This window comes from Bacillus cereus group sp. MYBK222-1 (assembly GCF_051916425.1).
Classification (GTDB): domain Bacteria; phylum Bacillota; class Bacilli; order Bacillales; family Bacillaceae_G; genus Bacillus_A; species Bacillus_A paranthracis.
Genome location: NZ_JBQAGP010000005.1, coordinates 1 through 57,671 on the forward strand (window position 1 = coordinate 1; position 57,671 = coordinate 57,671).

Here is a 57,671-nt window from a genome sequence, read left to right on the forward strand (position 1 = left end):
ATGATGGCAGAGAGGTCACACCCGTTCCCATACCGAACACGGAAGTTAAGCTCTCTAGCGCCGATGGTAGTTGGGACCTTGTCCCTGTGAGAGTAGGACGTCGCCAAGCAAAAACCTAAGTCGTTTCGACTTAGGTTTTTTTGTGTTTATTTATATATATCAAATGACATAATCCGTAAATTTAGTAATCTTAATGAGAGAAAAGAATGAAAATGAGGCTATTGAGGGTAACTATTATTTCTTACTACAAGTATATATTTTACATAATGAGAGTAAGAAAAGCGGGATGATATAAGAATGAAAATAAGTATTCAATCATTACAGTAATGAATGCGATACAAAGGAATAGAAACGATATGCTTTATTCCGCATTAACGGGCAGTAAGACCCCCACCTCAAATTTCAGCGGAAGCAAAGAAGCTAGGTGGGGGTCTTACTGCCCGTAAAAGCCCGATTGGTGAGGGTTGATTAAAGTTTCACTTTATATAAAAGCATACAGAATTAATATACAAACCGTTTTGTGTATGGTAGATCTCTAGAAATATATATTCTAATTGCTTATCCTTCTTGTATATAGTTACAATTATTCTTTTGAATATAACTAAAACACGAACGTTATTGGTTAGTAATAAAAAAACATTCGATTATTTGTTGACATTGTTTATAAAATATTGTTAATATAGCCATAGAAAGAATAATATATAAGACCTCATATAATCGCGGGGATATGGCCTGCAAGTCTCTACCTAACGACCGTTATTCGTTAGACTATGAGGGAAAGTCACTCGGTATTTTTCTATTCACAAGGGATACGTATGCCTGAGTAGAGCGCTTTCTCTCATAGTAAAAGAGAAAATGTTCTATTTCAGGCTTTTTTTATTTGAATCGGGGGGATTCTAATATGAAATCACTAGTTGGAGTCATAATGGGAAGCACGTCAGACTGGGAAACAATGAAATATGCTTGTGACATTTTAGATGAATTAAATATACCGTATGAGAAAAAAGTTGTATCCGCTCATCGGACTCCGGATTATATGTTTGAATATGCAGAGATGGCTCGTGAACGTGGATTGAAAGTTATTATTGCTGGAGCTGGTGGAGCAGCGCATTTACCAGGAATGGTTGCAGCGAAGACGAATCTTCCTGTCATCGGAGTGCCAGTTCAATCAAAAGCGTTAAACGGCTTAGATTCATTATTATCCATCGTCCAAATGCCAGGAGGGGTTCCAGTTGCAACTGTTGCAATTGGTAAGGCTGGTTCAACAAATGCTGGTTTACTTGCTGCACAAATACTTGGATCATTCCATGATGACATATATGATGCATTAGAATTGAGAAGAGAAGCAATTGAAAAAGATGTGCGCGAAGGTAGTGAGCTAGTATGACGAGAATCATTTTACCTGGAAAAACAATCGGTATTATTGGAGGCGGCCAGCTAGGAAGAATGATGGCATTGGCAGCTAAGGAGATGGGATATAAAATTGCTGTTTTAGATCCTACAAAAAACTCACCATGTGCACAAGTTGCTGATATTGAAATTGTTGCATCATATGACGATTTAAAAGCAATTCAGCATTTAGCGGAGATCAGTGATGTTGTCACATATGAATTTGAGAATATTGATTATAGATGTTTACAATGGCTTGAAAAACATGCTTACTTACCGCAAGGCAGTCAGTTGTTAAGTAAAACACAAAATCGTTTTACAGAAAAGAATGCGATTGAGAAAGCAGGATTACCAGTAGCAACGTATAGATTAGTTCAAAATCAAGATCAGCTTACTGAAGCAATCGCTGAATTATCATATCCTTCCGTCTTAAAAACGACGACAGGCGGATATGATGGGAAAGGGCAAGTTGTTTTAAGAAGTGAGGATGACGTTGATACAGCGCGAGAGCTTGCGAATGCAGCAGAGTGTATTTTAGAGAAATGGGTGCCTTTTGAAAAAGAAGTATCAGTTATTGTCATTCGTAGTGTAAGTGGTGAAACGAAAGTATTTCCGGTAGCGGAAAATATTCATGTAAATAACATTTTGCATGAATCCATCGTTCCGGCTCGCATTACAGAAGAACTTTCTCAAAAAGCTATTGCTTATGCAAAAGTGCTTGCGGATGAACTAGAACTTGTGGGAACACTAGCGGTAGAGATGTTTGTTACAGCTGATGGTAAGATTTACATTAATGAATTAGCACCAAGACCTCACAATTCAGGACACTATACACAGGATGCATGTGAAACGAGTCAATTCGGTCAACATATTCGAGCAATCTGTAATTTACCTCTTGGAGAAACAAATTTGTTAAAACCAGTTGTCATGGTAAACATTTTAGGCGAACATATAGAAGGGGTCCTAAGACAAGTGAATAGATTAACCGGGTGCTATTTACACTTGTATGGAAAAGAAGAAGCAAAAGCGCAGCGAAAAATGGGGCATGTTAATATTTTAAATGATAATATTGAAGTCGCTCTAGAAAAAGCGAAGAGTTTGCATATTTGGGACCATCAAGAACAACTGTTGGAGGGAAAAAGATGATTAGTCGTTATACACGCCCAGAAATGGGTGCAATTTGGACGGAAGAGAACAAATTTAAAGCGTGGTTAGAAGTTGAGATTTTAGCTTGTGAAGCATGGGCTGAGCTTGGCGATATTCCGAAAGAAGATGTTAAGAAAATTCGTGAGCATGCATCATTTGATATTGATCGTATTTATGAAATTGAAAAAGAGACACGTCATGACGTAGTTGCATTCACTCGTGCTGTATCAGAAACACCAGCATTAGGCGAGGAACGTAAATGGATTCATTACGGTTTAACATCTACAGACGTAGTAGATACAGCGTTATCTTACATCTTAAAACAAGCGAATGAAATCATATTAAAAGACTTAGAAAACTTCGTAAGTATTTTAGCTAATAAAGCAAAAGAGCATAAATACACGATCATGATGGGAAGAACACACGGTGTTCATGCAGAACCAACAACATTCGGTTTAAAACTTGGTCTTTGGTATGAAGAAATGAAACGTAACGTAGAGCGTTTCAAACAAGCTGCTAATACAGTTCGTGTTGGTAAATTATCTGGTGCGGTTGGTACATATGCAAATATCGATCCATTCGTAGAAAAGTATGTTTGTGAAAACTTAGGATTAGAAGCAGCACCAATTTCAACACAAACATTGCAACGTGATCGCCATGCTCATTACATGTCAACACTTGCATTAATCGCAACATCTATTGAAAAGATGGCAGTTGAGATTCGTGGTTTACAAAAGAGTGAAACACGTGAAGTTGAAGAAGCTTTCGCAAAAGGTCAAAAAGGTTCTTCTGCAATGCCGCATAAGCGTAATCCAATTGGATCTGAAAATATGACTGGTTTAGCTCGTGTTATCCGCGGTTATATGATGACAGCTTATGAGAATGTTCCATTATGGCATGAGCGTGATATTTCTCATTCTTCAGCAGAACGCGTAATTTTACCAGATGCTACAATCGCGTTAAATTACATGCTAAATCGCTTTGGTAATATCGTTAAAAACTTAACTGTATACCCAGAGAATATGAAACGCAATATGACAAGAACATACGGCTTAATTTATTCTCAGCGCGTAATGCTTACATTAATCGATAAAGGTATGGTGCGTGAAGAAGCTTACGATATCGTACAACCTAAAGCGATGGAAGCTTGGGAAACACAAGTACAATTTAAAGAGCTTGTAGAAGCTGATGAGCGTATTACGAGCAAGTTAACACAAGAAGAAATTAATGAATGTTTCAACTATGAGCATCATATGCAACACGTTGATACAATCTTTGAACGTCTAGGATTAAACGAAGCGTAAAATTTCATATGGCACAGAATAGAGTCATTCTGTGCCATTCTTTATAAAAACATTATTCACATTTTTCAAACTACAGGGGGCTTGCGAAATGCAAAAGCTAGAATTGCTGTATGAAGGTAAGGCAAAAAGAATTTATCGTACAGAATCAGCAGATATGGTTTGGGTAGAGTACAAAGATAGTGCGACTGCTTTCAATGGGGAGAAAAAAGAGACGATTACAGGAAAAGGTCGTTTGAACAATGAGATTACAACTTTATTGTTCAGAAAGTTACAAGAAGTAGGAATTAAAACACACTTTGTTGAGAAGCTATCTGAAACAGAACAACTTGTTAAAAAAGTGAGTATTATTCCTTTAGAAGTTGTCACAAGAAATGTAATTGCAGGAAGTCTTTCAAAACGATTAGGAATGGAAGAGGGAACTGTACTTGCAGAACCAATCGTAGAATTTTACTTCAAAGATGATGATTTAGGAGATCCGCTTGTAACGGAAGATCATATTCGTGTATTAAACGTTGCATCGCCAGAGCAAGTAAGCGTATTACGAGATATGGCTCTACAAATCAATCAAGTGTTGATTGATCATTTCGCAAGCTGTCGTGTAAGATTAGTAGATTTCAAATTAGAGTTTGGTGTAACGGATGAAGGAGAAATCATTTTAGCAGATGAAATTTCACCAGATACTTGCCGTTTATGGGATGAAACGAGCAATGAGAAGTTTGATAAAGACGTATTCCGTCGTGATCTTGGAAATTTAACAGATGCTTATGAAGAGATTTTAAAACGTTTAGGGGGAATTTCACATGTATAAAGTTAAGGTATATGTAACATTAAGAGAAAGCGTATTAGATCCACAAGGAACAGCAGTAAAAGGAGCACTTCATAGCCTTTCATTCACAGAAGTACAAGATGTTCGAATTGGAAAGTACATGGAACTAACAATTGATAAATCGGTAACTGACTTAGATAGTAAGGTAAAGGAAATGTGTGAAAAACTATTAGCAAACGTTGTAATGGAAGACTTCCGTTATGAAGTTGAGGAGGTTGTCGCACAGTGAAATTTGCCGTAATAGTATTTCCAGGTTCGAACTGTGATGTCGATATGTTCCATGCAATTAAAGATGAGCTTGGCGAAGAAGTAGATTACGTTTGGCACGATACAGAGAATTTAGATGAATATGATGCAATTCTACTACCAGGTGGTTTCTCTTACGGTGACTACTTACGCTGCGGTGCTATTTCTCGCTTTGCAAATGCAATGAAAGCAGTACAAAAAGCTGCTGAGCAAGGAAAGCCAATTTTAGGTGTATGTAATGGATTCCAGATTCTTGTTGAATCAGGATTATTACCAGGAGCATTAATGAGAAATGAAAACTTAAAATTTATGTGTCGAACAGTTCAGTTACGTGTTGAAAATAATGAAACGATGTTTACATCACAATATGAAAAAGATGAAGTAATCAATATTCCAATTGCACATGGTGAGGGGAATTACTATTGTGATGAAGAGACTCTTAAACAATTAGAAGAGAATAATCAAATCGCATTCCGTTACGTAGAAAACCCGAACGGAAGCGTTTCAGATATTGCTGGTATTGTAAACGAAAAAGGAAATGTACTTGGTATGATGCCACACCCAGAGCGTGCTGTAGATGAATTACTTGGCGGTGCTGAAGGGTTAAAAGTCTTTCAATCTATCTTAAAACAGTGGAGGGAAACATATGTCGTTAATGCTTGAACCAAATCCAACACAAATTAAAGAAGAGCGCATATATGCGGAAATGGGGCTAACAGACGAAGAGTTTGCCATGGTTGAAAAGATTTTAGGCCGTCTGCCAAATTATACAGAAACAGGATTATTCTCTGTTATGTGGTCTGAACATTGTAGTTATAAAAATTCAAAACCAGTACTTCGAAAATTCCCAACAACAGGTGAGCGCGTCTTGCAAGGGCCTGGGGAAGGTGCTGGCATTGTAGACATCGGTGATAATCAAGCGGTTGTATTTAAAATGGAAAGTCATAACCACCCTTCTGCTATTGAGCCATATCAAGGAGCAGCAACAGGTGTTGGCGGTATTATTCGTGACGTATTCTCTATGGGAGCACGTCCAGTAGCTCTATTAAACTCACTTCGATTTGGAGAATTACAATCACCACGTGTGAAATACTTATTCGAAGAAGTAGTAGCAGGAATTGCAGGATACGGTAACTGTATCGGTATTCCAACGGTTGGCGGCGAAGTACAGTTTGATCCATGTTATGAAGGAAATCCACTTGTAAATGCAATGTGCGTAGGCTTAATTAACCACGAGGACATTAAAAAAGGGCAAGCGCACGGTGCTGGAAATACAGTAATGTACGTAGGAGCATCAACTGGTCGTGATGGTATCCACGGTGCAACATTCGCATCTGAAGAGTTATCTGAAAGCTCAGAAGCGAAGCGTCCAGCAGTTCAAGTAGGAGATCCATTTATGGAGAAACTTCTTATCGAAGCTTGCTTAGAACTTATTCAATCGGATGCACTTGTTGGAATTCAAGATATGGGTGCAGCTGGTTTAACATCATCTTCTGCAGAAATGGCAAGTAAAGCAGGCATGGGTATTGAAATGTACTTAGATGATGTACCACAGCGTGAAACAGGAATGACACCATATGAAATGATGCTATCTGAATCACAAGAGCGTATGTTAATTGTTGTGAAAAAAGGTAGAGAACAAGAGATAGTAGATTTATTTGAGAAGTATGGTCTTGCAGCCGTTACGATGGGGAAAGTAACGGAAGACAAAATGCTTCGTTTATTCCATAAAGGTGAAATGGTAGCTGAAGTACCAGCAGATGCTCTTGCAGAAGAAGCACCAATTTACCATAAACCATCACAAGAAGCAGCATATTTTGCTGAGTTCCAAGAAATGAAAATGGAAACGCCGAAAGTAGAAAACTATAAAGAAACGTTATTCGCTCTATTACAACAACCGACGATTGCAAGTAAAGAGTGGGTTTATGATCAATATGATTATCAAGTTCGCACAAGCACAGTTGTTACACCAGGTTCAGATGCAGCAGTTGTACGTGTACGCGGTACAGAAAAAGGATTAGCAATGACGACAGATTGTAACTCTCGCTACATTTATTTAGATCCAGAAGTGGGCGGTAAAATTGCAGTAGCAGAGGCAGCACGTAATATCGTATGTTCTGGCGGGGAGCCACTTGCAATTACAGATTGCTTAAACTTCGGTAACCCAGAAAAACCAGAAATCTTCTGGCAAATTGAGAAATCAGTAGATGGTATGAGTGAAGCTTGTCGCACATTACAAACACCAGTTATTGGCGGAAATGTATCAATGTATAACGAACGTAGTGGTGAAGCGGTATATCCAACACCGACAGTTGGGATGGTCGGACTAGTACATGACTTAAAACATGTAACAACACAAGAGTTTAAGCAAGCTGGCGATTTAGTTTATGTTATCGGAGAGACGAAAGCTGAGTTTGGTGGAAGTGAATTACAGAAAATGCTTCACGGCAAAATTTTCGGTCAATCACCAAGTATCGATCTAGACGTAGAATTAAAACGTCAAAAACAAATATTAGCAGCCATTCAAGCTGGCCTTGTTCAATCTGCACATGACGTTGCTGAAGGTGGTTTAGCAGTTGCAATTTCAGAAAGTGCAATTGGTGCTAACGGCTTAGGTGCTACTGTGAAATTAGACGGGGAAGCAACAGCGGCATTATTTGCGGAATCACAATCCCGCTTCGTAATAACTGTAAAACGTGAAAATAAAGAAGCGTTCGAAAAAGCGGTAGAAGCAATTCAAGTTGGAGAAGTAACAAATACAAATGAAGTAACAATTCATAATGAAGAAAATGAAGTATTACTTACAGCAAATGTAGATGAAATGAGAAAGGCTTGGAAAGGGGCAATCCCATGCTTGCTGAAATAAAGGGGTTAAACGAAGAATGTGGCGTTTTCGGAATTTGGGGGCATGAAAATGCGGCACAAGTTTCATACTACGGATTGCACAGTTTACAGCACCGTGGACAAGAAGGCGCAGGCATTGTCGTAAATAATGGAGAAAAAATCGTCGGTCACAAGGGGTTAGGCTTAATATCAGAAGTGTTTTCAAGAGGAGAGCTAGAAGGATTGAACGGAAAATCAGCAATCGGACACGTACGATACGCGACGGCTGGTGGAAGTGAAGTGGCTAACGTTCAACCATTACTATTCCGTTTTTCTGATCATAGTATGGCATTAGCTCATAACGGGAATTTAATTAATGCCAAAATGCTTCGTCGTGAATTAGAGGCAGAGGGAAGTATTTTTCAAACAAGTTCAGATACAGAAGTACTTTTACATCTTATTAAACGTAGTACGAAAGATTCGTTAATTGAAAGTGTAAAAGAAGCTTTAAATAAAGTGAAAGGTGCGTTTGCATATCTTTTACTAACTGGAAATGAAATGATTGTTGCGCTAGATCCAAATGGATTCCGTCCCCTTTCAATTGGAAAGATGGGAGATGCTTACGTTGTAGCATCAGAAACATGTGCTTTTGATGTAGTAGGTGCAACATACATTCGTGATGTAGAACCGGGTGAATTACTTATCATTAATGATGATGGAATTCACGTAGATCGTTTTACAAATGATGTAGAACATGCAATTTGCAGTATGGAATACATTTACTTCGCACGCCCAGATTCAAATATCGCTGGTGTTAATGTCCATGCAGCACGTAAAAACATGGGGAAACGTCTGGCGGCAGAAGCTCCTATTGAAGCTGATGTTGTTACTGGTGTACCAGACTCTAGCATTTCAGCAGCAATTGGTTATGCGGAGGCGACAGGCATTCCATATGAGTTAGGATTAATTAAAAATCGTTACGTTGGACGTACGTTTATTCAACCTTCTCAGGAACTGCGAGAGCAAGGGGTTAAGATGAAGCTTTCAGCAGTAAGAGGTGTGGTTGAGGGGAAACGAGTTGTTATGATTGATGATTCTATCGTACGAGGAACAACGAGTAAACGAATTGTTCGTATGCTTCGCGAGGCTGGAGCGACAGAAGTTCACGTAAGAATAGCTTCACCACCTTTGAAATATCCATGTTTCTATGGCATTGATATTCAAACGAGAAAAGAATTAATTGCAGCAAATCATACGGTAGAAGAAATTCGTGAAATGATCGGTGCAGACTCATTAACATTTTTAAGTGAAGATGGATTAGTAGATGCAATTGGACGTCCATATGAAGGGAAATACGGTGGCCTTTGTATGGCGTACTTCAATGGAGATTATCCAACAGCTCTTTATGATTATGAGCAAGAGCTTTTAGAAAGTATGAAATAAGAAGAAAAAAGCTTCTACTTCTTTTGATGTAGAAGCTAGCTTCTTTCTTAAAACGGCCCGCACAGGATAGGGAGAAATTAAAAGACGAGGTGTAAATAACGATGGCGAATGCATATAAGCAAGCAGGAGTAGATATTGAAGCTGGATATGAAGCGGTATCTCGCATGAAAAAACACGTACAAACAACAATGAGAAAAGAAGTACTAGGCGGTTTAGGCGGTTTTGGAGGTATGTTTGATCTATCAAAATTTGCATTAGAAGAACCTGTATTAGTATCTGGAACAGATGGCGTGGGAACGAAATTGATGCTCGCTTTTATGGCAGATAAACATGACACAATTGGTATTGATGCAGTAGCAATGTGTGTAAATGATATTGTTGTCCAAGGAGCAGAGCCGCTTTTCTTCCTTGATTATATTGCTTGTGGTAAAGCTGAACCTAGTAAAATTGAAAACATCGTCAAAGGTATATCAGAGGGCTGTCGCCAAGCAGGTTGTGCTTTAATTGGTGGAGAAACAGCTGAAATGCCAGGAATGTATTCTACAGAAGAATACGATTTAGCTGGTTTTACAGTTGGGATCGTTGATAAAAAGAAAATTGTAACAGGTGAAAAAATTGAAGCTGGTCACGTATTAATTGGCTTGGCATCTAGCGGTATTCATAGTAACGGTTATTCTTTAGTACGAAAAGTATTACTAGAAGATGGAGAGCTATCTTTAGATCGCATTTACGGACGCTTAGAGCTACCTCTTGGTGAAGAATTATTAAAACCAACGAAAATTTATGTCAAACCTATTTTAGAACTATTGAAGAAATATGAAGTATACGGTATGGCACATATTACAGGTGGCGGATTCATTGAAAATATTCCACGTATGTTACCAGAAGAAATCGGTGCAGAAATTGAATTAGGATCTTGGGAAATTCAGCCGATCTTTAGTTTACTTCAAGAAGTTGGCAAGCTGGAAGAGAAAGAAATGTTCAATATTTTTAACATGGGTATTGGTATGGTAGTAGCGGTGAAGGGAGAAGATGCAAAAGATGTTGTTCGTCTTCTTGAAGAGCAAGGAGAAACTGCTCGTATTATTGGACGCACTGTACAAGGAGCTGGCGTTACTTTTAATGGAGGCACAGCGCTATGAGTAGATTAGCAGTTTTTGCTTCTGGAAGCGGATCTAACTTTCAATCTCTCGTTAATGCAGTAGAAGAAAAAAGATTGGATGCAGAAATTAGTTTATTAGTATGTGATAAACCAGAAGCACGCGCTGTTGGGCGAGCACATTATCATCATATCCCGTGTTTCGCTTTTTCAGCGAAAGCATATGAGTCAAAAGAAGCGTTTGAAAAAGAGATATTAAAGAAGCTAGAAGAGTATGAAATTGATTATGTTATTTTAGCTGGATATATGCGTTTAATTGGACCAACTTTACTAGAAGCTTACGGCGGAAGGATTATTAATATTCATCCATCACTATTACCGAGTTTTCCAGGGAAAGATGCTGTTGGTCAAGCGTTAGAAGCAGGTGTGAAAGTAACTGGAGTAACGATTCATTATGTAGACGCAGGTATGGATACAGGGCCAATTATTGCACAAGAAGCAGTAGTTGTTTCTGAAGGGGATACGAGAGAAAGCTTACAAAAGAAAATTCAACAAGTTGAACATAAATTATACGTAAATACAGTGAATCAAATTGTTCAATCTACGAAAGAACCAACTGTTAACTAACATACAACCAGGGGTGAAGGGTAAATGAAAAAGCGTGCATTAGTAAGTGTTTCAGATAAAACAGGAGTAGTAGAATTTGTTAAAGGTTTACTAGAACAAGGGATCGAAGTTATATCAACAGGTGGTACGAAAAAATTACTAGAAGAAAACGGCTTACAAGTAATCGGTATTTCTGAAGTAACTGGTTTCCCAGAAATTATGGATGGTCGTGTGAAAACATTACATCCAAATATTCATGGTGGTCTATTAGCAGTTCGTGATAATGAAACGCATGTAGCACAAATGAATGAGTTAGGTATAGAGCCAATTGATTTTGTTGTCGTTAACTTATACCCATTCAAAGAAACAATCGCTAAGCCTGATGTAACATTTGCTGATGCAATTGAAAATATTGATATCGGTGGCCCGACAATGATTCGCTCTGCTGCGAAAAATCATAAATTCGTATCTGTAATTGTAGATCCAGTAGATTATGATGTTGTATTAGCTGAATTAAAAGAGAACGGTGAAGTAGCAGAGGAAACAAAACGTAAACTAGCAGCAAAAGTATTCCGTCATACAGCAGCATATGATGCACTAATTTCTAATTACTTAACAGAGCAAATGGGTGAAGAAAGTCCTGAAACATTAACTGTGACATTTGAGAAAAAGCAAGACTTACGTTATGGCGAGAACCCACATCAAAAAGCAACTTTCTATAAAGCGCCATTCGCAGCAACTTCTTCTGTTGCATACGCAGAACAATTACACGGTAAGGAATTATCGTATAACAATATTAATGATGCAGACGCAGCGCTTAGCATCGTGAAAGAATTTACAGAACCAGCAGTAGTAGCGGTAAAACATATGAATCCATGTGGTGTTGGAGTAGGTACGGATATTCATGAAGCATACACACGTGCTTATGAAGCGGATCCAGTATCCATTTTTGGAGGCATTATTGCAGCGAATCGTGAAATTGATAAAGCTACAGCTGAAAAGTTACATGAAATTTTCTTAGAAATTATTATTGCACCTTCTTTCTCAAAAGAAGCTTTGGAAGTATTGCAAAGTAAGAAAAACTTACGTTTACTAACTGTAAATATTGAAAAATCGACAAGCGCGAGCAAAAAACTAACTTCTGTACAAGGTGGCCTTCTCGTTCAAGAGGAAGATACGTTATCATTAGATGAAAGTACAATTTCAATTCCAACAAAACGTGAACCTTCAGAGCAAGAATGGAAAGATTTAAAATTAGCTTGGAAAGTTGTAAAACATGTGAAGTCAAATGCAATTGTTTTAGCGAAAGATGATATGACAATTGGTGTCGGTGCGGGACAGATGAACCGTGTAGGTTCTGCAAAAATCGCAATTACACAAGCTGGTGAAAAAGCACAAGGTAGCGCGCTTGCATCTGATGCTTTCTTCCCAATGCCAGATACATTAGAAGAAGCAGCAAAAGCAGGAATTACAGCAATCATTCAACCAGGCGGATCAATCCGTGATGAAGATTCTATTAAAGTGGCGGATACATATGGGATTGCTATGGTGTTCACTGGCGTACGTCATTTCAAACACTAATAGAGGATATTTAAAAAGTCCGGTTAAGATCACCTTCGCATGTCGTCGTTGCAATGCCAGTGCGGTACTCATGTAGGAAAACTACACTCCGTGTCCTCCTGGCAAATGCGCCTCGACCTGCTCGGTTCTCTTAATCCTCCTTTTTAAACTTTGATTGATATGGAAGTTTAAAAAGTCCGGTTAAGATAACCTTTCTTTTTAAACTTTGATTGATATGAAAAAACAAACTAGGAGCATAGCTTCTAGTTTGTACTTATTTAAATATTGGGGGATGAAATATGAATGTTTTAGTAATTGGCCGCGGTGGGCGTGAGCATGCTTTAGCTTGGAAGTTTGCACAATCTGAAAAAGTAGAAAAGGTATATGTAGCACCAGGTAATGAAGGTATGCGTGATGTTGCAACACCAATTGATATTGATGAAAATGATTTTGATGCATTAGTTTTATTTGCGAAAGAGAATCATGTTGAGTTAACTTTCGTTGGACCAGAAATTCCACTTATGAATGGAATTGTTGATCGTTTTAAAGAAGAGGGACTTCGCGTATTTGGTCCGAATCAAGCGGCTGCTGTTATTGAAGGTAGTAAAGCTTTTACAAAAGAGCTTATGAAAAAATATAATATTCCAACTGCAGCGTACGAAACTTTTACAGACTATGAAGAAGCAGTAAAGTACATTGAAAAGGTTGGTGCACCAATTGTTATTAAGGCAGACGGTTTAGCGGCTGGTAAAGGTGTAACGGTAGCAATGACACTTGAAGAGGCATTACAAGCTGTGAAAGAAATGCTGCAAGATGTAAAGTTCGGGGAAGCGAGTAAGAAAGTTGTTATTGAAGAGTTTTTAGATGGACAAGAATTTTCATTAATGGCATTTGTGAATGGAACAACTGTACATCCGATGGTAATTGCACAAGATCATAAACGAGCTTTTGATGGTGATAAAGGTCCAAATACTGGCGGAATGGGTGCATATTCTCCAGTACCACAAATTTCGGAGTCAGCAGTTCAAGAGGCGATTGAAACGGTGTTACATCCAACTGCTAAAGCGATGATCCAAGAAAATCGATCGTTTACAGGAATTTTATATGCGGGACTTATTTTAACAAATGATGGTCCAAAGGTAATTGAATTTAATGCACGTTTTGGCGATCCTGAAACTGAAGTTGTATTACCCCGTTTAGAAAATGATTTAGTGGATGTATGTAACGCTGTATTAGATGAAAGTGAGTTAACGTTACAATGGTCAGAGGAATCGGTAATTGGTGTTGTGCTTGCTTCGAAAGGATACCCGGAAGCATATAAAAAAGGTGAAATTATTAAAGGGCTAGATGCATTGCAAGATGTAATTGTTTTCCATGCGGGTACAGCAATGAAACATGGTGACTTTGTGACAAACGGTGGCCGTGTACTATTTGTTGCTTGTAAGGCGAATAGTTTACAAGAAGCAAAAGATAAAGTATATAAAGAAATCGGTAAAATTGAGAGTGATGGTCTATTTTACCGAAGTGATATAGGATATCGTGCAATTGGGCATGAGATGACGAGAAATTAATATGTGAAAAATCCCGCTGATTCCTCAGCGGGATTTTTTATGCATCTTTATCCTTTTTTAATTTCCCTTTTTGCTTTGCCATTTCTCGAAGTAAATATTCGATGTGTGCATTGACGCTACGAAACTCATCATTCGCCCATTTTTCGATGACTGCGTGTAATTCAGGATCAATACGTAATGGAAAGCTTTTCTTTTTAGCCATAAGGATTTACAACCTTTTAGTATAGGCTTCCTGTATTAATAACTGGTTGCGCACCTTTGTCTGAAACGATGGCAACTAATAAGTTGTTCACCATATTTGCTTTACGCTCGTCATCGAGTTCTAGTACGCCTTCTTCATCTAACATATGGATTGAATCTTTTGCCATCTTCACAGCACCTTCAACAATCTCTTTTCTAGCAGCTAATACTGCTTTTGCTTGTTGACGTTGTAGCATTGCATGGGCAATTTCTGTTGCGTAAGCTAAATGTGTTAAACGAGTTTCTAATACTTCTACGCCAGCAATTTCAAGGCGTGCTTCTAACTCGCGTTTTAATTCTTCAGAGATTTCTTCAGTGTTTCCACGTAACGTAATGCAAGTTTCATCTTGAAAATTGTCATAAGGATATTTCGTTGCAACGTGGCGGATTGCCGTTTCGCTTTGAATTTCTACAAATCGATCATAATGTTCAACGCCGAACATTGCTTTTGCAGAATCAACAACCTTATATACGATAACAGCTGCAATTTCAATTGGGTTGCCGTCGACATCATTTACTTTTAATTTTTTACTATTAAAGTTTTCAACACGTAACGATACAGTTTGACGGAACGCGAACGGAATCGTTAAAAATAAACCGTTTTGACGAATTGTTCCTAAATAATTACCGAAAAACGTAATGACTTTTGCTTGATTTGGCTGAACAATCCCGATACCTGTAGCAAGAACTGCAGCTAAAATAATAGTTAATGCTGCTCCTATGAAAATTTCTTGTACAAGGAAAAATACACCGATAGCGGCTAAAATTAAAATTCCAATAATCCCAAGAAAACCATTAACGTAAAATACTTGTTTTTCTTTCATATGATCGCCTCCTGATATAAAAATGATATCACTTTTATATCATTTTAAGCAAGGGGTTTACACCTAATTTTCTGAATTTTATTGATTATTTATATTTAAATACTTAAAATGGGAATGTATGTTCTGTTTCGTGGTAAAATAAAGAAGACTTAACCGCCCACTGCAGCAGCTAAGTCCCTTTGAGAGCATCTTGCATCGTGACAAATGATTCAAAGCGGTTTTGCCAGGATTATATCTTCAATCGCTGACTCAATCTCTTTGTCAGAAGCGTCATAACTTCCATTTGACTGTGGTTTGTCGTGATTGGAGGTTTGATTCGCTTCTTCTTTAGTATGTCCCTTTTTAGCAAAATCCATGCTAGGCATTTTAAATGCCCCCATGTTCATGTATTTTCCGAATTTCCACATTTCAACAATAGGGCAGAAACGAACAATTCCCTCTGCAACTTTCATTGCACCAATCCATAGCAAAATGTTAGACCAAGTGCACCAAGGTTTGCGCACGAGTTTCGTTGCACTACAACCGAAGAGGACAAGTCCGAGTGTAATTCGAATTAGGGCATTTATTGTACCGATATTTTGCTTCATTAGAAAAACACTCCTTTTATGAAAGTTGAAATAGATAATACTATTTCTTTTATTAGTATCCCTTTTGATTTTTCGGATATGTAATCCAACATTTGACGTGGAAAAAGATGTTGGATTGTGCGTGTGTGTAAGTCGCTTTTTTTGTTATAATGAAAGAATGCATAAAAGGAACTTCAAAATTAAATCCTCTAGTTTAAAAAATATGGAAGAGGTAATTCCAAACTTAATTCTCCGTTTTAAACAAATATTTAAGATGAAGTTAAAACAATAATGATGAAAATAAACTGTTATTTTAAACAGAAATATATACAACTTGAGAAAAGAAAGGGTGTTTTCATGTACGATATTTCCGGATGGAAACATGTATTTAAGCTTGATCCGAATAAGGAATTAAGTGACGAACATTTAGAAATGATTTGTGAGTCTGGAACAGATGCTGTTATTGTAGGCGGAAGTGATGGGGTGACAATTGATAATGTACTACACATGCTAGTTAGCATTCGTAGATATGCAGTTCCTTGTGTGTTAGAGGTTTCTGATGTGGAAGCAATTACACCAGGATTCGATTTTTATTATATCCCAAGCGTTTTAAATAGCCGAAAGGTGGAATGGGTAACAGGCGTTCATCATGAGGCTTTGAAAGAATTTGGGGATATTATGGATTGGGACGAAATTTTTATGGAAGGATATTGTGTTTTAAATCCTGAAGCGAAAGTAGCCCAGCTTACAGATGCAAAGTGTGATGTAACAGAAGATGATGTGATTGCATACGCGCGTTTAGCAGACAAGCTATTACGTTTACCGATATTTTATTTAGAATATAGCGGTACGTATGGAGATGTTGAACTTGTTAAAAATGTGAAAGCAGAATTGAAACAAGCTAAGTTATATTATGGCGGCGGTATTTCTAATGCTGAACAGGCGAAGGAAATGGCGCAGCATGCTGATACAGTAGTTGTCGGAAATATTATTTATGATGATATAAAAGCAGCGTTAAAAACGGTTAAAGCAGTAAAAGGAGAGTAGGTGCAGGCGTATATGAGTATGACAGATAGATTATTAAATGGTTTAAATCCGCAGCAACAAAAAGCAGTACAAACAACGAACGGACCACTTCTATTAATGGCAGGCGCAGGCAGTGGTAAAACACGTGTGTTAACACATCGTATTGCGTATTTACTTGGTGAAAAAGGAGTAGCACCATGGAATGTACTAGCTATTACCTTTACAAATAAAGCCGCTCGTGAAATGCGCGAGCGTATTGATACACTTGTCGGACCAGAAGCTGAAGATATTTGGATTTCTACGTTCCACTCTATGTGTGTACGTATTTTACGACGTGATATCGATCGCATTGGTATTAATCGTAATTTTACAATTTTAGATTCAGGTGATCAGTTAACTGTAGTCAAAAAAATTATGAAAGAGCGCAATATTGATCCGAAGAAATTTGAACCGCGCTCTATTTTAGCTGGTATTAGTAATGCGAAAAATGAATTGTTATCTGCGGATAAATATGCAAAGAAAATTACAATTGCTGATCCATATGAAAAATTAACGAGCGATGTATATACAGAATATCAAAAACGTCTTTTGAAAAATAACTCACTAGACTTTGATGATTTAATTATGACGACGATTCAACTATTTGAACGTGTTCCAGAAGTGCTAGAGTTTTATCAGCGTAAATTCCAGTATATTCACGTGGATGAGTATCAAGATACGAACAAAGCGCAGTACCTTCTTGTTAAACATTTGGCAGCACGTTTTAAAAATTTATGTGTTGTAGGTGACTCAGATCAGTCAATTTATCGCTGGCGTGGTGCGGACATTTCTAACATTTTGTCATTTGAAAAAGATTATGAGAATGCGCAAGTTATTCTGTTAGAACAAAATTATCGTTCGTCACAAAATATTTTAAATGCAGCGAATGCTGTCATTGAAAGAAATACGAATCGTAAACCGAAGAAATTATGGACAGATAATGAAGTTGGAAGCAAAATCTCTTACTATCGTGCTGCAACGGAAAAGGACGAAGCATACTTTGTGGCGAAAAAAATTCGCGACGATATTCAAATGGGAAAACGAAAATATACTGATTTTGCAGTGTTATATCGTACAAATGCGCAGTCTCGTATGGTCGAGGAGATTTTCCTGAAATCTAATATTCCTTACAAAATTGTCGGCGGTACGAAGTTCTACGACCGTAAAGAGATTAAAGACATTTTGGCGTATTTACGCTTAATTGGTAATCCAGATGATGAGATTAGTTTCGCACGTATTATTAACGTGCCAAAGCGTGGAATTGGTGCGACTTCTATCGACAAAATTATTAATTACGGTGTACAAAATGGAATTTCATTAACAGCTGTATTCGATGAGATTGAGCATGTTGGAGTAAGTGCAAAGGTTACAAAGGCAGTAAAGGAATTCGCAGGTTTATTACACAACTGGGTAAATATGCAAGAGTATTTATCTGTTACAGAATTGGTAGAAGAAGTTATTGAGAAAACAGGTTATCGCGATATGTTGAAAAATGAGCGTACGTTAGAAGCAGAAGGTCGTCTAGAGAACTTAGATGAGTTTTTATCTGTTACGCAAACATTTGAATCTCAAAGCGAAGATAAGAGTCTTGTTGCATTCTTAACAGACTTAGCACTTGTTGCAGATATTGATCGTGTAGATGAAGACCCAACTGCTGGTGAGGAAGTTATTTTAATGACGATGCATTCAGCGAAAGGATTAGAATTCCCAGTTGTCTTTATTGTTGGTTTAGAGGAAGGAATATTCCCGCATACTCGTTCTCTAATGGAAGAAGATGAAATGCAAGAAGAGCGTCGTCTTGCTTATGTAGGTATTACTCGTGCAGAAGAAGAGTTGTATTTATCTAATGCACAAATGCGTACTTTATTTGGTAGAACAAGTATGAATGCCGCATCTCGATTTATTACAGAAATCCCGACAGAACTAGTGGAATCATTAAATGAAACAGCGCCGAAGCGTGAAACTTCGTTTGGTGCAAAAGGAAGAGTGGCAAGTAGCAGTAAAACGACAACTACAACTACAACTACAACACGTTCTCGCTCAGCTTTCGCGCGTCCTGCAGCTAAGACGACAGGTGGCGAACAAATCGGCTGGGCAGTAGGCGATAAAGCTTCCCACCAAAAATGGGGAATCGGTACAGTTGTAAGTGTAAAAGGTGAAGGTGATGCAAAAGAATTAGATATTGCGTTCCCAAGCCCAATTGGTGTTAAACGCTTGTTAGCAAAATTTGCACCTGTGACGAAACAATAGGAAAGGAATGAGGATATGTCAAAAGAGATAGCAAAAAAACGTATAGAAGAACTACGTGATTTGTTAAATACATTTAACTATCAATATCACGTGTTAGACAATCCTTCTGTTTCTGATGCGGAGTATGACCGTAATATGCAGGAGCTTATAAAATTAGAAGCAGAGAACCCAGAGTTTATGAGTGAAGATTCTCCCTCCGTTCGCGTTGGGGGAACGGTTCTTGATATATTTGAAAAAGTAACACACAAGTCACCGATGTTAAGTTTGGGAAATGCATTTAACGAAGGAGATTTACGTGATTTTGACCGACGAGTACGTCAAGGAATTGATGATGCGAATGTAAGATATATATGCGAATTAAAAATTGACGGACTTGCAGTTTCACTTCATTATGAAAAAGGACGCTTCATTCAAGGGGCAACACGTGGTGATGGTGTAACAGGTGAAGATATTACTCAAAATTTAAAAACGATTAAAGCAATCCCGCTTCGTTTAAATGAAGAAGTAACGTTAGAAGTACGAGGCGAAGCTTACATGCCGAAGCGTTCATTCGTTAAGTTAAATGAAGAAAAAGAGCAAAATGGTGAAGATGTATTTGCAAATCCGCGTAATGCGGCAGCAGGTTCAATCCGCCAACTTGATCCGAAAATTGCAGCGAAGCGTAACTTATCTATGTTTGTATACGGTCTTGCGAATGTAGAAGAAAAAACAATCCTATCACATAGTGAATCGCTTGATTTCTTAGGTGAACTTGGATTCAAAACAAATCCAAATCGACGCACATGTGAAACAATTGAAGAAGTTATAGCTTATGTAGAAGAATGGCAAGAAAAACGTCCGCATCTTGATTATGAGATTGACGGGATCGTTATAAAAGTAGATGATGTTGCTCTTCAAGAAAGTCTAGGCACTACAGCAAAGAGTCCAAGATGGGCAATTGCTTATAAATTCCCAGCTGAAGAAGTTGTAACAAGATTAACAGGCATTGAATTAAGTGTTGGTCGTACAGGGGTTGTAACACCGACTGCAGAGCTAGAGCCAGTGCGAGTGGCTGGTACGATCGTTCGTCGTGCTTCTTTACATAACGAAGATTTAATTCGTGAAAAAGATATTCGAATTGGTGACTACGTTGTTGTGAAGAAGGCTGGAGATATTATTCCTGAAGTTGTGAATGTTATTTTCGATAAGCGTACTGGTGAGGAAGAAGAATATCATATGCCAACGCATTGCCCAGCATGTGAGAGTGAACTAGTTCGTTTAGAAGAAGAGGTAGCACTTCGTTGTATAAATCCAACTTGTCCTGCTCAAATTCGAGAAGGGTTAATCCATTTCGTTTCAAGAAATGCAATGAATATTGATGGACTTGGAGAACGTGTCATTACACAACTCTTTGAGGCAGATTATATTCGTACATTTGCTGATTTATATTCGTTGACGAAAGAGCAATTATTACAGCTAGAACGATTTGGAGAAAAATCAGCAACGAATTTAGTACAAGCAATTGAAAATTCTAAAGAAAACTCATTAGAGCGATTATTATTCGGTCTTGGTATTCGCCATGTTGGAGCGAAAGCGGCACGTACATTTGCAGAGCATTTCGAAACGATGGATGCGCTTGTGAAGGCAACGGAAGAAGAACTAAAAGCAATTAATGAAATTGGTGAAAAAATGGCTCAATCCGTAGTAACGTATTTCGATAATGAAGACGTATTAGAGTTATTACAACAATTTAAAGAATACGGCGTGAACATGACATATAAAGGCATGAAAATTGCTGATTTACAAAACGTTGAGTCGTACTTCGCAGGAAAAACTGTCGTTTTAACAGGGAAATTAGAAGTTATGGGACGTAGTGAAGCGAAGAAAAAGATTGAGGCATTAGGTGGAAAAGTAACAGGAAGTGTTAGTAAAAGTACAGATTTAGTTGTTGCAGGTGAAGCGGCAGGTTCGAAATTAGCACAAGCGGAGAAACATAATGTCGAGGTTTGGAATGAAGAGAGGTTCTTACAAGAGCTAAATAAGTAAGAGGTGCAAACTTACCATGAAAAAAATAGCATTAGCGGTATTAAGCCTTGGCCTACTTGTAAGTGGGTGTAGTGCAGGTGCTGATAAAGATGAAAAAGTGGTTGAGAAATCGGGGAAAGCAAAAGAGCAAGCAATCGTCCCGAATTACTCTATTTCGGATGAATATTATAAGACGACTATTCCATTTGAGGGAGGAAACGCACGTGGCTTAGTTGTGCAAGGAGTAAGTAATCGTCTTGATATAGATGAATTTGAAACAGGATTAATGCGTATTGCGAAAGAATCATTTAGTACGAAAGATAATGTTTTCAAAGGCGGAAAATCCCTAACTACTCAGTATATACAGATGCTTGTTAAAAGAAAACGTACAGATGCAGAACAAAAGGAACTAGAAGATACATTAAAAAAAGATGCGGTTAAATTCCCGAACATAGGGTTAAATCCTGCATTAGGTACAGGATCCGAATCATTAGAAGTGAAAAATAAAAAAAATCCAATATATATTTCAAATATTTTAGAGCATGATTATTATGTGAACAAAGGCGAAAAAGATGAGCGTAGTGGCATTGTAGTTGGATTAGCAATGAATTCGGTTCATTATTATGAGGAAGAGCATGGGTACCCGCGTGAGGCTGCAATTTCGAATGAAAAGATGTTAGCTGAAGGGAAAAAAATGGTGCCAGAAATCTTGAAAGTTATGCATCAACAAGATCCTGAGACAAAAAACCTTCCGATAACATTTGCAATTTATCGTCAGGCTCCGAAGTCTTCGCTCGTGCCAGGTAACTTTGTTTCTTATGCGAATGTCGAAAAAGGTAGTGAAACGGTTGAGGATTGGAAACAAATTAATGAGAAATATTATTTGTTCCCATCTGAACAAGCGAAAACAGATAATAAACGTGAAGACTTGGCGAGAGTATCAAACTTCAAGGCAAAATTAAGCGATTATTTCCAAGGTGACTATACAGCTGTTATCGGTACTGGTATGTATAGAGACGATGAATTAAGAGAAATAAAGCTTGATATTCCTGTCCAGTTTAATGGGAAAGCAGAAATAATTGGCTTTACACAATATGTAGCCGGGCTTGTTATGGAATACTTCCCGAATTATATGAAAGTACAAGTAACGATTAAATCTGTAGAACGTCCAGAAGCGATTATTATACGTGAGGCGAAGCAAGATGAGCCGTATGTGAAAATTTTAGATTAAATAGAAGGGCCGTTCCTTTATGGAACGGCTTTTTTTCTTGGGTAATTTTGTTATAATTTAAAATGTTATAAATAATGGGGTAAGGGGTAAAGCGCATGGACGAATTAAGTTTTCAAGTCATTATTTTATTAATCGCATTCGGTTTTTTAGCAGCTTTTATTGATTCAGTTGTTGGCGGTGGAGGGTTAATTTCGCTTCCGGCACTTATGTTTGTTGGTTTACCGCCAGCTTCGGCAATTGCAACGAATAAATTAGCTGCAACGATGGGGACGTTTACGAGTGCGATTTACTTTATTCGATCGGGAAAGGTCGATTTTAAAATTGTAGGAAAGTTAATCCCGTTAACTGTTATAGGAGCAGTAGCAGGTGCTTTAGTAGTAAAGTTTATTCCTCCAGATATTTTACGTCCGTTAGTGCTTGTAATGTTGGTATTTATTGCTATTTATATTATTGCGAAAAAGGATTGGGGAAGTGTGTCTACCTATAAGAAGATGACGAAAAGAAAAACATTAATATTTTTCTTTGTTATTTTAATGATAGGGTTTTACGATGGATTTTTTGGACCAGGGACGGGATCTTTTTTAATTTTTGCATTTTTATTAATTGGTTTGGATTTTATTCAAGCGGCAGCATCTGGAAAACTTTTGAACTTTGTTAGTAATATCGTATCGTTAATCACTTTTTTATTTTTAGACGTAATTCATTTTGAATACGGTATTATTATGGGGTTATCGATGATTTTTGGCGCTTATTTTGGATCGAAGTTTGCAGTTCAAAAAGGTGTTGGATATGTAAGGACTTTATTTTTGTTAGTAACTATTTTATTGATTAGCAAAAACGTTTTGGAATATACTCATATTTTGTAGAGTTATACATTTGTATAACTCTGTTTTTTTATTATATTTTAAAAATTAATTAATTTTTAAAATATAAGTCTAGGAATATTTGAATAAATCTAAATTATCGTGTAGAATAATGTTGTAAAATGTAAACGTTTTTCTAAGGGGAGGCTAAAAATAATGGTAGTAGCATACAAACATGAGCCATTTACAGATTTTTCAGTGGAGGCTAACAAATTAGCGTTTGAAGAAGGTTTAAAGAAAGTAGAATCTTATCTTGGGCAAGACTATCCATTAATTATTGGGGGAGAAAAAATCACTACAGAAGACAAAATTGTTTCTGTAAACCCTGCAAATAAAGAGGAACTTGTTGGTCGTGTTTCAAAAGCAAGCCGTGAGTTAGCTGAAAAAGCAATGCAAGTAGCGGATGAAACATTCCAAACTTGGAGAAAATCAAAGCCAGAAATGCGTGCAGACATTTTATTCCGTGCTGCAGCGATCGTTCGTCGTAGAAAACATGAATTCTCTGCTATTCTTGTAAAAGAAGCAGGTAAACCATGGAATGAGGCAGATGCTGATACAGCAGAAGCAATCGACTTTATGGAATATTATGGTCGTCAAATGTTGAAATTAAAAGACGGAATTCCAGTAGAAAGCCGTCCAATTGAATATAATCGTTTCTCTTACATTCCATTAGGAGTAGGTGTTATCATTTCTCCTTGGAATTTCCCATTCGCAATTATGGCAGGTATGACAACAGCTGCTTTAGTTTCTGGTAACACAGTATTACTAAAACCAGCTAGTACAACTCCTGTAGTAGCAGCGAAATTCATGGAAGTATTAGAAGAAGCTGGCTTACCAGCTGGCGTAGTAAACTTCGTACCAGGTAATGGTTCTGAAGTTGGTGACTACTTAGTAGATCACCCTCGTACACGTTTCATTAGCTTCACTGGATCTCGTGATGTAGGTATCCGTATTTATGAGCGCGCGGCGAAAGTAAACCCAGGCCAAATTTGGTTAAAACGCGTTATCGCTGAAATGGGCGGTAAAGATACAATCGTTGTTGATAAAGAAGCAGATCTTGAATTAGCAGCTAAATCTATCGTTGCATCAGCATTCGGATTCTCAGGACAAAAATGTTCTGCATGTTCTCGTGCAGTAATCCACGAAGATGTATACGATCACGTATTAAATCGTGCTGTTGAATTAACGAAAGAATTAACAGTTGCTAACCCAGCTGTATTAGGTACAAACATGGGTCCTGTTAATGACCAAGCTGCATTTGATAAAGTAATGAGCTATGTTGCAATTGGTAAAGAAGAAGGTAGAATTTTAGCAGGTGGCGAAGGAGACGATTCTAAAGGCTGGTTCATCCAACCAACAATCGTTGCTGACGTTGCAGAAGATGCTCGCTTAATGAAAGAAGAAATCTTCGGACCAGTAGTAGCATTCTGTAAAGCAAAAGACTTTGACCATGCACTTGCAATTGCAAACAATACAGAATACGGTTTAACAGGAGCAGTTATCTCTAACAACCGTGACCATATTGAAAAAGCACGTGAAGACTTCCATGTAGGTAACTTATACTTCAACCGTGGATGTACTGGTGCAATCGTAGGATACCAACCATTCGGTGGCTTTAACATGTCTGGTACAGACTCTAAAGCTGGTGGCCCTGACTACTTAGCGCTTCACATGCAAGCAAAAACTACTTCTGAAACTTTATAAGAAATAGTAGAAGAGATCTTCGCAGTCTGCGAAGATCTCTTTTTTTTGAAAAACTTTCTATATGTGGAGTAAGATAGGTGTCAGTAGAAAAACTGATTAAGTATTAAGGTTTATTTCAGTAAAATAAGGTATATTATATTTGTTGAATAGATTCTCTTTAAAGAGAAGAAAAGTAGGTGAACAAAGTGGGAAAATATCAATTGGATTACAAAGGTCAGGTAGCTGTCGCAAAGTTCCATGAAAAACAGACGCCTGTCAAATTTGATAAAAAGCAGCAAATTGAAAAATTGCGTGCGGAGTATTTGAAAAAGAAACAAAAACAAACAGATAAATAATAGGGGAAACTAGTTCGAATTTAAAATGCTATATATTACCATTAGGCAAGTGGAACTAGCTAAACCCTATTCATATCGGGATAAACATGTAAATAGAAATAAAACAATGAGAAAAGTTGACTTATTAGTCACATTTTTTTGTATTCATTTTAAGGATTTCCTGTATAATACAATTTGAAAGAAAATCTATGGTTTGACAAGAAACACTCTTTTCGGTTTTGCTCACTGAAGAGAGTGTTTTTTTGTAGCTAAAAACTCCTCTGTACTCATTACATTTGCATATACGCCATTTAAACTAGCTAAAATTGTATTATGAATATAAACAGCGGGTATCGTAGCATTCTTAAAAGAAAGATCTTTTGTCGCACAAGCATCATGTATAACAGTACATTGCAAGCCGAAATCAAAGGCAGCCCTTACGGTAGCATCAATACACATATGAGTCATCATCCCGCATATGACGAGGTGCTCAATATTTAAACGTTGTAATTGCTCTAGAAGATCGGTTTCGCGAAAACTATTTGGATAATGTTTGAGTATAACGGTTTCTTCTTTAAGTGGGCGTACGCTTTCATGAATATGTACACCTTCTGTATTGGGTAGGAAAAAAGTAGCGTCCTCTTTTATTGCTACATGTTGGATATGAAAAATAGGTTCGTTTTTCGTTCTAAAGAATTGTAATAGCTGACTAGCATATTCGCTTGCTTCTACTGGATTACGCAATTCCATTTTTCCATGTGGAAAATAATCATTTTGAATATCAACGAGTAAAAGAGCCGTTTTCATATATTTACCTTCCTCCAATTTCATATTCAAATAATGGTATTCAATTAGTAGAGAAGATTATCCTTTTAAAAAATATGCAAGAGGAGAATTTTACATAACTTTAAAGATTACTATTTTTTCTTGAATTTTTCATCTGAAAATTTTAATAAAGAAATAATTAATATTTTTCTAAAAAATGTATTGACTCTTATTATTCTGAGTTCTATAATGAGAATTAATTAAACGATAATTAAATCGATACATTCTTATCCAGAGAGGTGGAGGGACTGGCCCTACGATACCTCAGCAACGGGTTTTTTAATACCGTGCTAACTCCAGCAAGCCTATGAAAGGCTTGGAAGATGAGAAGATGTGACCGAGTACATATAAGTGCTCTCCTTCTTATCTTTATGGTTGATAAGAAGGAGAGCACTTTTTATTTTACCTCGAAAGCTCTACTTCAAGTTTTTACAGCATATAGGAGGGGGAAAAATGATTTCTTTTAATAATGTAAGTAAAGTATATGAATCAGGTGGGCAATCTGTTCATGCGGTGGAGGATGTAACGTTATCAGTTGAGAAAGGCGAAATTTTTGGCATTATCGGTTTTAGTGGCGCTGGAAAGAGTACATTATTACGCCTAGTAAACATGTTAGAGAGACCAACGGCAGGAACGATTTCAATAGATGATAAAGATATTACATCATTATCGACGAAAGAATTACGGAAGCTAAGACAAAGAATCGGGATGATTTTTCAAAACTTTAATTTATTTAATTCAAGAACAGTGTTTGGGAATATTGCTTATCCATTAAAGTTAGCAAAAGTACCAAAGAATGAAATAAAAGAAAGAGTAAATGAATTGCTGAAGTTTGTAGGGTTAGAAGATAAAGCAAACAATTACCCAGAGCAGCTATCAGGCGGACAAAAGCAGCGTGTAGGTATCGCTAGAGCACTCGCAACATCACCAGATATTCTTATATGTGATGAGGCAACATCAGCTTTAGATCCAGAAACAACGACAGAAATTCTAAACTTATTAAAGAAAGTAAATCGAGAATATAATTTAACAATTCTTCTTATTACACATGAAATGCATGTTGTGAAAGAAATTTGTCACCGTGTAGCTGTAATGGAAAAAGGAAAAGTTATTGAAGAAGGAAAACTGTTTGATGTTTTCACACAACCAAAAACAACGACGACTCAAAACTTTGTACGTTCTGTTATTAATGATCATTTACCGGAAAGTGTTTTAGCGAAAATTCAAAATGGTGGTCAGATTTATCGTCTAACATTTACTGGTGAGGAGACAGGACAGCCGGTACTATCATATATCGCAAAAAACTATAATGTCGATGTAAATGTACTGTACGGAAATATTATTGAACTTCAAAATGTGCTATTTGGAAATCTTCTTGTAGAATTGCAAGGTGAACAGAGGGAAATTCAAAAAGCATTACAACATCTAAGGCTGCAAGTGCAGCTGAAGGAGGTAGAAGCTCATGCGAGTTGATTGGAGTATATTTTGGCCGCGCATATTAGATGCGACGGGGGATACCCTCTTAATGGTAATTGTAACCCTTATATTCGCTACAATTCTTGGTATACCTCTAGGTTTACTTTTATATGTAACGAGAAAAGGAAACTTTTTAGAAAATAAATGGGTCTTTTCTATTCTTAATATCATCATTAATACAATTCGTCCAATTCCATTCATCATATTCTTAGTAGCTTTAAGCCCGCTAACAAGAAGTGTTATCGGAACGACAATTGGAACGGCGGCAGCAATTTTTCCAATGACGTTAGTTGCATCAATTGGTATCGCTAGAATGGTTGAAACAAATCTTGTTTCTGTTCCGAAAGGGGTAATTGAAGCAGCGCAAGCGATGGGTGCTTCACCAATTAGAATTGTTTTTGAAATCCTTGTACCAGAAGCGTTAGCACCATTAATTTTAGGTGTTACATTTATGACAGTTGGTTTAATTGAATTTTCTGCGGTTGCTGGGCTTGTCGGTGGCGGCGGTCTTGGTGATTTAGCAATGACATATGGTTATCAACGTTTTGATACATCAGTTATGTTCGTAACGGTCGTTTTACTTATCATTCTTGTACAGTTAGCTCAAAACTTAGGAAACTACTTTGCGAAAGTCTTTTTACGCAGATCATAAAAAGGAAGCGGGGAAAAGGAAATGAAGAAAATTTTAGCATTTGCATTATCAGCGATTGTAGGGGTTTCAGCATTAAGCGGCTGCTCAAGTGGAGACACAGGGGCAGGAGCGAAAGAAAAAGTAGTTCGCGTCGGTGTAACTGGAACGGATGGAGACGCTTGGGAAATTTTGAAGAGGAAAGCTGAAAAAGAAGGAATTAAAATTAAACTGGTTGAGTTCTCTGATTACACAACGCCAAATAAAGCGTTAGCTGATGGAGATATTGAATTAAATTCATTCCAGCATATTGCATTCTTAGAGCAATTTAAAAAGGAGCATAAGCTAGATATTACAGCTGTTGGTACAACGCAAATTGCACCAATGGGTTTATACTCTGAAAAACATAAGAAAGCAAATGAAATTCCAGATGGTTCAGAAATTGCGATTCCAAATGATCCAACGAACCAAGCACGTGCATTAAAACTTCTTGATGCAGCTGGGTTATTAAAGCTTAAAAAAGACTTTGGTCTATTTGGAGATCCAAGCGGCATTGCTGAAAATCCGAAGAAGTTAAAAATTACACCGGTTATCGCACAGCAAACACCTCGTGTATTAAAAGATGTAGCAGCTTCAGTTATTAATAACGGTGTTGCTGGTCAAGCTGGATTAGATCCAGCGAAGGATCCAATTTTCTTAGAAGATCCAAAGAATGAAAATGCGAAGCCATATATTAATATTTTCGCAGCTCGTACGAAAGATAAAGATGATCCAACACTGAAAAAAGTAATTGAATTATATCATTCAAAAGAAGTAACAGATGCAATTAAGAAAGAAACAAATGATGGTTCAATTTCAGTAGATCTTTCACTTGATGAGCTTGAAAAAATCGTAAAATAATGATTGGGTTTAATGGACTAACAGAAGGAACCCCTCCGCTGTTAGTTCGTTCAACATATAATCTACTTAACAAACAAAACAACCCTAATTCTGTACCTTCCAATTCTGTATAACATAGAATCCAATGTTTGTTAAGTAGAGTAATGGACCAGGAGTTTTCCTGGTCTTTTTTATGAATGAAAGTAGCTAGCGAATAGTAAGGTAATCCAAATTATAATAGGATAAGAAAATAAGCTGAAAGCGAGTGTAATTAAGAATTTATTTTTATGAATTAAGTGTTTTTGGGATAAAAAAAAGAAAATAGAAAAGATGGCAATGAAAACTGCGGATATTACGCCAGGGTTATAAGAACGGTAAATGAAAAACAAAATAATATGTTGAACAGAGTTGAAGAAAATTGCCCCTTGTATAAAAATAATCCAGTATATAGAAGACAAGATGTTTATTTGATATAGAAAGACGATAAGTAAAACAAAGAGAGTCAATATAGAAATCGCAATGGAAAATTGTTGACTAGTTATAAAAGTAATTGAAAATTGATTAGCAAGATATTGTGGCATTTGGAAAGATTCTTCAAGGTTATGAATGAGAAATAACAAGGGAATCTTCCAAAGCATAATAGTGGAATGTTTTTTAAACAACTTACATCACTCCAATATAGAGATAGAAAGCCTAGAAAGGCCCTCTATCCAGAGATGTTCATTCAATTATAATACTTTTCAAATTATCTTCACGATGCCCTTGTTCTTTCGGATAAGCAGCTAGCTCCTCTTGTAAAATATTTAGTATTTGCTTAGCTGATTGCTGGATTGGGGCAGGTAACTCTTCTAATATATGCATACCTACTTTTATTTTTGTACGGATGACTTTCCTTAGTAGTTCTTCATGCATGTACGACACCTCCAAAACGAATGTTTAGTACATCATCTTCAAATTTTGCTCCTTGAATAGAAAGGTGTGTTAACGTTTTGGGTAATGTGATGTTTCGTTTAACAGAACCAGCACGAATGATAAGCTCGTCACCTTTTTGATTTAATGCAAGTTCACTTTTGTTAGAGAAGGGAATGGACAGAACGAAAATATACTCATCGCCATCTTTTTTTACATATTGAGTGCGACCGTTAAATTTTACTTCAGTAGGACAATAATCTTTTTTAAATAAAGCATCTCCAACGCGTTCTAACATAGGTAAGCCAACAACTTCTTGTTCAAACATTGGAGCTTCGTAAATAGGAAGTGGATCAAAACTATCTTGAATTAATGTTTTATATTTCTTTTGGGTATCTTTCCATGCTTGAAAATAAGGATCGGTGACAGTGTTAGGAATGACACGATTGATCATAATGGCATCTACGTTATAATCGTATAAATTTAAATACGTAAAGCTGCGCTGTGCTTCTTTAATGACCATTTTTTCGGGATTTACAACGATGCGGATACTCGTTACGTCTCGGTTTGATAAAATATCCCTCATTTCTCCGAGCTGTTCAAGTGTATTTGTTAATTCGTCCATAATATCGTCGGTTGGAAGAGGGACACCAAGGAGTGGTTGGGCTACGGGACGAACGACTTTTAAAACTTTTCTTTTAATAGGGAATAATTTTTCCATCCACCAGCCGAGCATGTCTGGAAAGCTGAGCATGGCTAATGTTTCTCCTGTTGGGGCACAATCAATGATAATAACATCATATGTGTTTTGTTTATAATAATCGAGTACACGAAGTAAGCTAATTAAATCTTCCATACCAGGAAACATCGTTAACTCTTCTGTTGTAATATCATCAGCTGCTTTGGAAGTGAAGAGTAGTGTAATATATTTCTGTAATTTCCCCCAGCCTTTTTCCATTTCATAAATCGTATTAATTTCTTGTGCCCATAGGTTTTCACGAATTTCTAATGGTTCAGAAGATAGTTTTATACCAAATGAATCTCCTAAACTATGAGCTGGGTCTGTGCTCATTACTAAAGTTTTTAATCCTTGTTTTGCGCTTTGAAGTGCAGTTGCCGCTGAAATGCTAGTTTTTCCTACGCCGCCTTTACCTGTATACAAAATAATTCTCATCATTCATATCCCCTTTGTTTCGAGTATCGAATATTACGAGTGGCGAAATAAACGATTGAATAAAAACCCAGCTAGGGTTTTATTCAATCGGAATGTTTTTCATTTTAGGTGTAGAAACTTTTTCTTCTGTTTTTTGTTGTGATGTAGCAATGTGATTCATAATCTTTTGGAAGATCTGTAGTAAAAATGCTTTTTCTTCTTCCGATAATGCTTCTGTTACTAGGCTAAAGTAATGGGCTGCATTTTGTTTTACTTCTTGAACGAGTATTACGCCGTTTTCTGTTAAACGAATTAATACAATACGTCGGTCATTTTCATCACGGTAGCGTTCAATATATCCCTTTTTTACAAGGCGATTTACAACACCTGTCGTTGTACTCATTGGTATATCAAGAAGATCAGCAATTTTCGTCATTGTAATATCTGTATTTCGTTCCATCCAAAGTAAACAAAATACTTCTGTTTTAGAAAGTGTTAAATCTAGGCTTACCCATTCTTCAGGATAGAAAAGTTTCTTGGCGTTATCTAGCAGTAAGTCTAAAAAATGTTCATATTGCAACAATTAATTCCACTCCCGTATATTTCGAGGTTCGTAATATTTGTTTTTATTTTATGTAGAATAGAAATAATTGTCAATGATTTTAATTGTTTTTTCAGATTAGGCAGAAAACTTTCTTTGAAATAGTATTCTTTTATGATAGATTTATAAATATAAAACTAGAATTTACATAAAAATCCATCATGGTAAATATACTTATCTATAATGGATGTACTGCTAACGAGGGGGAGAACGATGAGAAGACGTAATACGCAAGCGTTCACGTTTTTAGCATGGACTTCATTTGTTTGTGCGCTTTCAGGTATGCTAATTGGTATTTATACGCTAGATGAAACGCTTAGTGTAAAAGGATACTATTTAATTGGAACATTATTTTTAACGATGTCTTGTTTTGTATTACAAAAAACAATTCGTGATAATGAAGAAGATAACGAGAGATTTCCGAAAAATAAACCGTTAGATAAAGAGTAAATCGTAAAGAAAGGCGTTTGCCTTTCTTTTTTTATGTAAAAATGGTGTAAGTACCGTGTGTTGACTTGCTTGAAGTACTGAAAATTTGGTATCATCAATAGTATTGTAGATTGAACGATATATTATGGAGGTGGCCTAGCCGTGTCAAGAATTTCCGTTGAGAATGTAAAGCACGTAGCACATTTAGCACGTCTTGCAATTACTGATCAAGAAGCAGAAAAATTTCAAAAACAACTAGATGCAATTGTTACTTTTGCAGAACAGTTAAATGAATTAGATACAACAAACGTAAAACCAACAACTCATGTATTAACTATGAAAAATGTTATGCGTGAAGATGTACCAGAAAAAGGTTTACCAGTAGAAGAAGTATTAAAAAATGCACCGGATCACAAAGATAATCAAATCCGTGTTCCAGCAGTATTAGAATAGAGGAGGGGAATTTCGATGTCATTATTTGATCATTCAGTATCAGAGTTACATAAGAAGTTAAACAACAAAGAAATTTCCGTTACGGATTTAGTAGAAGAATCTTATAAACGTATTGCGGATGTTGAAGATAACGTAAAAGCTTTTCTTACATTAGATGAAGAAAATGCACGCGCGAAAGCGAAAGAATTAGATGCAAAGATTGGTGCTGAAGATAATGGTTTATTATTCGGTATGCCAATCGGTGTAAAAGATAACATTGTAACTAACGGTCTTCGTACAACTTGTGCGAGCAAAATGTTAGCAAACTTCGATCCAATTTATGATGCGACAGTTGTGCAAAAGCTAAAAGCTGCTGACACAATTACAATCGGTAAATTAAATATGGACGAGTTCGCAATGGGTTCTTCAAATGAAAACTCAGGTTTCTACGCTACGAAAAATCCATGGAACTTAGATTACGTTCCAGGCGGATCTAGTGGTGGTTCTGCAGCAGCTGTAGCAGCAGGAGAAGTATTATTCTCTCTAGGTTCTGATACGGGTGGTTCTATCCGTCAACCAGCTGCATATTGCGGCGTTGTAGGTTTAAAACCAACCTACGGACGTGTATCTCGTTACGGATTAGTAGCATTTGCATCTTCACTTGACCAAATCGGACCGATTACACGTACAGTAGAAGACAATGCATACTTATTACAAGCTATTTCAGGTCTTGACCGTATGGATGCAACTTCTGCTAACGTTGAAGTAGGAAACTACTTAGCTGGTTTAACAGGCGACGTTAAAGGTTTACGCATTGCTGTACCGAAAGAATACTTAGGAGAAGGTGTTGGCGAAGAAGCTCGTGAGTCAGTACTAGCTGCTTTAAAAGTATTAGAAGGTATGGGCGCAACTTGGGAGGAAGTATCTCTTCCACACTCTAAATACGCTCTAGCAACGTATTACTTATTATCTTCTTCTGAAGCATCAGCTAACCTTTCACGCTTTGATGGCGTACGTTATGGTGTTCGTTCTGATAATGTGAATAACTTAATGGATCTTTACAAAAACACACGTAGCGAAGGCTTCGGTGATGAAGTAAAACGTCGTATTATGCTTGGTACATTTGCTCTTAGCTCTGGTTACTATGATGCATATTACAAAAAAGCACAACAAGTACGTACATTAATTAAAAACGACTTTGAAAATGTATTTGCTAACTACGATGTTATTATTGGACCAACAACGCCAACTCCGGCATTTAAAGTGGGCGAAAAAGTTGATGATCCAATGACAATGTATGCAAATGACATTTTAACAATCCCAGTAAACTTAGCAGGCGTTCCAGCGATTTCTGTTCCATGTGGATTCGGTGCTAACAACATGCCACTTGGTTTACAAATTATTGGTAAACACTTCGATGAAGCGACAATTTACCGCGTTGCACATGCGTTTGAGCAAGCAACAGACCATCATACAAAAAAAGCAAGTCTGTAAGGAGGCGAGCATAGATGAATTTAGAAACAATTATTGGTTTAGAGGTTCACGTTGAGTTAAAAACAAATTCGAAAATTTTCTCTGCGAGTCCAACAGAATTCGGAGCGGAACCAAATACACAAACAAGTGTAATTGACTTAGGATACCCAGGAGTACTTCCTACTTTAAATAAAGAAGCAGTTAACTTTGCAATGAAAGCTGCAATGGCATTAAACTGTGAAATCGCAACAGAAACAAAGTTTGACCGTAAAAACTATTTCTATCCAGATAATCCGAAAGCTTACCAAATCTCTCAGTTTGATAAGCCAATTGGTGAAAATGGTTGGATTGAAATCGAAGTAGACGGTAAAAAGAAACGTATCGGTATTACACGTCTTCATTTAGAAGAAGATGCTGGTAAATCAACGCATACAGCTGACGGCTCATTAGTAGACTACAACCGTCAAGGTATGCCTTTAATTGAGATCGTATCTGAGCCAGATATGCGTACGCCAGAAGAAGCATATGCATACTTAGAGAAGTTAAAATCAATCATTCAATACACTGGCGTATCTGATTGTAAGATGGAAGAAGGTTCCTTGCGTTGTGATGCGAACATTTCCCTTCGTCCAGTTGGACAAGAGAAGTTCGGTACAAAAGCGGAACTGAAAAACTTAAACTCTTTCACTTACGTACAAAAAGGTCTTGAGTTTGAGCAAGCTCGCCAAGAAAAAGAATTATTATCTGGTGGTATCATCCAACAAGAAACACGTCGTTATGATGAAGCAACGAAGAAAACAATCTTAATGCGTGTGAAAGAAGGATCTGATGATTACCGTTACTTCCCAGAGCCGGACTTAGTTGAACTTTACATCGACGATGAGTGGAAAGAAGCAGTTCGTGCTTCTATTCCAGAACTTCCAGATGCACGTAAAGCTCGCTATGTTGCAGAATTAGGCTTACCAGCTTATGATGCACACGTATTAACATTAACGAAAGAAATGTCTGATTTCTTTGAAGCAACTGTTGCAGACGGTGCTGATGCGAAATTAACATCAAACTGGTTAATGGGTGAAGTACTTGCATACCTAAACAAACAACAAAAAGAATTAAAAGACGTTGCATTAACGCCTGCTGGTTTATCTAAAATGGTTCAATTAATTGAAAAAGGTACAATTTCTTCTAAAATTGCGAAGAAAGTATTTAACGAATTAATTGAAAAAGGTGGAGACCCAGAAGAAATCGTTAAAGCGAAAGGCCTTGTTCAAATTTCTGACGAGGGTACACTTCGTAAAGTTGTAACAGAAATTCTTGATAATAATGAGCAATCTATCGAAGACTTTAAAAACGGTAAAGACCGTGCAATTGGCTTCTTAGTTGGTCAAATTATGAAAGCTACAAAAGGGCAAGCAAATCCACCGCTTGTTAACAAAATCTTACTTGAAGAGATTAATAAGCGATAATAGTAGTAACTTTTAAAGATTAAGCAGAAAAACACCCGTACATGGGTGTTTTTCTAGGTTAATCAAACGTTTGTTTAAATGAGAGAAAATTATTTAAACAAACGTTTGATTAACTGTCAAAAGTGGAAAAATGTTTGTATAGCAACTATGGTATGATAGTTGCAAAAAGGTGGGAATAATGATAAATCTAGAAATAGAGGTTTTTTCATCTCATGAAATAATAGATAATTATTATTCGTTATATGTAAATTGTTGTGAGGAAATAGATGGACATAAATTTTTTGTCAAATAAAACAAAACCATTGAAATGAATATTTACTTTTGATGGGCTACACGAATCGGGTTCTTACTGCCTGTTTGAGCGAGATAAAAGAAGGATAGGAAGATGAGAGGAGGTAGGCACGGGAATACTGAATAGAAGTTCGGTATGTTCTTTTTTGATACATAAAGAAATTTCCTGTGCTAATAAATGATGAAGCGAGCAAGAATTATTTATAATCCTACTTCTGGGCGTGAGCTATTTAAGAAGAGCTTACCAGAAGTATTACAAAAATTAGAACAAGCTGGATATGAAGCATCTTGTCATGCGACAACGGGTCCTGGAGACGCAACTGTGGCGGCGAGGCAAGCTGTAGAGCGTAAATTTGATGTTGTTATTGCGGCTGGTGGTGACGGCACGTTAAATGAAGTCGTAAACGGTCTAGTTGGTCATGAATTCCGTCCGAAATTTGGAATTATTCCAGTTGGAACGACAAATGACTTTGCACGTGCAATCGGTGTACCTCGTTCTATTGAAGAGGCAGCGGATATTATTTGTGAAGGAAAAACTGTGCCATTAGACCTTGGTAGAGCAAACGATACATATTTTATTAACATCGCTGGTGGCGGTCGTATTACAGAATTAACATATGAAGTACCAAGTAAGCTAAAGACTGTATTAGGACAACTTGCTTATTATTTAAAAGGTATCGAAATGCTACCATCACTACATCCAACATACGTTGAAATTGAGTATGATGGAAAATTACTACAAGAAGAAATTACGATGTTTTTAATTACGAATACTCGTTCAGTGGGTGGCTTTGAAAAGGTAGCACCATATGCATCGATTAACGATGGCTTATTTGATTTATTAGTGCTGAAAAAAGGTTCGATTGCCGACTTAATTAAAGCTGCAACACAAGCGCAGCGTGGTGAACATATTAACAATCCAAAAGTACTATACACACAAGCGAACCGAATTAAAGTGCATTCACCAGATAAACTAATGATTAATTTAGATGGTGAATATGGTGGAGATGCACCGATGGAATTCGAAAATATGTATCATTGTCTGGAACTATTTGTTCCTGAACATCAAGAGGATGCCCTGTAAAGGCATCCTTTTTTATTTATACATATATGAACGTGTCCAAGGAATGGAATCACTAATCCCTTTTGTAAATACAAATTGATGTAAATCAATGTTACCAGTATAAAACGAAGCTGCACAAGCATTTAAATACAAGCGCCACATACGAATAAATCGCTCATCTTTTGTTTTACGTATTTCATCTAGTGTATTTTCAAAGTTTTCTGCCCAGTGTTGAAGTGTTTTACCGTAATGTCTGCGTAAACTTTCAACATCAACTATAAAGAAATGCTGATTAGTTATGTTAGTAATTAATTCATTAACGGCGGGGACGTATCCACCAGGAAATATATATTTCTCAATCCAACTATTAGTAGCGCCCTCTGTAGGAGAAGTAATACAGTGAAGAACGGAAATACCACCATCATTGAGTAATGCATTGACCGTTTCAAAGTACTCTGTAATGTGATCTTTCCCGACATGTTCAATCATACCTACACTAACAATTTTATCAAACTTTCGCTCGTGAATATCACGATAATCGAGTAAATTTACTTCAACTAAATCTGTGAGATTTTCTTTTTCGATTCTTTCTAGAGTTTTTGCATATTGTTCTTCACTTAATGTGACTCCCGTTGCTTTCACACCATATTGTTTTGCGGCAGCTGTAATGAGTTCACCCCATCCGCAACCAATGTCTAGCAAAGTATCTCCTTTTTGAAGGTTTAACTTTTTTAAAATATGATTTACTTTATTATGTTGAGCAGCTGTTAAGGAATCGGTTTCGTTTTGGAAATATGCACAAGAGTATGTCATTGTTTCATCTAGCCATAATTTATAAAAATCGTTCCCAATATCATAATGATGGGCGATATCTTCTTTATTTTTTCGTTTTGAAAAATTCCATCTGCTTGTAAAGTATTGTAATTTGCTATTACCTAAAAAACTGTCTTTGTTTTTATAAATAGACTCAATCGCTTTTTCAAGGTTACCCTCTATTTCAATATCTCCATTCATATAAGCTTCACCAAATGCGATGGAGGGATCTTTTATTATCTCTTTTTTGGCAAGAGGTTTGTGGAATGTAATATGAAATTGAGGATTCCCTTCACCGTACTGTACAGTGTTTCCATCCCAAAGTGTAATTTGAACAGGATCTAAAAACAGATTTTCTAATGTTTTCTTATAAAATATTTCTTCAACCATATATAAACATCTCCTACTTAAAAAAAGAATTAGGAAACTATCATGATAGTTAATGAGGTTAAGTAATTAGCTAATTTTCAATAAGATGAGAGTAATTTTACGCTTCTGTTACGTAATAGTCAAACAATCCGATTTGTATTGTAAATTGGAAGTTAGTTTGATTTTCATGGTATTTTTACAATTCGTTTATTTTATATCCATACTTTATTGATACACTGGAGGAGATAAGAGACGAGAGGTGGGGTGTTATGGAGAAAGTAAAAGCAATACTATTTGATAAAGATGGGACATTAATGGATTTTCATTCAATTTGGATAAAAGTGGCTGAAGAACTTGTGGCTGAATGTATAAAATTATACCAACTGCCACAATCAATGCAGCCGACTTTATTAAAAGAAATCGGTGTGGATGGGGTATTTGTTCACCCACGTAGCGCAATAGCGGCAGGAACAAGTCTTGATGTGGCAAAGGGGCTTTGTAAGTATATTACGTCATCTAAAGAAGAGGAAATGCATGAATGGGTAAGTGAAAAACTGTTTGCCCTTATGTACGAGCATCGTTCTTACATGAAAATGACGGCAGATTTACCGAGAATTTTACAAAGCTTAAAGGATAGAGGATTTATTTTAGGTGTTGTCACGGCGGATGATTTTGCACCGACAGAATTATTTTTAAAACAGTATCAATTAGAGTCTTTTTTTGATTATGTTGTAGCTTCAGATACATTTGCGGCACAAAAACCAGATAAAAGAATTGTAGAATCCTTTTGTGAGAGGTTTCATTTAGAGGCATGTGAAGTAGCGGTCGTTGGGGATACACCGACTGATTTATATTTAGCGAAAAATAGCGGTGATTGCTATGCAATTGGAGTACTATCTGGTACAGGAGATCGTCAAACATTAGAACCACTTGCTGATTTAGTAGTACAGTCTGTTGGGGACCTTATTTCTCATTCAGGTGAGTTTGTTTGGGAAAAAGGAAAGTCTAATGTGTAAGAAAAATAAGTCTATAAAGACTCTTAATGAGTCTTTATAGACTTATTTTTTATGGCGAAATAGATGAATACTAGAAAAGAATATTGGCATACATTTTGCAATGAAAAGAGAAAACAATGTAAAGAAAAGGATGGGGTACGTAATGAATATAAAAAAATTTGCTAAAGTAAATGAACAAATTCCTGGACCGAAAGCAGCGTCTTTACTAGAACGCCGCCAAAATATAGTACCAAAAGGAGTAAGTAACGGCATCCCAACGTTTGTACAATCTGCAAATGGTGCTCTTGTTACTGATGTTGATGGGAATCAGTACATTGATTTCGCTGGAGCGATAGGAACAATTAACGTAGGACATTGTCACCCAGCTGTTAAAGAAGCGCTCCATAAACAAGTAGATCAATACATTCATACTGGCTTTAATGTCATGATGTATGAGCCATATATTGAATTAGCAGAAAAACTTGCGGCATTAGCGCCGGGAAGTTTTGATAAGCAAGTACTATTTTTAAATAGTGGTGCAGAAGCAGTTGAGAATGCGGTGAAAATCGCTCGTAAATATACAAAAAGACCTGGTATTATTGCATTTTCTAAAGGTTTCCATGGACGCACATTAATGACAATGACGATGACAAGTAAAGTAAAACCATATAAGTTTGGATTTGGCCCATTTGCGCCTGAAGTCTATAAAGCACCATTCCCGTACGAATATCGCCGCCCAGAAGGATTAACGGAAGAGCAGTACGATAACTTTATGATTGAAGAGTTTAAGAATTTCTTCGTATCAGAAGTAGCACCAGAAACGATTGCAGCCGTTGTAATGGAACCTGTTCAAGGGGAAGGTGGATTTATCGTCCCAAGTAAGAAGTTTGTGCAAGAAGTACGCAATATTTGTTCAGAACACGGCATCTTATTTGTAGCGGATGAAATTCAAACTGGATTTAGCCGTACAGGAAAATATTTCGCTATTGATCATTATGATGTCGTTCCGGATTTAATTACGGTATCTAAATCATTAGGTGCTGGTGTACCGATTAGTGGTGTTATTGGGCGCAAAGAAATTATGAATGAGTCTGCACCAGGAGAACTTGGTGGAACGTATGCAGGAAGCCCGCTAGGATGTGCGGCAGCATTAGCAGTACTTGATGTAATAGAAAAAGAGAATTTAAATGATAGAGCGATAGAATTAGGAAAAGTCGTAATGAACCGATTCGAAGAGATGAAAAATAAATATAATTGCATCGGTGATGTGCGCGGTTTAGGAGCAATGTGTGCATTTGAGCTCGTTCAAGATCGTAAGACGAAAGCACCTGATAAAACGTTAACAGCTAATTTATGCGCAGAAGCAAATAAACGCGGCTTACTTCTACTATCAGCAGGAACATACGGTAATGTTATTCGTGTGCTAATGCCATTAGTGATTACAGATGAGCAACTGGAAGAAGGATTAACAATCATTGAAGAATCGTTGCAAGTCTGTTATGAGAAAGCAAATATTGCTCGTGTTTAAAAGTTAAATAATAAAACAGCAAACATTCTAGCTGACTCTATATAAAATGCAGAAAATTCACTTTATAATAAAGGTAGTGAAGTGAATCGACGGATTGGAAGTTAGGGGTGGCTAGGATGGTTGCAGAAAAGGAACGAGTGTTAATGGATTTACAAGATGTATTTGAATATGCGTTTGACGAAATTTTTGTGACTGACGAAAAGGGAATCGTTGTACGTGTAAATAGTACATGTGAAAGGCACTATCAATTGGCTGCAAAAGAGTTAGTAGGTAAACATGTAAAAGAATTGCAGAAAGATGGTATCTTTTATCCATCAGCAACGTTAGAAGTAATTGAAAAAAAGAGGCCAATCGAACTCGTTCAGACGACAAAATCAGGAGAGTATTTACACGTTCGTACAAGGCCTGTTTTTGATGAAGAGGGCAATTTAAGAAGAGTAATTAGTTACTCTCGTGATCTTACAGAACTCTATCAATTACGTCAAAAGGTAGAAGAAATGGATAATCAGTTAAAAACATATAAAAAAGAATTAAGAGAAACATATGAACATGAAGGACTTATTTTTAAAAGTATCGCTATGCAAAAAATAGTCGAGACAATCAAGAAAGTATCCGTGGTAGATAGTACGGTTCTCGTTTTAGGTGAGACAGGAGTAGGAAAGAGTCGATTGGTGCGTCATTTACATGAAGTGAGTAACCGGAAGAATGAAAGTTTCTATGAAATTAACTGTGCGGCATTGCCGACAAATTTAATTGAATCAGAGCTTTTTGGATACTCAGGCGGATCCTTTACAGGTGCGAATCGTGAAGGGAAAAAGGGACTATTAGAATCAGCGCATAAAGGAACGCTATTCTTAGATGAAATTGGCGAAATGCCGCTTGAAACTCAAGCAAAGCTTTTGCAAGTGTTGCAAGAAAAAACGTTTCGCCCTATAGGCGGAAGAGAATTAAAAAAGGTGGATGTTAGAATTGTAGCGGCAACAAATAGAGATTTAAGTATGATGGTGAAACAAGGAACATTTCGGAAAGATTTATATTATCGTCTGAATGTCATTCCCATTGTAATCCCGCCACTACGGGAAAGAACAGAAGACATTTTGCCACTTATTTATCATTATTTACAACACTTTAACGAGAAATATGGTAGAAATGTAAAATTAGCGCCTAGCACATTGCAAATGTTTGTTAGTTACCCGTGGGAAGGAAATAATAGAGAGATTGAAAATGTGATTGAGCGAATTGTTATAACTGCCGATGATATCGTTACGATAGAAGATTTACCAATAGCGATGCAAGAATCAACGGTTGAACAGTCCGGTCAAAGTCTCTATAAAATGTTAGAAGAAGTAGAACGGAATATTATTTTGAAAGCATATAAAACATATGGATCGAGTTATAAAGTAGCCGAGTTTTTAAAAATAAGTCAATCTGCTGCGACTAGGAAAATAAAGAAACTTATAGAGGAGGAAGAGAATATTGGATAAAAAAGCGACGTTTGTAAATGTAGAGAAAAAGGCGATGTATATAAATGGTGAGTGGATTACATTGCAAGAGCAAATCGAAGTAAATAATCCAGCAACGAAGGAAATATTTGCGACTGTACCAAAGGGCGGGGTAACAGAGGCAAAGCAAGCTGTTGATGCTGCGCATGAAGCTTTTAAATTATGGTCTAAGTTAACAGCGGCAGATCGTGCAGCGAAATTAAAAAAATGGTTCACACTTATTGAGGAAAATAAAGAAGAGATTGCAGCGATCATGACGAAAGAACAAGGAAAGCCCTTTGCAGAAGCGCTTGGTGAAGTGAATTATGCAAATAGTTTTGTTGAATGGTATGCAGAAGAAGGAAAACGCGTATATGGTGAAATGATTCCTGCTTCTCATCCGAATAAACGTATTTTAGTCATGAAGCAACCAGTTGGTGTTATGGCAGCTATTACGCCTTGGAACTTCCCGGCTGCTATGATTACGAGAAAGGTAGCTCCGGCGCTTGCAGCAGGATGTACAGCGGTTGTAAAACCTGCAAGTCAAACGCCGTTAACTGCGTTAAAATTAGCTGAATTAGCTCATGAAGCAGACATTCCAAAAGGCGTAATAAATATTGTAACAGGTAGTGCGAAAGCAATTGCTGATACGTGGATGGAAGATGGGCGTGTTCGAAAAGTGTCCTTTACAGGATCAACGGAAATTGGGAAAGAGTTAATGGCTAGTGCGGCACAAACGATGAAAAAGGTTTCACTTGAGTTAGGTGGTCACGCACCGTTTATTGTTATGAATGATGCAGACTTAGATAAAGCAGTAGAGGCAGTAATCGGTTCGAAATTCCGTAACGCAGGACAAACGTGTATATGTACAAACCGAGTATTTGTTCAGGAAGAAGTATATGAAGCGTTTGTAGAGAAGTTTCAAAAGGCAGTAGGACAGTTAAAAGTAGGGGACGGTTTCAGTGACGGAACGACTGTAGGACCACTTATTGACGAGAATGCAGTTTCAAAAGTACAAGAACATATTGAAGATGCTATTCAAAAAGGTGGAACAGTTTTATATGGTGGCCAAAAGGTTACAGAGCTAGATGGACACTTTATTCAACCAACTGTAATTGGATTAGCGAATGATACGATGCTTTGTATGAATGAAGAAACATTTGGACCAGTTGCACCTGTTGCGAAATTTAAAACGGTTGAAGAAGTAATTGAACGTGCAAACAATACGCCATACGGTTTAGCAGCGTACATTTTCACGAAAGACATTAGCCAAGCATTCCAAATTAGTGAAGCACTAGAGTATGGTATTATCGGTTTAAATGATGGCCTCCCATCAGTTGCACAAGCGCCGTTCGGTGGCTTTAAAGAGAGTGGCATTGGTCGTGAAGGAGGTCATTTCGGTATCGAGGAATATTTAGAAATTAAATATATTTCATTAGGACTATAAGTAGTATACTAGAATCTCTATAAGGTAACAGAGAAGGAGATTCTAGTATGGTATATTGGCTATTATTACTTGTAACAATTATTTTTGAAGTAGCTGGAACAATTGCGATGAAGTTATCAAACGGTTTAACAAAGCTCATTCCAAGTGTACTTATTTTTGTATTTTACGGAATTTGTTTCAGCGTGTTCGCCATCGTTGTAAAAAAGATTCATTTAAGTATTGCTTATGCAATTTGGTCTGGTGTTGGGACGTTACTTATTACGATTATTAGTGTGTACTTTTTTAAAGAGCACATTAGCCTATTCCAAGCATTTTGTATTCTTTTCATCGTGTTAGGAGTAATTGGGCTTAAGGTTTCATCTGCATCATAAAAGGCTATCTTCCAGTGTGGAAGATAGCCTTTTGCTTTTATTAAAACGCCCAATTACCTTTACGGAAGATTGGTTCATGTCTGCCATCAGCTGTAATGCCGTCGATATCAAGCTCAGCTGATCCAATCATGAAATCTTCGTGTGTAATACTAGCGTTTGCGCCATTTTCAGCAAGTTCTTCTTTAGACATCGTTTTTCCGCCAACTAAGTTAAATGCATAAGCATTTCCGATTGCAAGGTGGCAAGATGCGTTTTCATCAAATAGCGTGTTGTAGAATAAAATATTTGTGTTTGAAATTGGTGAATCATGAGGTACTAAAGCTACTTCTCCTAAGAAGTGAGAACCTTCATCTGTTTCTACTAAATGTTTTAAAGCTTCTTCTCCAACTTCAGCTTTATAATCTACGATACGTCCGTTTTCAAATGTTAACGTGAAGTTATCGATAATGTTACCTGCAAATGCTAACGGTTTTGTACTAGATACTTGGCCATTTACACCTGTTTTAAGTGGCATTGTAAACACTTCTTCAGTTGGAATGTTCGCCATAAATGGTACGTTCTTTTCATTTAAGCTACCAGCACCAGCCCATACATGTTTTTCTGGAAGTTCGATCGTTAAATCTGTTCCAGGACCTGTATAGTGAAGAGCTTTATAATGCTTTTCGTTTAAGTAATCAACTTTTGTATGTAATGTTTTATCGTGTTCTTTCCATGCTTCCACAGGATTTTCTAAATCAGCACGAGTAGCTTTGAAAATAGCATCCCATAGTTTTGCTTCTTGTTCTTCTGGTGCAACGTCAGGGAATACTTTCGCAGCCCATTCTTTCGTAGGAACAGAAATGACACACCAGCTTACTTTATCAGCTTGTACGTAATCACGGTATACTTTCATTGCTTCACCAGCTACTTTATGAGCTGTTGAGATACGCGTTGGTTCTACACCTTTTAATAAATCAGGGTTTTCTGCATAAATAGACATAAATGCAGCGCCTTCTTTTGCTAATTCTTCACGAGCGTGTGCTTTCCAAGATGGGAACTCAGCAAATGCTTCTTCAGGAGCTAGATCGAACTTTAAGCGTGTTAACGTCTCATCATTCCAATCCACATATACGTGTTTTGCACCAGATTTATATGCTTTTTCTGTAACGAGGCGTACAAATTGTACAGCTTCAAGAGGTGCGCTAATTGATAATGTTTGTCCTGGTTGAATATTAACACCAACATTGACTGCAAGGGCAGCATATTTCTCTAACGTTTGTTCAAATGACATATGTATAATCTCCTTTAATTTGAAAGATTTCTTACTATATATAATACAAGAAAATTCAAAAAATATATATAAATATAGCGTAAAAAGAGAGCTCAAAATATATTGAGCCCTCATCGTTATTTAATCGAAGAAGCAAACTGTTCTACGGTCGTCGTATGGTGTATGCGAACACGCTTCATTTTTAACAATTCATCGGGTTCACCTTTTGTAATGAATTTTCCGGGTTTTGTTGTCGTCGCAAATTGATAATATTTCTTCGTTTCTGCAACGACTTTATCATCTACATGACCGAATGGATAAGCCACTGCGATAACGGGCTTACCTGTTATTTTTTCTAACTTTTCTTTTGATCCTTTTAATTCCTCTTCATAGTTTGTAATTTTCGGTAAGTCTGCATGCGTCGCTGTATGAGATTGCACTGAGAAAATGCCGGAATCGACCATTTCTTTTATTTCAGAAGTAGACAGTGATCCTTCTACATCAACGTTATCAACAATCATATATTCTGTTGCCGCCGGTTTAAATGTATCGTCTTTTAGCTTTTGTAAAACATGGAATGCATTCATATTATTTTTCATACCGTCATCAAATGTAACAAAGATAGGTTTATTTACTTTATTAATATCACCCCAACGTTCAAAAGTTAGTAATGTATAGCCGTTGTCTTTTAAATATTTCATTTGGGCTTCAAAGTTAGCAGGTGAGACGAATAAATCTTTAATGCCTTGTCCGTGATAATCATCGGTTGCATGATACATAAGAACGGGAACCTTTTGTTCGAAAGTAATAGCAGCTTTTGTGAGTGGGATGCTTTTCCCATCTTCTTTTATTCCTATTGCTTCAATTTGAAATTCACCGCGTTTTCCTTCAAATTCTTTTATATCAAAAGGAAGTGAAAATTGCTTCTCCTTTTCTTTAGAAGAAAAAGATTTAGTGTGTTCCTTCCCATCGGCTGTTCGCCAAATTTTATATTGTACTTCACTTAAAGTATCTTTTATATCTGTCATATGAATAGTAGTATTTGTAGATTCGTGTGTAATGGGCTGATAAGAAATTTTACCTTGTTCTTGCACAGTTTCTGTTTGTTTCTTAACTTCTTGAACCCTTTTCTCTTTTTTAGGTTCCTGGTTTACATTGCTAGTATTACAACCTGCTAGAATGGCAGATGTGCATAAAGCGATTGCTGCATATTTTCTCATAAAATCACCTTCTATTGTGTATTATGTTACATATTTATATTTAAAATCCCCACCGCTGTAAGAGTGGTGGGGATATACCCTTGTTCATCATATCATTTGAAGAAAATGAGGGGAATATGATTTTTAGGAGGCTATTAAGGTAATAGATTAGTGACTTTGAATAGAGGTATTTTTTTGTTTCTTATTAGAATTAATAATAATATAACCGACTACAAAGATAAGAGGAATAATGAAGACATAGATAGGCATTCCCCATACATAATAGCTTTTTAGGGTTAAGACTAGTAAATGTAAGAAATCGGCAAGTGCGTGAATTTTCATAAGGTCCTCCAATTATTTTTTTACAAATTATAACATTTGAAGCTTATTATTTGTATAATTTGGAAAGTAATTTAAGCTAATTTTAAAGTAATAAGACTTATGAATATGCAATTTTGTATATGGTTAATGAATTTTATTGAAATATAAGAATTTTAGACTATAATAAGAACGCTATAAAATTAAGTAAGAATGATGTACGGAGTGGAGAACAGAAATGAAATATAAAAAAATAGTATATATCCTTTTCATATCGCTATTTATAGTCGGTTGTCAAAGTGAAGTAAGTAAAGCAAACAGTGTGGAAGAGTATATTCCAGCGCATCTTATGAACGCGGAAGTTACGGCGGATATTATGACGCTAGAGATGGATCCAGATACTTTTAAAAAGGTAGGGAATATTGGTCAAAGAATGAGAGAGCATCTAGTGAATAATATGGAATGGTATTTAAAATACGTAGAAGAGCATGCAGAGAAAAAAAGTTTTCCATATCATCCTAATTTCGGTGTTACAAAAGAAGAGTATGAGTTTGTACTGAATGCAATTGATCAAAGTAAATTGGTTAATACAAAGGATGGAAAGCTGAAATTCAAGAAAAAAAGTGATCATGAAGTAGAGATTTTCTCAAATGAAAGTATAAAGCTTCTTAAATATATAGTTATTGATACGGAGAAGAATACAGTAAAAACATCTCTAGGCGAATGTGAATATTTTGGAGAAATATTGGCATCGCCAGAACAGAAGTTAACTGGTCCTTGGCACGGAAAACAATGGATGTTAAAAAAAGATGACTTAATATATATTTTTTCTTTAGGGAAAATGGAGACAGGAAATAAATCCATTATTGATATTTCGGTGAAAGGTAAATATAAGGGAGAAATTATTAATAAGGAAGAGGCATTAGAGTTTTCTTCAGTTTCTTAAATGATGATAATAAAAAAATCACCTTGCTGTCTAAGCGAAGGTGATTTTTTATTAAATAAACAATCCAGCGATTGTCGCAGATAAAATAGAAGCAAGTGTTGATGCAAATAGCATTTTCCAACCAAATTTAGAAACAACGCTTCCTTGTTTTTCAGAAAGGGCACGGATTGTACCAACGATTGCACCAATTTGGCTAATACTTGCGAAGCTAATTAAGAATACTGTAACGATTCCAACTGTACGTGGAGATAATGTTGCTGCAACACCTTTTAAATCAAGTATTGCTACAAACTCGTTTAATACAATCTTCGTACCCATAATACCACCAGCTGGGATAATATCTTGAGTTGGAATACCCATTAAGAACGCGAATGGAGCAAGTATATAACCGAAGATTTGTTGTAACGTAACAGCATATCCCATTGCACCTGAAGCGGCGCTAATTACGTAGTTTACAACTTCCATAACACCGATGAAAGCGATCATTAATGCGGCAACGATACCAGCTACTTTTAAACCGTCAAGCGCACCGTTAATCATTGCGCCGATAAAGCTGTCTCCGAATAAAGTACGATCAAATTTCTGAACTACTTCGTCTTCTTTTTTCGTATCAACAGGTGTTAATAACGAACAAACAATTAAGCTTGAGAATAAGTTTAACGGAAGAGCTGCTAGTACATATTTCGCATCTAACATCATTACGTATGATGCTGTAACAGAGGCAGAAACTGAACTCATTGCAGAACAACAAATGATAAACATACGGTTTTTATTGAAATGTTGTAAATCATTTTTAATAACGATTAACGCTTCACTTGAACCAAAGAATACAGAGTTTACTGCGTGGAATGATTCAACGCGTGGTAAACCAGTAATTTTTGAAATGGCACCGCCGACAACGCGAACGATGAATGGTAAAACCCCTAAGTAACTAAAGATAGAAAGTAGTGCTGAGAAAAATACGATAATTAATAGTACGTTTAAGAAAAAGACAAAATCTCTTTGAATCCCATTAAAGAGAAAATCGACACCTGTCGTACCAAGTTTAATTAGTTTGTTGAAAACTTTACCAATGAAAATAATGATTTGTTGACCAATCTTTGTGCCAAACATAAACCAACCGATTAAAATTTGAAAACCAATCATAATAGCAATTGCACGGAAGTTGATTTTACTTTTGTTGTTTGACAAAGCAAAACATAAACCTAAAACGACAAGAATACCGATAATGCTCATTACATATTGCATGTAGTTGCCCCTTTCAGAAGTTCGTATAAAGTTTGTACATAAAACGCTCGTTATATTACTAAAAATAAAACAAGGAGGTTTTATGTCATACGTAAGATGTCTGACCTTTTAGAAAAATAAAAATAAAAAAAGACCCATATGGATTCACTTTCATCTATGAGAGAAAGCTAATCAATATGAGTCCTTTTTGCACATGGGCTAATATTCATTAGTTTTCCCCATAGTCCAGCAATTTAAGGTTGCCGGGTAGAAACTCTCGATCCATATTATCGAGTATATATGAGGTAACATCGTCCGTATCAAATTAGTAGTAGCGTAACATTAACGGAGAACTATCGTCAATAGCTTTTTTTCTTCCAATAGAAATAGACCATATAAGTATGATAAAATGTAACGCAGTGTTATGAAAAAGAGAGGTCGGAAAATGAGTACAAAAATGACGCCACCAGTTGAAAAAAACGAGTTTATAGATGTAGTATTTGAAGATTTAACACATGATGGTGCCGGTGTTGCGAAAGTAAAAGGCTATCCTATTTTCGTTAAAAACGGATTACCAGGTGAAGAAGCACAAATTAAAATTATTAAAGTAAAGAAAAACTTCGCATTCGGTCGTTTAATGAAGCTTCATACAGAGAGCCCATATCGTAAAGATGCAGAATGCCCAGTGTACAATCAATGCGGCGGTTGTCAGCTTCAGCATTTAACATATGAAGGACAATTACAAGCGAAAGAAAAACAAGTACGCGACGTTATGCAGCGCATCGGCGGATTAGGTGATGTTCCTGTTCATCCTGTACTTGGCATGAAAACCCCGTGGGTATACCGTAACAAAGCACAAGTGCCAATTGGAGAACGTGAAGGCGGACTTGTAGCTGGTTTCTATCGTCAAGGAACGCATGACATCATTAATATGGAATCATGTTTAATTCAGGCGGAAGAAAACGATACATTAATCCAAGAAGTAAAACGTATTTGTGAAAAGCACGGTATTTCAGCGTACAACGAAGAGCGTAACAAAGGAACACTTCGCCACGTAATGGCTCGTTACGGACAAGTAACAGGGGAAATTATGCTTGTCTTCATTACTCGTACAGCAGAATTACCAAATAAAAAAGCAATCATTGAAGAAATTGCAGCGAAATTCCCAGAAGTAAAATCGATTGTTCAAAACGTAAACACGAAACGTACAAACGTAATCTTCGGAGACAAAACGACTGTACTGTACGGATCAGAATATATTTATGACTTTATTGGCGATATTAAATTTGCGATTTCAGCACGTTCATTCTATCAAGTAAACCCAGAACAAACGAAAGTGCTGTACGATAAAACGTTAGAATACGCAAAATTAGATGGTAACGAAACAGTAATTGATGCCTATTGCGGAATTGGATCAATCTCCTTATTCCTAGCACAAAAAGCGAAAAAAGTGTACGGCGTTGAAATCGTCCCGGAAGCGATCGAAGACGCAAAGCGTAACGCAGCACTAAACAACATGACAAACGCTGAATTTGGTGTAGGAGAAGCAGAAGTAGTTATTCCAAAATGGTATAAAGAAGGCGTAATCGCTGACACAATGGTCGTAGATCCACCGCGTAAAGGTTGTGATGAGGCACTACTTAACACAATCATCGACATGAAACCAAAACGCGTTGTATACGTATCATGTAACCCAGCAACATTAGCACGTGACTTAAAAGTACTAGAAGAAGGCGGATATAAAACGCAGGAAGTACAACCTGTTGATATGTTCCCGCATACGACTCATGTAGAGTGTGTAGCTTGGCTTAAGTTGGTATAATAGGAAAGCAGTTGATATAGGAAAATCTATACCATCTGCTTTTTGGTTTATTGAGAGTTTGAAATTGTATTCATAGTGAGAGGATTTGAATTTGAAATGATAGATAATTTTTGGCGTGATTTACCACGACCATTTTTCGTACTTGCACCAATGGAAGATGTGACAGACGTTGTTTTCCGTCACGTAGTAAGTGAAGCTGGTCGTCCAGATGTATTCTTCACAGAGTTCACAAACTCAGATAGCTATTGTCATCCAGAAGGTATGAAAAGCGTACGTGGTCGTTTAATTTTTACAGAAGATGAACAGCCAATGGTGGCACATATTTGGGGAGATAATCCTGAATATTTCCGTCAAATGAGTATTGGTATGGCAGAGTTAGGATTTAAAGGTATTGATATTAATATGGGTTGCCCTGTGCCAAACGTAGCATCAAGAGGAAAAGGTAGTGGCCTTATCTTGCGTCCAGACGTTGCGGCAGAACTTATTCAAGCTGCAAAAGCGGGCGGATTACCTGTCAGCGTAAAAACAAGACTTGGCTTTAAAGAGTTAAGCGAGTGGGAAGATTGGTTAACGCACATTTTCAAACAAGATATTGCAAACCTTTCTATTCACTTACGTACAAGAGAAGAGATGAGCCAAGTAGATGCACACTGGGAGCTAATTCCGGAGATTAAAAAATTACGTGATCGTATTGCACCAAATACGCTCCTAACGATAAACGGAGACATTCCTGACCGTAAAACTGGGCTGGAACTTGCTGAAAAATACGGCATTGATGGCGTAATGATCGGACGAGGAATCTTTAAAAATCCATTTGCTTTCGAAAAAGAACCAAGAGAGCATAGCAGTAAAGAACATCTGGATCTTTTAAGACTACAACTTGATCTTCAAGATCAATATGCAGAAGTATTACCAAGATCCATAACAGGATTACATCGCTTCTTCAAAATTTATGTAAAAGGCTTCCCTGGGGCTGCTGAACTACGAAATCAATTGATGAGCACGAAGTCAACGGATGAAGTACGCGCATTGCTTAATAAGTTTGAGGCGAGTGTTAGTGAGACACAGGGTAGTGAAACGGTGTAACTTTTGAAAGTTAGAGGGATGGAGTGTAGTAATTTTATTAGTGTAAGGTGAACCGTATCAGAAGTAAGTGAGGTATTCTATATAAAACAAGGGTAAGAAAAGAATACAGGAGAAAATGGTAGGTTGATCTTGATTTTCACTGATATTAGCATGTTTATTTTATCCCGCTATTTGCAGGCAGTAAAACTCCCACCTCAAAATTCTGCTAGTGCAAAGGGGTTAGGTTGGATTCAGGCTGATAATAAGTGGGGGATGAATCACCCCTCACTTATTAAAGTTGCACTTTATTACGCCTATAATTGGAGGCTATGCAAATGTTAAGTGATCAAACGAGATATTCTAGGCTCGCGAATATAACCAAAATAATAAATACAAAATTAGAACTACGTGAAGTATTGCAGCGTGTAACAATGGCGATATCAGAGGAGATTGTTAGGTGTGACGCTGTTGGAATTTATTTACCTGAAGAGGATGGAACATTTAGAGGGTTTGCAGGAAAACCAGAGACCATAAATGGCGTAATGCTCGATACTCAAGTAATTGACCCTGAAGTAGACTTACTGGCAAAAGAAGTTATTGAAACTAAAAAAACCATCTATATTCCTGATACCTCAAAGGATCATCGACCGGATCCGAGACCAGTCGATGCGTTCAAAATTAAGTCTTTATTAGCTCTGCCTATCTCATTTGGGCAAGAGTTATTTGGTCTTGTTTTTTTATTTGATTATGGAGTTCCAATGAACTTAACAGATTCAGAAATTCAAAGTGTTGAAGCTTATGTAAACATGGCGGCGGTCGCCATTCAAAATGCAAAAAATTTAACCCAAAAAGAAAATCTTATTGCCGAGAAGCAGCTGTTACTAAATGTTACCCGTGATTTATCAATGTGTTCCTCAATACAGGAGAGTTTTGATAAATGCTTTTTTTACTTAGGACAGATTTTAGAGAGTAAAAACATGGCTGCCCACCTTTTAGATCCGCTAGACAAAACAACGATTAAGACAACGAAGTTAAGCTCGGGCTGTGATTGGATAGAAGCAGATTGGATGGAGAAAAGCTATGAAGCCAAGATTCAAGAGATTATTCGAACAAAACATATAGATAGTAAGGGTTTACTGATGATGCCATTGGTTTCAATGGGAGAAGTATTAGGGGTAATCGTCGTTGGCAAAGAGGAAAAAACTCATAATTACGATGATTCCCGAATTCAACTGGCAAAATCTATCGTTGATGCCACAGCTCCTACGTTTTCAAACTTGTTATATATGGATCAACTTGAAAGCATGGTGGAAGAACGAACGAGAGAACTGGCTGCTGCTAATGAAAAAGTCACAAGTGTGATTGAAAGTATTACGGATGGATTCTTGACTTTGAATAATAAATGGGAATTTACTTATGTAAATAAACATCAACATTTCCCACAAAGAAAAACAGCAAAAGACGTATTAGGTAAGAATATATGGGAGGTCTTCCCAAGTAGCGTAGATACAGTTATATATAAGGAGCTTCATCGTGTAATGTCAGAGCGAACTACAGTTCATTTTGAATTTTTTTCTACTTCTGATGAATATTGGCATGAAGTTATTGCATATCCGTATGATGATGGTATTTGTTGTATTTGTAAAAACATAACAGAAAAAAAACAATATGAGCAGGAATTGAAAAGGTTATCCAACATAGAGTTAATAGGGCAAATGGCAGCAGGTATCAGCCACGAGATTAGAAATCCAATGACAACAATACGAGGATTTTTGCAGTTATTAAAAGAAGAGAATAACTATGAGAAACATAATAACTACTTTAATTTAATGGTTGAAGAACTTGACCGTGCCAATTCTATTATTACTGAATTTCTCTCAATAGGTAATACAAAGAAATCAGATTTGCAGATGTTAGATTTAAACTCAATTATCCACGATATTATTCCTTTAATAAAGATAGATACGCATAATCAAAATAAATATATTCAAGTCGATACAAATGACGTTCCAGCATTACTTTTAAATCGTAATGAGATACGGCAATTATTAATGAACCTATACTGTAATGGCTTAGAAGCGATGAGTACAGGGAAAACTCTAACCATTAGCACCTATAAGGAAGGGCAAAATTGTGTGGTGCTTGCAGTGCGGGATGAAGGGAAAGGTATCAGCCCTGAAGTATTAGAGAAACTGGGGACTCCATTTTACACAACCAAAGATAATGGAACTGGATTGGGATTAGGCGTATGTTATGCCATTGCTACCCGTCATAATGCAAAAATAGAAATTCAAACAGGATCGGAAGGCACTACCTTTTTTGTTAAATTTAATTATGAAAATAATAAAAAATAATCTTATTTAGATTAGTTACGGTAAACTGTATTACAAATAAAAAGTTAAAAATAATCAACATTTCAGGAGGAAACCCAATGGCAATGAGCAACAACGATATATTAAAAAGAGTAAGATATGCTTTAGATATAAAAGATATAGATATGGTAGAAATTTTTAAACTTGGCGGAATGGAAGTAACGAAAGAAGACGTAGTTGATATGCTTACAAAAATAAAGAGAGCGCCTCAGCACGAACCTGAAAACCCTGATGTGGAAGAAGATGAGTACGTAAAAACATGCGATATGATGATGTTAGAGGCATTTTTAAATGGATTTATTACTTTAAAAAGAGGTAAGCAAGATCCGAAACCAGGGCAACCGGCACCTGTACAAAGCAAAGAAAGTGCGAATAACCTTCTTCTAAAGAAAATGAAAATAGCACTATCTTTAACGAGTGAGGATGTACTTGACATATTAGATAGCGTAGGCGTTACGGTGACTAAGGGAGAACTAGGCGCTCTATTAAGAAAAAAAGGCCATAAAAATTACAAAGAGTGCGGCGATAGATACGCAAGGAATTTCATTAAAGGATTAGCTGTAAAGTATAGAGGATAATGATTCCGTTAAAGCGGTAAATGATATAATAGGTAGAGTAGGACGTTTGTATCCTACTCCTTTTTATTTGTAAAAATAATATGCTAGGTGATGAAATGGTACATACATATTTAGGCGAAACAATTAATTTTCATATAACTTATAAAAAGAAAAAATCGGTGCGTTTTTTGGTGGATTCTTATGGGAATGTTGAGGTGCAAGCTCCAAAAGGGACACCTGTTAAATATTTAGTCCAGTTGCTAGAAGAGAAGTGGGATTGGATTCAGACAACACGTAAGGAAATGGCGGAGCGAGCGCGTGGACCACAGGAAAAGGATTATGATCAAGGAGAAGGCTTTTTGTATTTAGGAAGTACGTATCCGATACAAATTTCTCAAGATACAAATATTACGCAAGACAATGCAGTGTTTGAAGGAGATAAGCTACATATTTATGTGAAAGATCTTAAAGATGAGAAAATACAGCAAGCTTTAAAACGATTTTACTATAAGCAGTGTAAGTCATTAGTAGAGAAGAGTATTAAAGCACATCAAAGTAACTTTAAAACAAAACCGCGTTCTATTCGTATTACAGATAGTAGTCGTACGTGGGGCACTTGCGGTTCAAATTTACAGCTAACATTCAATTGGAAGCTAGCGATGGCACCACAGCGAGTAATTGATTATGTAGTTGTTCATGAAATGTGCCATATGGTTCATTTAAATCATGATCGCTCTTTTTGGCGCCTTGTCGGGAAGATCATGCCTGATTATAAGGAAATGGAGAATTGGTTAGCGTTATCTAGTTGGAAGATGACGGTTTAGTGGTGCACTTATTGTCAATCTTTGTCGGTAAGTCGATATATTTTGGAAATCGCTGATATATTTGGAGTTGCGCCGATATATTTTGGAAATCGCTGATATATTTGAAGTTGCAATCGATATGTTCAAGGAAGAGAAAGCAAAAGGAGATGTCACAGCAGACATCTCCTTTTTTCTAGCGTAGCAATTATCGCCCAAACTTCACAACAAAATCTTCATCCACCTTCTCCATTTCATACCCACGATAACCCTCCGAAAGCAACGCCTGTTGTCCACCAGCATTGTTCATTGGAATGCTCTTAATATCCGTCCAATCTCGTTCTTTAACTCCGCGCAATTCCTTCACAAAAACATACCGCATATTACCACCATACTTCTCCTTCAGCGCAGCAATCTCCATCCCTTGTGAGAACTTATCTTTTAAGCTTGGAATGTTAAAAGGTGCAACGGTGCAGCACACATAATCATATTTGCTGTTTTCTTTTTGTAATTCGTCCATGATGACTGTCGCTAATATTTTTTGTATCCCATTTCCGCGGTAGTTCGGATGAACGTTTGAGATTTCTTGATAGATGACGCGGTGTAGTTCACTTTCTGGTAAGCCGATATCAAGTCCTAAATGTTCATCGTCGATAGGAGGGACGAGTAGGGCGCGAAATGCGATGAGTTCGTTTTTGATAAAAGCACCGATCATCATGCCATTTCCTTCTAGAATGTATTGAAATTCTTCTTGTGAAAGTGGTTGTAAACGGCTTTTATCTTCTAGTGCTTCAACTACAATGTTCTGTAGTAATAAAATTTGTTCGATGTGCTCTTTGGATAGTAATGTAACATGAAATGGATCGTTATTTTGTTTTAATGATCCTTTGTATAGAACTGTCATGCATTAGTCCTCCTTTAGCGTACAACGTCTTGAAATACAGTTAGTTCTTGTAGTGTATCTTCGTTTATTTCAATGCCGAGTCCTGGCTTTTCGTTTAAGCGAATAAATGGTACATCGTAATGTAAGTTTCCGATGTCTTTCGTGAACTTTAACGGACCTGTAAGTTCAACGCTCGTAATGATTTTCTTTGAGAAAGCGACATGGAATCCTGCGGAAGAGGCAACAGATGATTCGACCATTGATCCCACTTGGCATTCAATGCCGGCCATTTCTGCTTGATGAGCGAGTTTTACAGCGGGATATATGCCGCCGCATTTCATTAGTTTTATATTTACTTTATCAGCCGCGTCTAATTTAATGATTTGGCGCATTTCACGAGAACCTTTTAATCCTTCATCAATCATAAGCGGAAGGTCTGTTTTCGAACGAATGTGAGCCATTGCGTCAATATCGTCTGCAATGACAGGCTGTTCAATCCAGTCGATGTTTAAATGACTTAATGAACGAAGTGCTGTTAATGTGTTGGCGCTATTTTTCCAACCTTGGTTTACATCAACACGAATCGCAATATCATTTCCTACACGTTCACGTACCGCCTCAATTCTTTTTACATCTTCTTTTACATTTGTACCGACTTTCATTTTGAAAGATTGGTAACCTTTTTGAATCATGGAAGCAGCTTCTTTTGCCATGGCTTCAGGTTCGGCGATACTTAAGACGTGAGTGACAGGAAATTCCTCATGATATCGTCCGCCAATTAATTGATATACAGGTTGATTTAATTTTTTACCCATTATATCGAAACAAGCGATATCAATGGCAGCTTTCGCAGTAGGAACACCGTAAATTGTATTGTCCATCATATCGTGTATTTTCTCGATATACATTGGATTTTTCCCGATAAGAGCAGGAGCTAGTGTATGCTTTAAAGTATGGAAAGTACTTTCCCAAGATTCGCCTGTAACGTGATCATCAGCGACGCCTTCACCGTAACCGATAATGCCTTCGTCTGTTTCCATTTTGACAATAATAGAAGGCATATCAGAATAAGAACCGTAACTAATAACAAACGGATCGCGAAGCGGTAAACGAATTGCATAAAGATGAATAGCTGTAATTTTCATTAGGTAGAGACCCCTTCCTGTTTACAATGGTTTTGTACATTTGATATAGTTGACGTTAAATAGTCGTTAATTAATGATAAGGAGTTAGAGAAATGATGATAAAAATTGCAGTTGTCGGTTCAAAAGAGTTTATGGAGACACTTTTACCTATTGCTCATAAACTAGAAGAAATAGAAATTGATCCATATGTTTACCTTCATCCGGCAGAATCTTCTGAACTATTAAAGCGTTTAAAGCCTTGTGATTTCATCTTTTTCTCAGGTGCTTTACCTTATTATATGGCAAAAGAAATAAGAGAACAATTACGAATTCCAAGTACGTACTTACAGCAAGACGAGACGACTGTCGCATCTTCCATTCTTTCTGTCATGTATCACCAAGGGGTTCA

Annotated in this window: 53 protein-coding genes, 1 rRNA gene and 3 riboswitches (1 of these 57 running past the window's edge); of the genes, 40 read left to right on the forward strand and 14 right to left on the reverse strand. The window is 36.8% G+C overall.

Going from position 1 to position 57,671, the window contains the following annotated elements:
• From rrf to purD, 13 genes are all read left to right on the forward strand, one after another.
• Positions 1-109, forward strand: a 5S ribosomal RNA gene (gene rrf / locus ACTFR9_RS20520); the annotation flags it as partial.
• Positions 110-689: 580 nt separating this feature from the next.
• A riboswitch (purine riboswitch) is annotated at positions 690-791 on the forward strand.
• A 110-nt stretch (positions 792-901) separates the two neighbouring features.
• Positions 902-1,387 carry a 5-(carboxyamino)imidazole ribonucleotide mutase gene (purE, locus tag ACTFR9_RS20525; protein WP_103141294.1) on the forward strand — a complete coding sequence of 162 codons (486 nt, stop codon included), beginning with the start codon at positions 902-904 and terminating at the stop codon, positions 1,385-1,387.
• A complete protein-coding gene (gene purK / locus ACTFR9_RS20530; protein WP_000196793.1) occupies positions 1,384-2,535 on the forward strand; it encodes a 5-(carboxyamino)imidazole ribonucleotide synthase in 1,152 nt (383 codons plus the stop codon). The genes purE and purK overlap by 4 nt, the downstream gene beginning before the upstream one ends.
• Positions 2,532-3,839, forward strand: coding sequence for an adenylosuccinate lyase (purB, locus tag ACTFR9_RS20535; protein WP_000625677.1), 1,308 nt, complete (start codon positions 2,532-2,534; stop codon positions 3,837-3,839). Before purK ends, purB begins: the two co-directional genes overlap by 4 nt.
• An 88-nt stretch (positions 3,840-3,927) precedes the next feature.
• The gene (gene purC, locus ACTFR9_RS20540) at positions 3,928-4,647 is read left to right on the forward strand and encodes a phosphoribosylaminoimidazolesuccinocarboxamide synthase (RefSeq protein WP_001170542.1); all 720 of its coding nucleotides are present in this window, start codon (positions 3,928-3,930) and stop codon (positions 4,645-4,647) included.
• Complete coding sequence (gene purS, locus ACTFR9_RS20545; protein ID WP_000278826.1) at positions 4,640-4,894, forward strand: phosphoribosylformylglycinamidine synthase subunit PurS; 255 nt, start codon at positions 4,640-4,642, stop codon at positions 4,892-4,894. Before purC ends, purS begins: the two co-directional genes overlap by 8 nt.
• The gene (gene purQ / locus ACTFR9_RS20550; protein ID WP_000666779.1) at positions 4,891-5,574 is read left to right on the forward strand and encodes a phosphoribosylformylglycinamidine synthase subunit PurQ; all 684 of its coding nucleotides are present in this window, start codon (positions 4,891-4,893) and stop codon (positions 5,572-5,574) included. Before purS ends, purQ begins: the two co-directional genes overlap by 4 nt.
• Positions 5,558-7,777, forward strand: coding sequence for a phosphoribosylformylglycinamidine synthase II (purL, locus tag ACTFR9_RS20555; RefSeq protein ID WP_000055582.1), 2,220 nt, complete (start codon positions 5,558-5,560; stop codon positions 7,775-7,777). Before purQ ends, purL begins: the two co-directional genes overlap by 17 nt.
• Positions 7,762-9,177 carry an amidophosphoribosyltransferase gene (purF, locus tag ACTFR9_RS20560; protein WP_000879021.1) on the forward strand — a complete coding sequence of 472 codons (1,416 nt, stop codon included), beginning with the start codon at positions 7,762-7,764 and terminating at the stop codon, positions 9,175-9,177. The genes purL and purF overlap by 16 nt, the downstream gene beginning before the upstream one ends.
• A gap of 101 nt (positions 9,178-9,278) precedes the next feature.
• Positions 9,279-10,319, forward strand: a complete 1,041-nt coding sequence (gene purM / locus ACTFR9_RS20565) for a phosphoribosylformylglycinamidine cyclo-ligase (RefSeq protein WP_229136768.1) — start codon at positions 9,279-9,281, stop codon at positions 10,317-10,319.
• The gene (gene purN, locus ACTFR9_RS20570) at positions 10,316-10,903 is read left to right on the forward strand and encodes a phosphoribosylglycinamide formyltransferase (protein ID WP_000088580.1); all 588 of its coding nucleotides are present in this window, start codon (positions 10,316-10,318) and stop codon (positions 10,901-10,903) included. Before purM ends, purN begins: the two co-directional genes overlap by 4 nt.
• Before the next feature lie 24 nt (positions 10,904-10,927).
• Positions 10,928-12,463 carry a bifunctional phosphoribosylaminoimidazolecarboxamide formyltransferase/IMP cyclohydrolase gene (gene purH / locus ACTFR9_RS20575; protein WP_000745403.1) on the forward strand — a complete coding sequence of 512 codons (1,536 nt, stop codon included), beginning with the start codon at positions 10,928-10,930 and terminating at the stop codon, positions 12,461-12,463.
• Between the two features lie 278 nt (positions 12,464-12,741).
• A complete protein-coding gene (gene purD, locus ACTFR9_RS20580; RefSeq protein WP_001101951.1) occupies positions 12,742-14,013 on the forward strand; it encodes a phosphoribosylamine--glycine ligase in 1,272 nt (423 codons plus the stop codon).
• A 37-nt stretch (positions 14,014-14,050) separates the two neighbouring features.
• Here purD and ACTFR9_RS20585 read toward each other — a convergent pair whose 3' ends face one another.
• The 3 genes from ACTFR9_RS20585 to ACTFR9_RS20595 form a co-directional block, all read right to left on the reverse strand.
• On the reverse strand, positions 14,051-14,215 hold the full coding sequence (locus ACTFR9_RS20585) for a toxin-antitoxin system HicB family antitoxin (RefSeq protein WP_001085171.1): 165 nt from the start codon (positions 14,213-14,215) through the stop codon (positions 14,051-14,053).
• 16 nt (positions 14,216-14,231) lie between these two features.
• Complete coding sequence (locus tag ACTFR9_RS20590) at positions 14,232-15,077, reverse strand: SPFH domain-containing protein (protein WP_000660683.1); 846 nt, start codon at positions 15,075-15,077, stop codon at positions 14,232-14,234.
• 209 nt (positions 15,078-15,286) lie between these two features.
• Positions 15,287-15,664, reverse strand: a complete 378-nt coding sequence (locus ACTFR9_RS20595; protein ID WP_000812349.1) for a YgaP family membrane protein — start codon at positions 15,662-15,664, stop codon at positions 15,287-15,289.
• A 336-nt stretch (positions 15,665-16,000) separates the two neighbouring features.
• On the opposite strand from ACTFR9_RS20595, the gene ACTFR9_RS20600 reads away from it, so the two are divergent.
• The 7 genes from ACTFR9_RS20600 (at position 16,001) to ACTFR9_RS20630 (ending at position 25,095) form a co-directional block, all read left to right on the forward strand.
• Positions 16,001-16,690, forward strand: a complete 690-nt coding sequence (locus ACTFR9_RS20600) for a heptaprenylglyceryl phosphate synthase (RefSeq protein ID WP_000272089.1) — start codon at positions 16,001-16,003, stop codon at positions 16,688-16,690.
• A gap of 12 nt (positions 16,691-16,702) precedes the next feature.
• The gene (gene pcrA, locus ACTFR9_RS20605; protein WP_000063034.1) at positions 16,703-18,958 is read left to right on the forward strand and encodes a DNA helicase PcrA; all 2,256 of its coding nucleotides are present in this window, start codon (positions 16,703-16,705) and stop codon (positions 18,956-18,958) included.
• Positions 18,959-18,973: 15 nt separating this feature from the next.
• Entirely contained in the window at positions 18,974-20,983 is a 2,010-nt protein-coding gene (gene ligA, locus ACTFR9_RS20610; protein WP_000031446.1) for an NAD-dependent DNA ligase LigA, read from the forward strand.
• A gap of 16 nt (positions 20,984-20,999) precedes the next feature.
• Positions 21,000-22,193: a CamS family sex pheromone protein gene (locus ACTFR9_RS20615; protein WP_000717039.1), complete on the forward strand. Its 1,194-nt coding sequence runs from the start codon at positions 21,000-21,002 to the stop codon at positions 22,191-22,193.
• 95 nt (positions 22,194-22,288) lie between these two features.
• Positions 22,289-23,059, forward strand: a complete 771-nt coding sequence (locus tag ACTFR9_RS20620; protein WP_000343966.1) for a TSUP family transporter — start codon at positions 22,289-22,291, stop codon at positions 23,057-23,059.
• 153 nt (positions 23,060-23,212) lie between these two features.
• Positions 23,213-24,760: an L-glutamate gamma-semialdehyde dehydrogenase gene (pruA, locus tag ACTFR9_RS20625; protein WP_000259550.1), complete on the forward strand. Its 1,548-nt coding sequence runs from the start codon at positions 23,213-23,215 to the stop codon at positions 24,758-24,760.
• Positions 24,761-24,936: 176 nt separating this feature from the next.
• Positions 24,937-25,095 (forward strand): hypothetical protein, encoded by a 159-nt coding sequence (locus tag ACTFR9_RS20630; protein ID WP_001045034.1) that lies wholly within the window; start codon positions 24,937-24,939, stop codon positions 25,093-25,095.
• A gap of 222 nt (positions 25,096-25,317) precedes the next feature.
• Here the strand turns inward: ACTFR9_RS20630 and ACTFR9_RS20635 are convergent, their stop codons facing one another.
• On the reverse strand, positions 25,318-25,881 hold the full coding sequence (locus ACTFR9_RS20635) for a cysteine hydrolase family protein (protein ID WP_000844901.1): 564 nt from the start codon (positions 25,879-25,881) through the stop codon (positions 25,318-25,320).
• Positions 25,882-26,123: 242 nt separating this feature from the next.
• Positions 26,124-26,229: riboswitch (SAM riboswitch) on the forward strand.
• 123 nt (positions 26,230-26,352) lie between these two features.
• Here ACTFR9_RS20635 and ACTFR9_RS20640 point away from each other — a divergent pair.
• The 3 genes from ACTFR9_RS20640 to ACTFR9_RS20650 are packed head-to-tail and all read left to right on the forward strand — an operon-like array spanning position 26,353 to position 28,903.
• Positions 26,353-27,372: a methionine ABC transporter ATP-binding protein gene (locus tag ACTFR9_RS20640; RefSeq protein WP_000622978.1), complete on the forward strand. Its 1,020-nt coding sequence runs from the start codon at positions 26,353-26,355 to the stop codon at positions 27,370-27,372.
• On the forward strand, positions 27,362-28,027 hold the full coding sequence (locus ACTFR9_RS20645) for a methionine ABC transporter permease (RefSeq protein ID WP_001261859.1): 666 nt from the start codon (positions 27,362-27,364) through the stop codon (positions 28,025-28,027). Before ACTFR9_RS20640 ends, ACTFR9_RS20645 begins: the two co-directional genes overlap by 11 nt.
• Before the next feature lie 21 nt (positions 28,028-28,048).
• Positions 28,049-28,903 carry a MetQ/NlpA family ABC transporter substrate-binding protein gene (locus ACTFR9_RS20650; RefSeq protein ID WP_000721603.1) on the forward strand — a complete coding sequence of 285 codons (855 nt, stop codon included), beginning with the start codon at positions 28,049-28,051 and terminating at the stop codon, positions 28,901-28,903.
• Between the two features lie 170 nt (positions 28,904-29,073).
• Here the strand turns inward: ACTFR9_RS20650 and ACTFR9_RS20655 are convergent, their stop codons facing one another.
• The 4 genes from ACTFR9_RS20655 to ACTFR9_RS20670 form a co-directional block, all read right to left on the reverse strand.
• Positions 29,074-29,544 (reverse strand): HXXEE domain-containing protein, encoded by a 471-nt coding sequence (locus ACTFR9_RS20655; RefSeq protein ID WP_002163768.1) that lies wholly within the window; start codon positions 29,542-29,544, stop codon positions 29,074-29,076.
• Positions 29,545-29,602: 58 nt separating this feature from the next.
• On the reverse strand, positions 29,603-29,794 hold the full coding sequence (locus ACTFR9_RS20660; RefSeq protein ID WP_000544090.1) for a DUF3926 domain-containing protein: 192 nt from the start codon (positions 29,792-29,794) through the stop codon (positions 29,603-29,605).
• Positions 29,787-30,968, reverse strand: a complete 1,182-nt coding sequence (locus ACTFR9_RS20665) for an ArsA family ATPase (protein WP_073536198.1) — start codon at positions 30,966-30,968, stop codon at positions 29,787-29,789. Before ACTFR9_RS20665 ends, ACTFR9_RS20660 begins: the two co-directional genes overlap by 8 nt.
• Positions 30,969-31,044: 76 nt before the next feature.
• Positions 31,045-31,527 carry a MarR family winged helix-turn-helix transcriptional regulator gene (locus ACTFR9_RS20670; RefSeq protein WP_000942473.1) on the reverse strand — a complete coding sequence of 161 codons (483 nt, stop codon included), beginning with the start codon at positions 31,525-31,527 and terminating at the stop codon, positions 31,045-31,047.
• Positions 31,528-31,758: 231 nt separating this feature from the next.
• On the opposite strand from ACTFR9_RS20670, the gene ACTFR9_RS20675 reads away from it, so the two are divergent.
• The 5 genes from ACTFR9_RS20675 to ACTFR9_RS20695 all read left to right on the forward strand — a co-directional run bounded on the left by ACTFR9_RS20675 (position 31,759) and on the right by ACTFR9_RS20695 (position 36,717).
• Complete coding sequence (locus tag ACTFR9_RS20675; RefSeq protein WP_001254393.1) at positions 31,759-31,995, forward strand: YiaA/YiaB family inner membrane protein; 237 nt, start codon at positions 31,759-31,761, stop codon at positions 31,993-31,995.
• A 141-nt stretch (positions 31,996-32,136) separates the two neighbouring features.
• Positions 32,137-32,427, forward strand: a complete 291-nt coding sequence (gene gatC / locus ACTFR9_RS20680) for an Asp-tRNA(Asn)/Glu-tRNA(Gln) amidotransferase subunit GatC (RefSeq protein WP_000087000.1) — start codon at positions 32,137-32,139, stop codon at positions 32,425-32,427.
• 15 nt (positions 32,428-32,442) lie between these two features.
• Positions 32,443-33,900 (forward strand): Asp-tRNA(Asn)/Glu-tRNA(Gln) amidotransferase subunit GatA, encoded by a 1,458-nt coding sequence (gatA, locus tag ACTFR9_RS20685; protein ID WP_000051445.1) that lies wholly within the window; start codon positions 32,443-32,445, stop codon positions 33,898-33,900.
• 14 nt (positions 33,901-33,914) lie between these two features.
• Positions 33,915-35,342: an Asp-tRNA(Asn)/Glu-tRNA(Gln) amidotransferase subunit GatB gene (gatB, locus tag ACTFR9_RS20690; RefSeq protein ID WP_001047674.1), complete on the forward strand. Its 1,428-nt coding sequence runs from the start codon at positions 33,915-33,917 to the stop codon at positions 35,340-35,342.
• A gap of 469 nt (positions 35,343-35,811) precedes the next feature.
• Entirely contained in the window at positions 35,812-36,717 is a 906-nt protein-coding gene (locus tag ACTFR9_RS20695) for a diacylglycerol kinase (protein WP_000977677.1), read from the forward strand.
• 12 nt (positions 36,718-36,729) lie between these two features.
• Here ACTFR9_RS20695 and ACTFR9_RS20700 read toward each other — a convergent pair whose 3' ends face one another.
• Positions 36,730-37,899: an SAM-dependent methyltransferase gene (locus ACTFR9_RS20700; RefSeq protein ID WP_000229022.1), complete on the reverse strand. Its 1,170-nt coding sequence runs from the start codon at positions 37,897-37,899 to the stop codon at positions 36,730-36,732.
• Positions 37,900-38,147: 248 nt separating this feature from the next.
• Here ACTFR9_RS20700 and ACTFR9_RS20705 point away from each other — a divergent pair, with 248 nt between their 5' ends.
• The 5 genes from ACTFR9_RS20705 (at position 38,148) to ACTFR9_RS20725 (ending at position 43,700) form a co-directional block, all read left to right on the forward strand.
• On the forward strand, positions 38,148-38,894 hold the full coding sequence (locus ACTFR9_RS20705) for an HAD family hydrolase (protein ID WP_229136769.1): 747 nt from the start codon (positions 38,148-38,150) through the stop codon (positions 38,892-38,894).
• 142 nt (positions 38,895-39,036) lie between these two features.
• A complete protein-coding gene (gene gabT, locus ACTFR9_RS20710) occupies positions 39,037-40,401 on the forward strand; it encodes a 4-aminobutyrate--2-oxoglutarate transaminase (RefSeq protein WP_001022108.1) in 1,365 nt (454 codons plus the stop codon).
• Positions 40,402-40,517: 116 nt separating this feature from the next.
• Complete coding sequence (locus ACTFR9_RS20715) at positions 40,518-41,885, forward strand: sigma-54 interaction domain-containing protein (RefSeq protein ID WP_046199386.1); 1,368 nt, start codon at positions 40,518-40,520, stop codon at positions 41,883-41,885.
• Positions 41,878-43,329, forward strand: a complete 1,452-nt coding sequence (gene gabD / locus ACTFR9_RS20720) for an NADP-dependent succinate-semialdehyde dehydrogenase (protein WP_000358101.1) — start codon at positions 41,878-41,880, stop codon at positions 43,327-43,329. The genes ACTFR9_RS20715 and gabD overlap by 8 nt, the downstream gene beginning before the upstream one ends.
• Positions 43,330-43,376: 47 nt before the next feature.
• On the forward strand, positions 43,377-43,700 hold the full coding sequence (locus tag ACTFR9_RS20725; protein ID WP_000263254.1) for a DMT family transporter: 324 nt from the start codon (positions 43,377-43,379) through the stop codon (positions 43,698-43,700).
• Between the two features lie 40 nt (positions 43,701-43,740).
• Here ACTFR9_RS20725 and ACTFR9_RS20730 read toward each other — a convergent pair whose 3' ends face one another.
• Together ACTFR9_RS20730 and ACTFR9_RS20735 are read right to left on the reverse strand one after the other, a co-directional pair.
• Positions 43,741-44,970 (reverse strand): aminopeptidase, encoded by a 1,230-nt coding sequence (locus tag ACTFR9_RS20730; protein WP_061536379.1) that lies wholly within the window; start codon positions 44,968-44,970, stop codon positions 43,741-43,743.
• Between the two features lie 116 nt (positions 44,971-45,086).
• Entirely contained in the window at positions 45,087-46,169 is a 1,083-nt protein-coding gene (locus ACTFR9_RS20735) for a polysaccharide deacetylase family protein (protein ID WP_229136770.1), read from the reverse strand.
• 535 nt (positions 46,170-46,704) lie between these two features.
• Here ACTFR9_RS20735 and ACTFR9_RS20740 point away from each other — a divergent pair.
• Entirely contained in the window at positions 46,705-47,412 is a 708-nt protein-coding gene (locus tag ACTFR9_RS20740) for a hypothetical protein (protein ID WP_046199383.1), read from the forward strand.
• Positions 47,413-47,463: 51 nt separating this feature from the next.
• Here ACTFR9_RS20740 and ACTFR9_RS20745 read toward each other — a convergent pair whose 3' ends face one another.
• Positions 47,464-48,660, reverse strand: a complete 1,197-nt coding sequence (locus ACTFR9_RS20745; RefSeq protein WP_001200498.1) for a NupC/NupG family nucleoside CNT transporter — start codon at positions 48,658-48,660, stop codon at positions 47,464-47,466.
• A 201-nt stretch (positions 48,661-48,861) separates the two neighbouring features.
• Positions 48,862-48,963: riboswitch (purine riboswitch) on the reverse strand.
• Positions 48,964-49,084: 121 nt separating this feature from the next.
• Here ACTFR9_RS20745 and rlmD point away from each other — a divergent pair.
• The 5 genes from rlmD to ACTFR9_RS20770 all read left to right on the forward strand — a co-directional run bounded on the left by rlmD (position 49,085) and on the right by ACTFR9_RS20770 (position 55,279).
• Entirely contained in the window at positions 49,085-50,461 is a 1,377-nt protein-coding gene (gene rlmD, locus ACTFR9_RS20750; RefSeq protein ID WP_000105042.1) for a 23S rRNA (uracil(1939)-C(5))-methyltransferase RlmD, read from the forward strand.
• A gap of 96 nt (positions 50,462-50,557) precedes the next feature.
• Positions 50,558-51,547 (forward strand): tRNA dihydrouridine synthase, encoded by a 990-nt coding sequence (locus ACTFR9_RS20755; protein WP_000566689.1) that lies wholly within the window; start codon positions 50,558-50,560, stop codon positions 51,545-51,547.
• Between the two features lie 314 nt (positions 51,548-51,861).
• Entirely contained in the window at positions 51,862-53,880 is a 2,019-nt protein-coding gene (locus tag ACTFR9_RS20760; RefSeq protein WP_229136771.1) for a GAF domain-containing sensor histidine kinase, read from the forward strand.
• 77 nt (positions 53,881-53,957) lie between these two features.
• The gene (locus ACTFR9_RS20765; protein WP_001251709.1) at positions 53,958-54,476 is read left to right on the forward strand and encodes a DUF1456 family protein; all 519 of its coding nucleotides are present in this window, start codon (positions 53,958-53,960) and stop codon (positions 54,474-54,476) included.
• Positions 54,477-54,571: 95 nt separating this feature from the next.
• Positions 54,572-55,279, forward strand: a complete 708-nt coding sequence (locus ACTFR9_RS20770; RefSeq protein ID WP_076856257.1) for a M48 family metallopeptidase — start codon at positions 54,572-54,574, stop codon at positions 55,277-55,279.
• A gap of 184 nt (positions 55,280-55,463) precedes the next feature.
• Here the strand turns inward: ACTFR9_RS20770 and ACTFR9_RS20775 are convergent, their stop codons facing one another.
• Positions 55,464-56,159 carry a GNAT family N-acetyltransferase gene (locus tag ACTFR9_RS20775; protein ID WP_076856256.1) on the reverse strand — a complete coding sequence of 232 codons (696 nt, stop codon included), beginning with the start codon at positions 56,157-56,159 and terminating at the stop codon, positions 55,464-55,466.
• 14 nt (positions 56,160-56,173) lie between these two features.
• Positions 56,174-57,283 carry a mandelate racemase/muconate lactonizing enzyme family protein gene (locus tag ACTFR9_RS20780; RefSeq protein WP_000704457.1) on the reverse strand — a complete coding sequence of 370 codons (1,110 nt, stop codon included), beginning with the start codon at positions 57,281-57,283 and terminating at the stop codon, positions 56,174-56,176.
• A gap of 92 nt (positions 57,284-57,375) precedes the next feature.
• On the opposite strand from ACTFR9_RS20780, the gene ACTFR9_RS20785 reads away from it, so the two are divergent.
• Positions 57,376-57,671 carry the beginning of a hypothetical protein gene (locus ACTFR9_RS20785; protein ID WP_000972841.1) on the forward strand. The gene runs 976 nt beyond the window's last position, so only the first 296 of its 1,272 coding nucleotides appear in the window; it begins with the start codon at positions 57,376-57,378; its stop codon lies beyond the right edge, outside the window.

Coding starts and splice junctions, on each gene's coding strand:
- ACTFR9_RS20675 (WP_001254393.1), top strand. CDS start 31,759: ATGAGAAGACGTAATACGCAAGCGTTCACGTTTTTAGCATGGACTTCA.
- ligA (WP_000031446.1), top strand. CDS start 18,974: ATGTCAAAAGAGATAGCAAAAAAACGTATAGAAGAACTACGTGATTTG.
- ACTFR9_RS20645 (WP_001261859.1), top strand. CDS start 27,362: ATGCGAGTTGATTGGAGTATATTTTGGCCGCGCATATTAGATGCGACG.
- purB (WP_000625677.1), top strand. CDS start 2,532: ATGATTAGTCGTTATACACGCCCAGAAATGGGTGCAATTTGGACGGAA.
- ACTFR9_RS20640 (WP_000622978.1), top strand. CDS start 26,353: ATGATTTCTTTTAATAATGTAAGTAAAGTATATGAATCAGGTGGGCAA.
- ACTFR9_RS20730 (WP_061536379.1), bottom strand. CDS start 44,970: ATGTCATTTGAACAAACGTTAGAGAAATATGCTGCCCTTGCAGTCAAT.
- ACTFR9_RS20715 (WP_046199386.1), top strand. CDS start 40,518: ATGGTTGCAGAAAAGGAACGAGTGTTAATGGATTTACAAGATGTATTT.
- ACTFR9_RS20700 (WP_000229022.1), bottom strand. CDS start 37,899: ATGGTTGAAGAAATATTTTATAAGAAAACATTAGAAAATCTGTTTTTA.
- purF (WP_000879021.1), top strand. CDS start 7,762: ATGCTTGCTGAAATAAAGGGGTTAAACGAAGAATGTGGCGTTTTCGGA.
- pcrA (WP_000063034.1), top strand. CDS start 16,703: ATGAGTATGACAGATAGATTATTAAATGGTTTAAATCCGCAGCAACAA.
- ACTFR9_RS20620 (WP_000343966.1), top strand. CDS start 22,289: ATGGACGAATTAAGTTTTCAAGTCATTATTTTATTAATCGCATTCGGT.
- ACTFR9_RS20745 (WP_001200498.1), bottom strand. CDS start 48,660: ATGCAATATGTAATGAGCATTATCGGTATTCTTGTCGTTTTAGGTTTA.
- purH (WP_000745403.1), top strand. CDS start 10,928: ATGAAAAAGCGTGCATTAGTAAGTGTTTCAGATAAAACAGGAGTAGTA.
- ACTFR9_RS20650 (WP_000721603.1), top strand. CDS start 28,049: ATGAAGAAAATTTTAGCATTTGCATTATCAGCGATTGTAGGGGTTTCA.
- purL (WP_000055582.1), top strand. CDS start 5,558: ATGTCGTTAATGCTTGAACCAAATCCAACACAAATTAAAGAAGAGCGC.
- gatB (WP_001047674.1), top strand. CDS start 33,915: ATGAATTTAGAAACAATTATTGGTTTAGAGGTTCACGTTGAGTTAAAA.
- rlmD (WP_000105042.1), top strand. CDS start 49,085: ATGAGTACAAAAATGACGCCACCAGTTGAAAAAAACGAGTTTATAGAT.
- ACTFR9_RS20760 (WP_229136771.1), top strand. CDS start 51,862: ATGTTAAGTGATCAAACGAGATATTCTAGGCTCGCGAATATAACCAAA.
- purD (WP_001101951.1), top strand. CDS start 12,742: ATGAATGTTTTAGTAATTGGCCGCGGTGGGCGTGAGCATGCTTTAGCT.
- ACTFR9_RS20660 (WP_000544090.1), bottom strand. CDS start 29,794: ATGCATGAAGAACTACTAAGGAAAGTCATCCGTACAAAAATAAAAGTA.
- purE (WP_103141294.1), top strand. CDS start 902: ATGAAATCACTAGTTGGAGTCATAATGGGAAGCACGTCAGACTGGGAA.
- purN (WP_000088580.1), top strand. CDS start 10,316: ATGAGTAGATTAGCAGTTTTTGCTTCTGGAAGCGGATCTAACTTTCAA.
- pruA (WP_000259550.1), top strand. CDS start 23,213: ATGGTAGTAGCATACAAACATGAGCCATTTACAGATTTTTCAGTGGAG.
- ACTFR9_RS20725 (WP_000263254.1), top strand. CDS start 43,377: ATGGTATATTGGCTATTATTACTTGTAACAATTATTTTTGAAGTAGCT.
- ACTFR9_RS20705 (WP_229136769.1), top strand. CDS start 38,148: ATGGAGAAAGTAAAAGCAATACTATTTGATAAAGATGGGACATTAATG.
- ACTFR9_RS20590 (WP_000660683.1), bottom strand. CDS start 15,077: ATGAAAGAAAAACAAGTATTTTACGTTAATGGTTTTCTTGGGATTATT.
- ACTFR9_RS20780 (WP_000704457.1), bottom strand. CDS start 57,283: ATGAAAATTACAGCTATTCATCTTTATGCAATTCGTTTACCGCTTCGC.
- purM (WP_229136768.1), top strand. CDS start 9,279: ATGGCGAATGCATATAAGCAAGCAGGAGTAGATATTGAAGCTGGATAT.
- ACTFR9_RS20755 (WP_000566689.1), top strand. CDS start 50,558: ATGATAGATAATTTTTGGCGTGATTTACCACGACCATTTTTCGTACTT.
- ACTFR9_RS20585 (WP_001085171.1), bottom strand. CDS start 14,215: ATGGCTAAAAAGAAAAGCTTTCCATTACGTATTGATCCTGAATTACAC.
- gabT (WP_001022108.1), top strand. CDS start 39,037: ATGAATATAAAAAAATTTGCTAAAGTAAATGAACAAATTCCTGGACCG.
- purK (WP_000196793.1), top strand. CDS start 1,384: ATGACGAGAATCATTTTACCTGGAAAAACAATCGGTATTATTGGAGGC.
- gatA (WP_000051445.1), top strand. CDS start 32,443: ATGTCATTATTTGATCATTCAGTATCAGAGTTACATAAGAAGTTAAAC.
- ACTFR9_RS20600 (WP_000272089.1), top strand. CDS start 16,001: ATGTACGATATTTCCGGATGGAAACATGTATTTAAGCTTGATCCGAAT.
- ACTFR9_RS20635 (WP_000844901.1), bottom strand. CDS start 25,881: ATGAAAACGGCTCTTTTACTCGTTGATATTCAAAATGATTATTTTCCA.
- ACTFR9_RS20615 (WP_000717039.1), top strand. CDS start 21,000: ATGAAAAAAATAGCATTAGCGGTATTAAGCCTTGGCCTACTTGTAAGT.
- ACTFR9_RS20765 (WP_001251709.1), top strand. CDS start 53,958: ATGGCAATGAGCAACAACGATATATTAAAAAGAGTAAGATATGCTTTA.
- purC (WP_001170542.1), top strand. CDS start 3,928: ATGCAAAAGCTAGAATTGCTGTATGAAGGTAAGGCAAAAAGAATTTAT.
- ACTFR9_RS20740 (WP_046199383.1), top strand. CDS start 46,705: ATGAAATATAAAAAAATAGTATATATCCTTTTCATATCGCTATTTATA.
- ACTFR9_RS20770 (WP_076856257.1), top strand. CDS start 54,572: ATGGTACATACATATTTAGGCGAAACAATTAATTTTCATATAACTTAT.
- ACTFR9_RS20735 (WP_229136770.1), bottom strand. CDS start 46,169: ATGAGAAAATATGCAGCAATCGCTTTATGCACATCTGCCATTCTAGCA.
- ACTFR9_RS20775 (WP_076856256.1), bottom strand. CDS start 56,159: ATGACAGTTCTATACAAAGGATCATTAAAACAAAATAACGATCCATTT.
- ACTFR9_RS20665 (WP_073536198.1), bottom strand. CDS start 30,968: ATGATGAGAATTATTTTGTATACAGGTAAAGGCGGCGTAGGAAAAACT.
- ACTFR9_RS20695 (WP_000977677.1), top strand. CDS start 35,812: ATGATGAAGCGAGCAAGAATTATTTATAATCCTACTTCTGGGCGTGAG.
- purS (WP_000278826.1), top strand. CDS start 4,640: ATGTATAAAGTTAAGGTATATGTAACATTAAGAGAAAGCGTATTAGAT.
- ACTFR9_RS20595 (WP_000812349.1), bottom strand. CDS start 15,664: ATGAAGCAAAATATCGGTACAATAAATGCCCTAATTCGAATTACACTC.